This is a genomic window from Chitinophaga tropicalis (assembly GCF_009758205.1).
Taxonomy (GTDB): domain Bacteria; phylum Bacteroidota; class Bacteroidia; order Chitinophagales; family Chitinophagaceae; genus Chitinophaga; species Chitinophaga tropicalis.
The window spans coordinates 1-57,671 of sequence record NZ_WRXN01000020.1; the positions used below are offsets into that span (position 1 = coordinate 1).

The window sequence follows — 57,671 nt, forward strand, 5'->3', positions numbered from 1 at the left end:
AACTGTTCTAAGGCCTTTTTCTTGAGGCCGTCGTAATCAAATTGATCATTCTTGCTCATAAAAAGAAACTTGTGTTAAAGGTCAGGAAATTATTTTAACCTTTGACACAGTTCATTTTACAGTCTCTATATAGTAATTATTTTCAGTGCATATTTGATCTTTTGGAAAATTCCTACATTTATTTTTTCTTTTTTTTCATTTCGCCAAAATGTGAGCCACATCCTTAGTCTTACTTTAGGGCTATATCTTGCAGGTTCATTAGCTTTTATACTTGTAATGATATTGGCAAAACCTAAAAGCAGTAAGTTGACCGGTGTTGCCAATCGACGATGAAGAATGCCATCCAGGTATTAAACGAAGCCTTTCCCGCTCCAGGAACGGCGCCGCTTCTATTTCAGGCAGTTGATAGCCGCATTAAAAATATTACCTTTGCGGCATGTCACACAACGTATATTTAAGCAACATCAGCTTCCCATCAGGAATAGACAGGAATGATATAGTGATAGTGAAGTGTGAATATGAGATGCCACTATTATTACAACCTTTGCTAATAAGTGGAGGCTTTATTGAAAATGACATTTTATACTATGATACCAAATCCGGTATCGAAAACCTGAAAAGGTTTTACAACTTCCTGGATACTACAAAGTCTCTCATTAGCAATAGAAGCATCTTTACAGCATGCAAAAATAAACTATTCAAATATCTGGACGGCCTGCAATATGCCTACTTTAGCATGAATGCCCGGGATGTATTCAATATGGAAGATATACCGCATAACAAACAGGCGGCTATCTGGTTGGCAGATATTGCGTATAACAATGCGATGATCACCAGTGCCATGGAAAATAACGACGTTTCACTGTTGGCTTACACAAAGTTCAAACATGTAAGCATGGCTTTTCATTCATTTGCTGAACTATTAAACTATGTGGACTATTACTATGGATGGGGACATATCTATGAAGAACCGGCAAAAGAAGAAATTTACAATGAGAATGGATTATGGGGATTAAAAAGTGCTAAAGGAGAAATATTACTGCGTCCTCAATTTGATGAATTTTATGAATTCGGTGAGCAGGATATTGCGGTGGTAATGAAGGCTCAGAAATATGGCTATGTGCATAGATCAGGTGAGATTATAGTGCTTCCCGAATGGGATGATGCTTATGATTTTGATAGCGCTGATCTGGCGATAGTTCAGCGCAATGGCCTGCTGGGACTAGTCAATGTTTCGGGAGAAGTTGTTGTTGAACCAATATACGAAACCCTTAACAAGGTTAGGCACAGTGGCCATTATATTGCACAAAAGAATGGAAAATGGGGGGTATTGGCAAATAATGCAACAGTGATCATCAATTTTAAATATGAAAAAATAGAACTGTTGTACAATGATGTATTCATCCTACAGAAAGACAGCTTATACAGTCTTACTGAAAATGGTGAGCAGTTCGACTTAATAGTACGTAAAGCGCCTCATCAGGGCGTTGCCTGGGCTATAAAGGGGCAGGATGTATATCTTATAGATAAATATGGGATATCCAGAGCAAATAAAGGCCTGGTACAACAGGATGCCGAAAGTGAAAACTACAGTTTCTATTATGATGAGATAGTGCGAAACAGGCTCCTGGCATATGCCAGGACGCCTGATGAAGAAACAGTTACAGATGTCTACACACCGGTGGAAGAATTGTATAATATCGGCGTAGATGCTTACAACAGGGAGGATTACCCGTCAGCAATTTATCATTATTCACTTGCTGCTGAAAAAGGATATGGTTATGCAATGAACAACCTGGCGCATATTTATTATATGGTAGACGGGTATGTAGATGAGGATAACGCATTTTACTGGTATGAAAAAGGCGCTGCTGCCGGCAATACAAATGCGCTCTATGGATTAAGTCAGTGTTACCAGTATGGCATAGGGACCATTCCTGATGCAGACAAAGCCATTGACCTACTGCTACAGGCAGCAGCCGATGGTATGGCTGCGGCACATAATAACCTCGGATATCTGCTTTATGATACGGATCCTGAGCTGGCATTATACCACTATCATCAGGCGGAAGAACTTGGAGAACCGGATAACATTGGATTGGGAAACCTGTATGAAGAAAATGGTGATTTTGAAACCGCTCTCCGGTATTACCGCACAGATGAATCGGAAATGGGTGCCTTCCATCTGGGAAATCTTTACCTGAGGGGATCAGGTGTAGTAAAAGACGTAAAATCGGCAATAGGGTACTTTATAACAGCGACAGACCGTGGTTATGCTAGCGGACATATTGAACTGGCACGAATATATCTGTTTGAAGAGGGTTTTATCGATCATGATAAGGCAAAGGCACATATTGCGGCGGCAGAAAAAGCAGGTCTTGAAATCCCTGATGAATTATTAACGTAAACATTGAAAAGAAATGGAGCATGCCACTCCATAACTGGGGGCTTGTGCTCCATCAATTTTTGACGATCTATAGAAAACAGGTGTAAACTCTGCCATGTCACTGATAACACGGCCTTTCTTTTATCATACTATGCCTGCTTCTTGCAGCACTGTACTATACACTTTCAAACCTGCTACCCATGTTTCCACCACCTCGATATTCCGCATATTCATAAATGGGTTCTTCATTGTCAGTGGATCCTGTGCCAATACGACAAAGTCTGCAAAGTTCCCTGCCTTCAACGACCCAGTCCACTGCTCTGCATAACACTGCCATGCTGCATCGTAGGTAATAGCCCGCAATGCCTGTTCGTGCGTGATACATTCTGCTCCATTCAATACCCCTGCTTCGTCATCCGCCTCCATTTTCCTTGTGATAGACTGCTCCATCATTCTCAACGGTCCCAGTGGACTTACCGAATTATCACTATGCAGTGTGATCTGCATACCCAGTTTCAGCGCACTGTTACAGAGATCCAGCATATTTGATTTCTCCCCAAAGATCGCCTCCTGGAAAGCATACCCCCAGTAACCCACGTGGCCAATCAGGAAACTTGGAGAGACACCCAGATTTTTCATGTCTATCAGGTTTTGCTGTGTCGTTAAGGAGCAATGCTCTATCCTGTGTCGCACCCCTGCCGGAGGATCAGTAATAAATTCCTTAAATGCGTCAATCGCAAATTGAACTGCACGATCGCCATTCGCATGGATCATCACCGGCCAATTTTTAACCTTTACAATCTCTTGCATCAGCTGTCGGAAATCCTTTGGCGGGATCAATGGCTTTTCATCGTACTTGTCTGCGAAATTGTACACGCCATAGTTATGAGCAGGATTACATAAATAAGGGTCTGACTGATATCCTGTCAATCCCTGGTTAGAACCATCAGAGATCACTTTCACATGACTCTTGTAGATGTCCTTGTATACGGTTGGCGGAACAGGGAAATCTTTTATTTTATTCAGGTCATCCATTGAGTTACATACTTCGGCTGCACCGATACGAACAGTCCCCTTGTTCACTGCCAGATATGCTTCCAGTATTTCCTGCTGCCCCTTATTCATTCCCGCATCATGCATAAAGGTTACACCCCTGGAATTGGCAGTATCAAAGATCTGTTTTAAATAGATAAATGATTTCAGGAAAAAGTCAGCTTTCTGTAATGGTGGAATGGCTTTCAATGCAGGCGTCATCTCTGCGCTTTCCTGTAACTGTCCCTTTGTTTTCTCTTTGTAGTCGTTGAAGGAAGAGTAGGTGTTTAACAGGTCAATGTTGTCCGGGAAATTCCAGATCAGCCACAGTGCTTTTGTATTCACATACAAGGTATGCATAGATGCAGCGATAATGCACACCGGCGCATCTGTGGTAATGCTATCCAGCAGGTCGATGTCTATTGTTAACAGCTCTTTATTATTTTTTAATAAAGGCATCAGCGCCGGATCAAGACCTGCCCCCAGGAACCATAACGTAGGATCCAGGCTGGCTAAGTTTTTCGCCTCTTTAGCAATAGTTTTGCCCAGGGTGGCAATGTTGTAGTCGGGTCTCAGTATCTGGCCGTCAAATGCACTTAGATCTGCCCAGCCCATTAACATCGCTGTAGGAACGAGGTGAATGTGTGGTTCAATCAGACCGGGCAGTAAGGTCTGGCCTTCCTCCAGTTCCCTGCTGGTATACCCAGGGTACGTGTCGTCCATAAATGTGGCTACTTCCTCTTTGGTTCCTGTCTTTACGACAATGCCTTCTGCAAAACCAATAGCACCTACAGATTCAATGGCACCTTTGATCATAGGGCGGATAATGCCGCCGGTGACCATGAATGGTTGTGTTTGTTCTTCTGTTTTAAATGTCTTTTGTTTTGGGAGCTTAGCGAAATTTTCAGGAGTGAAGAGCTCATCTTTCAGGATTTTTAAAACGGGGTTGCTACACGCACAATGCGTGCATCCGTGGTGATGATGGTGTTTCATATGATTTGAATGATTACAGGGTTTGGTTATTCTACTGCGAAAAGCACATGGAGTATAACACGGAATTAGAATTATTGTTCGCTTGAAATTTGCGCTCCTTTCAATATTCGAGATCCTATAACTGACGATAGTTCTGATACAAAATGTTGGCTTATATAGCCCCCCCCCAAGTTTTCAACTTGATCCCTTTCCCGGAATCGAACTTTTCAGGATTGATTGATAGTGAGTTGGATAGAGTGGGATAATATATAAAAATGCAAAACCCGCTCTAAGAGCGGGTTTTGCATTTTAAGTGCCCAGAACAGGAATCGAACCTGCACTCCGTTGCCGAAACAAGATTTTGAGTCTAGCGCGTCTACCAGTTCCGCCATCTGGGCAAAGCAACCGTCCTTCAGTTGCGGGTTGCAAATGTATATAAATTTCTATAATCCCCAAGAAAATTTTTAAGCATTGGCATTTCGGAAATATCCGATACCTTTGCATCAAAGAATCATAAGATGAACAAATTATTCCAACCCTTCAGTCTGAAATCACTGAACATAAAGAACAGAATAGTGATGGCCCCTATGACCAGGTCCTTCTCCCCTAACGGAGTACCCGGCGATAACGTAGCGGCTTATTATCAACGCCGCGCACAAGGCGAAGTAGGCCTGATCCTCTCAGAAGGAACAGTCATCAACCGCCCGGCGTCTTCCAACGATCCCAACATCCCCCGCTTTCATGGCGACAGCTCCCTTAACGGATGGCAGAAAGTAATAAATAGCGTACATGCCGCCGGCGGCAGCATGGGTCCACAGATCTGGCACCAGGGAGTAATGGACAACCACCACTCCGGCTGGTTACCCCTCACTCCTTTCGAAGGACCATCAGGCATTAACCGCCCTGGCAACACTAACGGTCTCGCTATGTCTGACAAGAACATTGCAGATACCATCGCCGCATTCGGAGACGCCGCTGCAGATGCCAAACGCCTGGGATTTGACACCGTGGAAATACATGGCGCTCATACCTACCTGATAGACCAGTTCTTTAATGCAGATACCAACCTCCGTACTGACAAATATGGCGGCAAAACACTGGCAGAACGCACCCGCTTCGCCGTAGAAGTAATAAAAGAAGTACGCAGCCGCGTAGGAGAAGACTTCGCCATCATTATTCGCCTCTCTCAATGGAAAGGATATGATTACAGTTACAAAATGGCCAAAACGCCGGAAGAAATGGAATCCTGGCTCACTCCACTGGCAGACGCCGGCGTAGACATCTTCCATGCTTCTCAACGCCGCTTCTGGGAACCGGAATTTGAAGGCTCTGACCTCAACTTCGCAGGATGGGCTAAAAAACTGACAGGCAAAGCTTCCATCACCGTTGGCTCAGTAGGGCTTTCCGGCGAATTTATGGCCGCATTCAGAGGTGAAAGCTCCGATCCGGCATCCCTGGACGAACTGCTGCGCCGCTTTGACCGTGGCGACTTTGACCTGGTTGCAGTTGGCAGACCGCTGCTGGCAGACGCTGACTGGGTGAAAAAGATCAAAGAAGACCGCACCAGTGAACTGAAAGGCTTTGCTAAAGAAGCCCTCGCTGAATTATTATAATAGGCTCACCCATAGTTGATAACCGTTCCTGTTGTACAGGGACGGTTTTTCTTTTTACATTTGCACCATGGCAAATGTTTTAAAACAATTCTTTACTAAAAAAATAGGCTACCTCGACTTCGATCATACATCCTCGGAAGAAGCTATGAACGAAGAATATAACTCCCTCATCAAAATCATCTTTCTCGAAGCCGGCTCCGAAATAACAGTCGATTTTAACACCTACCAGCTCAAACAACCCGCCCTCTTCTTTGTCAACATAGGACAATGGTACAAACTCTCCGGCACAGGTACCCTGCTCTATTATAACCGCGACTTCTACTGCATCCAGATACACGACAAAGAAGTAGCCTGCGACGGCATTCTCTATAATAATGTCTACGACATCCCCGTAGTACACCTCGATGAAGAAGCCGCTGCCATCACCCGCCGTACGCTCTCCGAAATAAAAAAAGAAGCCACACAGGATGATTCCGGCATGGAAGAAATGCTCCGCATCCTCCTCAAACAGATCATTATAAGATCTACCCGCATCTGGAAAAAAGTACATGAACCGGGAGATAAAAACGAACCTCAGGACATGGAATTCATCCGCAAATTCAGCCAGCTGGTGGAAGCTCATTACACCCAGCATCATAACGTGGCCGACTATGCGGCAATGCTCAACATCACACCTAAAGCCCTGGGTAAACGCATCTCCAAACACAGCACTATCAGCCCTAACGATATTATCAAGAACCGCATCATCCTGGAAGCAAAACGCCTTCTTATTCATACAGACCTCACCGTAAAAGAAATAGGCTACAAACTGGGATACGACGATCCCGCCTACTTCGTACGCCTCTTCACCAATCAGACAGATACCTCTCCCCTCCTTTTCCGTAAACAATCTGCCACAGGAGAAAAAGTGCAATAGGTGTAACCAACCGTGCATTGATACCCGTTGCGTGCTGACGTATTTTTGTGTTATCAATTTAAACAAACACAATAATGAAAAAGCATACACGACTTACACTCACAATGGCTTGTCCGCAGGCCGCAACTACGTTACATCTATCCATGAAATAAACCTGAACACCATTTCCGATGGTACAACGGCGCTCCTGACCAGTTCAGGGGCGCTCCGTTTTTTACTGCAGCTCTCCGTTAAATAAAAACCGATATATTTGAATGATAAATAGCGGGATATGTTAAACCTCGGTCTTATAAGAGAAGAAAAACAACCACACGACAACAGGGTCGCTTTCACCCCACAACAATGCCAGTGGATCATGAAACATTACCCTGACGTTACCATCACCGTACAGCCATCCACCTGGAGATGCTTCACTGACGATGAATACCGGCAGGCAGGCATTCCTCTCTCTGAAGACCTCTCCCATTGCAATATCCTGCTGGGAATTAAAGAAGTGCCGACAGAAAAACTACTGCATGGCAAACGCTATCTCTTCTTCTCCCACACCCGAAAAAAACAACCACATAACCGCCGCATGCTACAGGCTATCCTGGAACAGGACATCACCCTCATAGATTATGAATGCCTGGTGCATCCGGACGGACAACGGATATTAGGCTTCGGCTTCTTTGCCGGCGTAGTAGGCGCCCATAACGGCCTGCTGGCATATGGCAAAAGGACCGGACAGTACTCACTTGTGCCTGTGCACCGCTGCCACGATTTTAAAGAGCTTATTAATCACTATTTCGGTGCTAAACTGCCACCTGTCAAGATCGTAATCACCGGCTCCGGACGAGTAGCAGCCGGTACCCTTGAAGTAATGGGCCTGCTGGGTATCAAGTATATACCACCGGAAGAATATCTCATTAATTCATACGCTTATCCTGTCTACACACAACTCAAAGCAGGAGAACTGTATCTGCGGAAAAGTGATAAGACCTACAGCCGTGAAGACTTTCACCTGCACCCGGACCAGTACGACTGCCGCTTCCTGCCCTTTGTAACTGCTACGGATATACTGATGAACGGCATCTACTGGGATGAACGCATCCCGCCGCTGTTCACCTGGAGTGACCTGGCTAAAGACAACTTCCGCATAAAAGTGATTGCCGACATCACCGACGATACCAATGGCTCCGTTCCCTGCAACCTGGGAGATTCCACCATAGAAGATCCCGTATACGGCGTAAACCGCTTCACACAACAAAAAACAACACCTTACGCCTCCGATACCATCGATATGATGTGCGTAAGCAACCTACCTAATGAGCTGCCCCGGGATGCGTCCCAATACTTCGGCGACCAGCTCATGAAATATGTATTCGATGAATTACTGAAAACAGAAAGCGAAACAGTGCATAACGCCACTATTGCCCATGGCGGGCAACTCACAGAAAGATTTAATTACCTGGAAGATTACGTGAGATAAAGATAATAAGGCTTCAATAACGCGGTAAATGCAGCTGTATACTGCTGATGGCCAGTATCCCGTATAGCAATGGTGTCGACAGCAGCCATACCGGCATTTCTCCGGAAAATACCAATAGTACGGAACCGGTCATGGTTTTCACTTTGCTTTACATGTAAGATCTTTTCCGGGAGATATCCCTCCGCCGCGGCCAGTTCCCTGAAACCATCAAACACACTGTAAGGCAGTAAAACGGAGAACGCGCCTTCAGGACGCAGCTGTGCAGCAATCACCTGTAACAACGCCCTGTAATCCAGCGTGGTAGTATGCATGGCCTGGTTACGCAGCTTATCGCTGCTCTTCAGGGCTGCTTCATAGAACGGCGGATTGGTGATAATAAAGTCATATGCCTCAGTAACAGGCAATTCACGTGCATCAGCTATCATAACAGATAAACGTTCGCTCCATGGAGAAGCCTCAAAATTAGCTGCCGCCTGCCCTGCAGCCGCTGTATCCAGCTCCACAGCATTGAATACTGTATCAGGCAGCTCCTGCGCCAGCATCAATGATAACAGGCCTGTGCCCGTACCAATATCCAGTACACGGCGCACATCACTCCCACGCAGGTACGCAGCTGTATAAGCTCCCTGCAGACAGGCATCTGTACACACTTTCATGGCACATGCCTCCTGGTGAACAGTAAATTGCTTAAAACGGAAATATTGATTCGGCATAACAGATCAAAAACCGGCCCTGGCCCCCGGCACTGCATCCAGGCCTGCAAACTCGCCCGCCTGGTATTTATACCACGCCGTAATGGCTATCATGGCAGCATTATCAGTACAATATTCAAACTTCGGAATGTAAGTATTCCATCCATGCTTCTTGCCATACTCCTGCAAAGCCTTACGCAAACCGGAATTAGCGCTTACCCCTCCGGCAATACCGATCTCCCTGATACCGGTCTCTTTAGATGCCTTCACCAGCTTATTCATCAGGATACTGACAATACGATGCTGCACAGAAGCACAGATATCTGCCATATTATTCTCTGTGAACTGCGGATCTTTCTCCCGCTGCTCCTGCAGGAAATACAGGATAGATGTCTTTAACCCGCTAAAACTGAAATTCAGCCCCGGTATCTGCGGCTCAGGGAACTTAAAACGGTTGGGATCTCCCTCTGCTGCATATTTATCTATCAGCGGACCACCCGGATATGGTAATCCCAGTAACTTGGCGCTTTTATCAAAAGCCTCTCCTGCTGCATCATCCAGCGTTTCACCTATCACTTTCATATCCAGCGGGCCATCACAGCGTACTATCTGTGTATGCCCACCCGATACTGTCAGACACAGGAATGGGAAAGAAGGCTTATGTTCTCCTATGAAATTAGCCAGCACATGCGCCTGCATATGATGTACCGCTATGAGAGGAATGTTCAGGGCCAGCGCCATGGATTTGGCAAAACAGCTACCTACCAGCAGAGAGCCGATCAGGCCGGGCGACTGTGTAAAGGCAATGGCGCTCAACTCATTTTTACGCACACCTGCCTTATGCAGGGCCAGGTCAACCACCGGCACTATATTCTCCTGGTGCGCACGGGAAGCCAGCTCCGGCACTACACCACCGTACTGCTCATGCACCGTTTGATTGGCAATATAATTGGATAAAATAACTCCGTCGGCCAGCACAGAAGCGCTGGTCTCATCACATGATGACTCTATGGCCAGTATTTTTACAGACATGCCGGCAAAGGTAGGAAATTATAGCCTTATCAGGTGCTCCTGATAGCCACCACCGGGTCCAGCCGGGAGGCAAAGAAGGCAGGGATAAAACCTGCAATAATGCCAACTGTAGTAGATATTGAAAGTCCGACAATAATATTCTTAAGTGTAAGCGCAAAGACGAAAGTGGTCAGACTGTTCATGATCACTGTAATGAGATATACCAGCAACAGGCCCAGTAAACCACCCAGCAGGCACAGTACGATAGATTCCAGCAGGAACTCCATCAGGATCACCTTCTTCCTGGCGCCAATGGCTTTTTTCAGTCCTATAATATTGGTACGCTCTTTCACCGTCACAAACATGATATTGGCAATACCAAAACCACCTACCACCAGGGCAAAGAACGCAATAAACGCTCCGCCCAGGTTCACCATCCCGAATACACTGGTCAGCTCTCCGCTGGCACTGGTGATCTCATTCAGTGAGAAATCGTCTTCTTCCCTGGGCCTCAGCCGGTGCAGGCTGCGCACGCTTCCTCTCAGCTCATCCTTCAGCTGTAACAGGGTTGTTCCCTCTGCCGCCTTTACGATGATGAAAGGATCTGCAAACCGTCGTTCATCCACCAGCGTACGTCCATACCTGTACGGCACAATGGCGCAGTTATCGTAGTTGATGCCATCCACAATACTGGAGCCTTTCTTCTTCAATGCTCCTATTATGCGGCAGGGACGGCCGCTTATCTTGATGGTCTTTCCTACAGCAGCCTCCGGACTGCTGAACAGTCCTTCCCATATATTAGCTCCCAGTACTACAACGTTGGTTCCTACTTCATTTTCCTTACCTGTGAAATAACGGCCGCTTACTATCTTCAGCTGCTGGATCTTTTCATAATCCTGGCTGACGGCAAATAACTCCGTTCCTTCCATATAATTATCTTCATACTCCACCCGCTTGCCGCCGGAAGAGAACGCGAAAGATGCCAGTCCTGCGCTATGTACCTTTTCCTGGATATAGGCTACTTCCTGGAATTTGGGTAAGGGCCGGTTAATGTATTTCCACCATGGGTAGTCCGGACCGCCCTCCCAGGGCCATTTCTGAATATAGATCACATCATTGCCGAGAGATTCCAGCTCTGTGCGGATGTTCTTTTCAAGACTATTGGTAGCGGTTAACACAGCAATAATGCAGAATATACCAATGGTAATACCCAGGAGGGACAGGAAAGTACGGAGTTTGTTGACCCGCAGCTCCAGTATAGCCATCTTCAGGCTATTCCAAAGAATTTTGATCGTTGCAATCATAGAGAAGAGTATGGTTTCCGGGCTAAAGAAACCCTGTCCGTAAATTAGTAATTAATAATGATAATTCATAAACTGACTAATGTAAGTCGGGTAACATGCCACAAAAATCGTTTTCGCTGTTGGCGAAAGCGATTTCTGCGGAAGCGTATTCTGGTCTGCGGCCAGCTGGGAAATTAACTACGCTCAACAAGGTAAAAATCAACATATTACTACTAAACCTTAATTTTCAACGCCTTTTCATAATTCATCCGTACCTTTGCACACATTTTTGGTCCAAACTAATTATGAAGTACGCAAACGAGATCAACAAAAGGAAGACATTTGCCATTATTGCCCACCCGGATGCCGGTAAAACAACCCTGACTGAAAAGTTCCTCCTCTTCGGTGGCGCTATTCAGACCGCAGGTGCAGTAAAGTCAAATAAAATAAAGAAACATACTACCTCCGACTTTATGGAGATTGAACGGCAACGTGGTATCTCCGTAGCTACTTCCGTAATGACCTTCGAATACAGGGACATGCTGGTAAACCTCCTGGATACTCCCGGTCACAAAGACTTTGCTGAAGATACTTACCGTACCTTAACTGCGGTAGACAGCGTGGTACTGGTGATAGACTGCGTAAAAGGTGTGGAAGAACAGACTGAAAAGCTCATGGAAGTATGCCGCATGCGCGATACCCCTGTGATCATCTTCGTCAACAAAATGGACCGCGACGGCAAAAACCCCTTCGATCTCCTGGACGAACTGGAAGAAAAACTCAACATCCGCGTACGCCCTCTCAGCTGGCCCATCAACATGGGAACCGACTTTAAAGGCGTATACAACCTTTATAACAAAAGCTTCGTTTCCTTCGCTCCCAACAAAAAGGCGACAGACGAAGACATCGTTCCGCTGGCAGACCTTTCCAGCCCTTATGTTGACGAACACTTCAGCGCTCAGGACGCAGCTCAGCTGCGTAACGACGTTGAACTGATTGAAGGCGTATACGATACTTTCGATAATACAGACTACCTGGAAGGTAAAATGGCCCCTGTCTTCTTTGGCAGCGCCGTAAACAACTTTGGTGTAAAAGACCTGCTGGATACCTTCGTGGAAATAGCGCCCGTTCCGCGTGATCGCCCCGCCAGCACCCGCGAGGTAAAAGTAATGGACGATAAGTTCAGCGGCTTCATCTTCAAGATCCACGCTAACCTGGACCCTCGGCACCGTGATCGCATTGCCTTCCTCCGTGTATGCTCCGGGCGTTTTGAAAGGAATAAATTCTATAAACACGTACGCCTGGATAAAGATGTAAGGTTCAGTAACCCTTATACCTTCCTGGCGCGCGAGAAAAACGTAGTAGATGATGCCTTCCCCGGCGATGTGGTAGGTCTCTTCGATACCGGCAACTTCAAAATAGGCGATACCCTTACCGAAGGAGAAAAATTCTACTTCACAGGTATCCCCAGCTTCTCTCCTGAACTGTTCAAGGAAGTGGTGAATAGAGACCCAATGAAAACCAAGCAACTGGAAAAAGGTCTTCGCCAGCTGACAGATGAAGGGGTAGCACAGCTCTTCACCCAGCATAACGGTAACCGTAAGATCATCGGTTGTGTGGGCGATCTCCAGTTTGAAGTGATACAGTACCGCCTCCTGCAGGAGTACGGCGCTTCCTGCCAGTTCAATACACTGCCTTTCTACAAAGCATGCTGGATCACGGGCGAGAAACAGAAGATAGAAGAATTCATCCGCTTCAAACAGGCTAATGTAGTAGAAGATAAAGACGGACACCTGGTATACCTGGCGCAATCAGAATGGTATCTCAACACTGAACGTACCAACAACCCGGATATAGAGTTCCACTTTACTTCAGAGATACATAAATGATAAAAAGCCGCTTCCTGCGACCAGGAGCGGCGTATCTTAGAATTGTACGACCAACTCAACTTGAAGTACAATTGCAGACTGTCCTTATTTGTAAAACAATAAAGCAAAGCTATTATAGCTTTGCTTTATTGTTTTATGTAATCCGGAAATTGATTTACGCAAAAAGGAAATAGCCCTTTATTCTTTTTCGTATTGCATGATAATTTCACTGAATGTCTTATCCTTCTTTCCCTCAAAATGCGCTTCCATACGGTCATTCCCCTTCCAGCGGTAAACTACTTTCTGGGGAAAGTCACACTCAAGGTTCTCTGCCACAAACCCAACAGGTTTTAATACACGTAATTTAAACCTTACCGGCTGACCGCTCTGCGGGTCTCTCACCGCATCCACAGAAAAGAAGATCCCTTCTGCAGTACGAAAAAGCTGCATTTCATCCATTTGCGTGCTGTCAGCGCCTGAGATCCGCCAGGTACGGCCTTTCCAGGTGTTCTCATCAAGACGCTTCCAATGCTCACGGTATATGCTCCGTTTGGTTTTCATCACCCAGCGGCCTTCCATTTTATCAAGTTGATTAAACTCTGAAGAAGACACCTGTGCACTAACAAAGCGGCATATCAGCAGGCAAACGCATAAAAGCAGGCTACTGCGGAACCACGGCTTCTTCGCCATACATCTGGTGTTTATATTTATGTGAAGGAGAGGCTATAAACGGCCCTATGTTCAGGGAAGCCCATTTCTCATCTACTTTACGGATAGTTTCATCGTCAGCCACAATGATATTAGGCCAGTCGCGCTCAAAGTTGTCCAGTAAACGGGTTTTCAGCGTGCCGTCCATACCTATGCCTGCTCCTGTCTTACCTGGTTGTCCCGGTAACGGCGGACGTACCACAAAGCTGTCACGGCGGGGATCCAGGTTATTACAGAAACGCCACAGGGCAGAAGGAAGATCGCTCACATCAACAGTATGCTCAACATACAGCACCATCTTTACACCAAGCATTTCCGGCAGGGTGTACAGCTGTTCATTCAGTTCTTTGATATGGAAAGGACGGGCTTTCTCCACGCTGATAAGCAGGCAGGGAATATCATCTTTCAGCAGGGAATCGTTAATGCCTTTTATCTCAGGGAAACGTTGTCGTATTTCCGTTGTATTCAGTTTGGGTGATGGTAATATCAGTCCGCCATTCTCCAGTTCTTCCTCATACTTATGGGTACCGTCAATGCACATTTTTCCTCCAAAGCCCATTTTGGAGCAGGAATGGTCCAGCACATCCATGGGGCCCTGGCTTAAATAAATATCTGTGGCAGGGTTCAGGTTCCTGAACATGTATTGCGCCAGTTTCTTATAGTCATGGATACCGCTGCCTTCATCTGTAACAGCCAGTATCTTGTTGAACATCATCTGTCCTGCGCCCCACATTGCATTCATTACTTTCTGCGCCTGTCCGGCATAATCTTTCTTTATCTGGGTTATCACCAGGTTATGGAACACACCCTCTACCGGCATTTCCATATCCATAATCTCAGGCACCAGGGTCATTTTGATAGGCGCCAGGAAGATCCTTTCAGTGGCCTTGCCTATCCATGCGTCTTCCTGGGGAGGAATACCTACTATGGTAGATGGATATACGGCGTCCTTGCGGTGTGTGATGGCGGTAACATGAAAACGTGGGTACCAGTCTGCCAGGGAATAATAACCTGTATGATCGCCGAACGGGCCTTCCCAGATCAGCTCTTCCTCCGGATCTACGTAGCCTTCAATCACAAAATCAGCATCCGCAGGTACTTCCAGTTCCGGCTGGCTGATACATTTTACCAGCTCCACCTTCTGCTTGCGCAGGAAACCAGCCAGCATATATTCATCCACATTTTCCGGCAGCGGAGCGGTGGCTGAATAGGTATATACCGGGTCGCCTCCCAGCACTACAGCCACAGGCATGCGTTTCTTCAGCTTTTTATATTCCTGGAAATGTTTGGCAGATACCTTATGCTTATGCCAGTGCATTCCGGTCATTCCTTTTTCAAACACCTGCATACGGTACATGCCTACATTGCGGGTACCGGTATTCGGATCTTTGGTATGGATAACAGGGAGGGTGATAAAAGGCCCTCCGTCTTTAGGCCAGCATTGCAGTACAGGGAGTCTGGACAGATCAGGATCTGCCATCACTACTTCCTGGCAGGCACCTTTACCACCAACAACCTTGGGCATCCAGGAGGCAAACTGTCCCAGTTTGGGCAGCATAGCCAGTTTATCCAGTATTCCTTCCTTCGGTTTAGATAACATTTTAAAGAGGTCTTCTATCTCACGGGAAATATCGTCCAGCTCCTGCACGCCCAGCGCCAGGCACATACGCCTGTAACTACCCATGGAGTTGATCAGCACAGGAAAATCAGTGCCCGTGTTCTCAAAAAGGAGGGCTTTGCCCCCGTTGGGCGATTTGCTCACCCTGTCGGTAATCTCCGCTATTTCCAGTTTAGGGTCTACATAGGTCTTGATCCTTACCAGTTCTCCAGCCTTTTCCAGTGTATCTATAAAATGTTTCAGGTGCTTATATGCCATATTTCAATTGCTATAAATGCGAATGACGAATTACGATCCGTGCAAAGATACACACAATCATAATTCGTCATTCTTTATTTGGATGCTGACTTTGGTCAGCCGCTATGTTATTGTTTTACAGTCCGATCACGATAGGGCCGGTAGCGATCACTACTCTGGGAGAGCGTTGATATACAACTCTTGGAGGAGGAGGCGGAGCAGGTACATATACAGGAGCAGGCTGCGCATATACCACAGGTGCTGGTTCTGCATATATTACAGGAGCCGGTTGTGCATATACTACGGGAACAGCCGGACGGCAATTGTAATACGCTCCTCTGTAATGCCTGTTGCAATCATCCCAGTTTCCGCCTCTGTGAACGCGGTAGTGTTTATCATGACCATAACCATTTCCTCTGTGCTGTGCCTGTGCGCCAACAATACCACCCCCTATCAGCAGTAATAATAATACTATCTGTTTCATGCTGTTCGATTTAGTTTTTTGGAAAAAAAATGTAAAAGTAGATTGGAATAGTTATCCGTTTAGACTAGTAATTTTAAAGAATATGGTACAGTAGATTAAACGGTGCTTTGCTACTGTCTGGTATGCCGTAGCATAAAATTATTTGTTATTTGATGGCATATGCTGTGGTTTGTGTATTCGGTTAAAACAGGAGAAAAAGCGTGTCAACATCAACCAATGCCAACCTTTGTTCTTACTCTCTCCGCGATTTCTGAAACTCCCGGTCTTGTCCGGTATGTTGACTTCTTCGCTTCTTTCCGTCCTGTCTGCCCTACAAAATTCAAGAAGTGTGCCAAAAAAAATTCCGCGTTGCTGTAACGCGGAATTCCTTATCTGTATTACGTTTAGAAACGCGGGCAACTGGAAGCCTTCTGTCTTCCCCATACATTTCTGCCTCCGCCGCCAAAACGATAGCTGAGTGTGAAACCGGTAAATGCGTACCAGTCCTTGTATTTGGCAGAGCCACGTATAGTACCGTCAGCAGGATATGTACCCGGTACAGCATGAGCAGGGTTCACTTCATCTCCACGATAGGCAACCTCTACCGCCGTCGGGCCTTTAGACCGGAGCAGCGTGGCCTGGTCTACATAGGTCAGGCTTACATCGTCCAGGTAATCTGTAAATGTTTTACGCAGGCCTATTTCAAACCCTGCTATCCAGTTATCTGTGATCAGTATTTTTATACCGGCGCCAAAGGGTATGGAGAATTGCCGCAGATTATACTGCTTCCTGGTGGGATATTCGGCCATCCCCTGCCCTTCCGTGCTTAACGGACGAAGATTCACGGTATTGCCCCGGGCATCTTTTGTAGTAGGATAAAAACTGAATAATGCCACCCCACCAAATACATAAGGAGTGAAATGCTTCACGTCCAGGTCCAGGAAATTGATCTCCGCAGCCAGCTGAGCTTCAAAAACGGGAGAACGGAAACTCAGGTTACGGGCCAAGAGCAAGGTATCCCGGTTAGTACTGTCCGCACCTGCAATCCTGCCGTAGGTCAGGCCGGCGCGTAAAGTAAGGTAACGGTTGATGTCGCGTTTCACAAATGCGCCAATAGAATAACGCGTATATTTCAGGTCTACCCGTTGCTGTACCAGGTCACCACTGTAATTACTGATACCCAGGAAGCCCCCGGCCTGCCATGACTGGCTGAAACCTTTGAAGGGTAAACAAATAAGTAAAAAAACGCATACTCTTTTCAGTGTAGCATAAAATAATTGGTTTCTCAATGCAACTCTATTTGTTAAATGCATAAGGGGATTTATTTTCCGTAAAATCTGGACTACTTCATTGAGGCATAAAGGGATAGCAGGACGATATTACTACTAACGTTGGGATCAGTCAAAAATTGTTAAAATCTGTTAAAATCCCTGGTAACGGCGGCGAAAATAATATTTTTTTATCATAGTAGTCTGGCCAGACCCGCACATTGCGAAAATACTGATAATTCCCGCCGCACTATAATTACATTAATATTATTTGTTAAATCGTTTTTTTAATATGAGAGCAAAATCTTACATTCGATTATCACGTTTTGATTAATTACAAATTATAAGAAACCCTTAACCCACAATAATTCTAAACAGCAATGAACTACAATCCTACGGCCCATGACCAGATGGAGCTGCTGGCCCTGAAAGCACTCTGTTATGCGGATGACCACGTCGGAGAATCTTTTGAAATGAAACACGTGTCGGAATGGCTGGGAATTTCCTACTCTTATTTTTACCATAGCTTCACTGCTGTAATGGGTGAGCCCTACTGGCAATATGTAAAACGTCACCGCCTGGAACTTTCTGCCGGACTACTGCGTCACAGCGGTTATAATATCAGCGAAATAGGAGAATTGTCCGGCTATGCCACCGTAGCTGCATATACGAAAGCATTTACCCAGCACTTTAATAAAAGCCCGAGGGGTTTCCGTAAAATAGATACCCTGCCTAATGAGAAACGTACCCTGGAAATGGTGGATGTCATTGTGCAGGCCTTCGATAAAAAAGGCGGGTTGATCACCCCTTATTTCAGCTTTGAGCGTGTTGAACCTGATACGCTGCCGGATTCTATATTGTTCTATAATCTTATTTCCCGCGGACAGGACCCCATAGGTCAGATGATCCTTAAAATGAGCCGGGAAGAAGAACGTCTCCGGAATATCCTGTCAAACTATAATCTTCCCAACGCAAAGATCATTACCAGTACGCTGGATTCCATACCGGTTACCAATTATGAGAAGATCAGCGTGTATGCTGGTATCCTTATACCCTCCAGAGAGGTGAGCACACAGCTGATGAATGCCTTCATGGCAGAGAACCTTATGTCAAAACATGTACCTGGCGGTCATTACCTCCGGTTGCCATTACCCATGGATTTTGCTACGGCAGGTATTCCCATGTATGAATTCATTAATCGTAATGTCAGGGAAGGTATCTTTAAAATGAGCGGTAATCACTTCTTCATTTCACTGGTAGCACCCAATGTTTGCGTTATCTATATACCACATATGAAACAGCTGATTTAAACCGTAAACTTTTGCCCCTATATTTAAATCTATATATTTGAGGGAAATACGCTGTCCATGAACGAAGTGAAGCTGCCATTCAATGCCCGGCTGGCATTTACCCTCATTTCCCTTTTATTAATAATATACATTGCCCGCCTGGGGCACGATCTGCTTGTACCGCTGGCCTTTGCACTCCTGGTAAGCATCATGCTGCTTCCCATGGCTACCGTGCTGGAAAAATGGCGTTTCTCCCGCGGATTGGCAGCCTTCACGGTTATCCTGCTTTTTGTAGTACTCCTGGTAGGCGTATTCATCCTCCTGGCAGCACAGATGGGGGCATTTGTTACTGACTTCCCCCAGCTGCAGCAACAACTGCTCCACTCCCTGAACGAACTACAGACATGGATAAACGTAAAGTTCCATATCAATGCAACCACGCAGATGAACTACCTGGAACAGTTTGCCATGGGAACACTCGGCTCTGCCGCTACATTCCTGAGCAGCACATTGTTATCACTTTCCTCTCTCCTTATATTTATCGTTTTTGTACTGCTTTATACCTTCTTCTTTCTGCTTTACCGTTCCCTGCTGGTTACCTTCCTTGTACGGCTTTTTAAGGAAAAACACAGGGATAAACTGCAGGACGTGATCTTACAGACGCAGTTCATTATCAAGGGCTATGTATCCGGATTAATGATAGAAATGATAGTAGTTGCCTTCGTCAACTGTGCTATGTTCTGGATACTGGGTATCAAATATGCTACTCTGCTGGGTATCATGGCAGCTCTTTTTAACCTGATACCATACCTTGGCATTTACATGGCCACTATCCTCTGTACTATCATTACACTTACCAACAGCAGCCTTGCCACTTCCCTGCAGGTAGCTATAGGCCTGCTTATAGTTCACTTCCTTGACAGCAATATTCTCCTTCCCAGGATAGTAGGTTCCAAAGTAAAGATCAATGCACTGGTTACCATCCTTGGGGTGGTAACCGGCAATCTTATATGGGGCGTGCCTGGTATGTTCCTGGCTATCCCCCTCATTGCAATTCTGAAGATCATCTTTGAACATATTGAGTATATGCAGCCCTGGGCCTTACTGCTGGGCGACGTAACCATACCCAAAAAGAAAAAGGAGAAGATCATCAGTAAAGAACCGGAGCAGCCGGCCAATAACCAGATATGACCGAGGTACCCATTTTATCAACCGGCAATATTACTCTCAGACCTATAGATGAAAGGGATATTGCCCCGCTTTTCACCCTGTTCTCCAACGAAGCCGTCATGCGTTTCATGGATATTGAACGGTTTGTGAACGTATCAGAAGCCCTGCAACTGATCAACTTTTTCCGGGAAAAACTGGCAAAGGGAGAAGGAATGCGCTGGGCAATTACCCTCACTGATCATAATGAGCTGATAGGTACCTGTGGCTTTCATCATATAAATAATGTTCACCAGAAACTGGAGATCGGTTATGACCTCCTGCCGGCTTACTGGGGAAAAGGCATCATGGTAAGCAGTATCCACAGGTTGCTCAGTTATGCTTTTAAAGAACGGAAGGTGAACCGGGTGGAGGCAATCGTAGATCCTGAAAATGTTTACTCCTATAAATTACTGGGAAAACTGGGCTTCGTAAAGGAAGGTCTATTACGACAGGCGTTCTGCCGGAAGGGACGTTTTGTGGATGCTTATATTTACAGCATACTGAGAGAAGATTTCACCATATAAAATCAAACTATATTTGTATCAACCAAGGAATTATTCAATGATTTTCAGAAACGCAACATTAGAAGACCTGCCGGAAATCGTAGCTATTTATAATACCACTATTGCCGGAAGAATGGTAACCGCTGATACAGAACCTGTTACAGTGGAAAGCCGCATTCCCTGGTTTAATGTACACAACCCGGAGAAACGACCTCTGTGGATGGTGGAAGACGAAGGAAAGACCATAGGCTGGGTAAGCTTCCAGTCATTTTACGGCCGGCCTGCATATGACGGTACAGCCGAGATCAGTATTTACCTGCGGGAAGATGCCCGGGGAAAAGGCTATGGAAAGACGATCCTGCGTTACGCCATGGAACAATGCCCTGTTATTAAAATAAATACTTTACTGGGATTCATTTTTTCTCACAACCTGCCCAGCATTAAACTGTTTGAACAAATGGGGTTCAAAGAATGGGCTCATTTACCGGACATTGCTGTACTGGATGGAGTGGAAAGAAGTCTAAGCATATTAGGTAAAAGGGTCGGTTAACCGGCCCTTTTACTTTTAAATCAATAAGTTATGTGGTGGATTTATGCCTTATTATCAGCTTTATTTGCCTCTCTGACCGCTATTTTCGCCAAGATAGGCGTATCTAATGTCAATTCTGACCTGGCCACAGCCATCCGTACCGTCATCATCCTGGTGGTGGCCTGGGGGATAGTCTTATTTAAAGGAGAGAATAAGGGATTGCAGCATATTTCCAGGTACAGCCTGATATTCCTGATATTGTCCGGCCTGGCAACAGGCTTATCCTGGATCTTTTATTTCAAGGCACTGCAGGTTGGACAGGTATCCAAAGTAGCGCCGGTAGACAAGCTGAGCGTAGCGCTTACTATTGTATTATCTGTGATCTTCCTTCATGAGGCGCTTACCCTTAAGACGGCAATCGGAGCATTACTGATCATTACCGGCACTTTTGTGCTTATAGCATGATAGTGTATGGATACTCCTGCTTAAAGCCTACTATAAAGTATGGATAGTGTATGGACTGCGGTATCATTTTAGCGCCACAGTACTTTCCAAAAGAAAGTGCTAAACCTGTACCCCTTCTTTGGCAAAGGTGATCCTGTATACACATCTTCTGTCGCCCGCTATAATATGATCAGACCGGCTTATATTCACCCCGTCTCCCATAATATTCTTAAAGGTCCTGAGCTCTGATGTACAGATATTGGCGCATTTGGTAGCTGCGCAGCAGATGGGGCAATGGTTCTCAATGAATACAAACCCGTCTTCTTCGGCTTTCCATTCTGCCAGGTATCCTTCGCTTGTGCGGATAATAGCAAACTGGTTGAGCCTGTCAGCCAGGTCAGTAATGCCTTCCAGGGCTACCATATATTTATTCTGCTGCTGCAGTTCGCGGGCAGCCACAACGGCTTCCAAAGCCTCTTCCCCCAGTTCCTCCCGGATGGTTTCCAGCAGTTGCAGGGTAAGTTCGGCATGATTATCGGGAAAATGGGCATGGCCCAATGGTGTAAGATTCCATAATTGTACCGGCCGGCCTACCCCTTTTGAGGTGGTTGCCGACACCACAAGCCCTTCTTCTGCCAGCTTCAGCAGCTGCAGGCGGGCGCCCTCTCCTGTTATTTGCAATGCGGCAGCCAGCGTAGCGGCCGTTTGTGGCCCCTTCGTTTTCAGTAACTGCAGGAACCTGTCTGCAGTCGCTTTCGTGATGGGTCTATAATTTTCCAAGTATTTACTTGTTTTATTCTCAAATGTCGTAATTTTGTAGGAGTTAAAAAAATTTGTTCAGACAAACAATCGATCAAAAATAGAAGGATACTAATGAACGTATTGATCTTCAATGGCACAATGGACAGTAGCCCCTATACCACAGCCAACAGGCTGACAGGCTATTTTGAAGAACAGTTCCGTCAGAAAGGATTTTCTACAGAAGTGTTTAGTCCCGTTGGCGGTCACATTCCGTTCTTTGAATACCCGAAAGGAGAAATCCCCGAACCCGTTAAAAAAATGTGCGACGCTTTTTGCAAAGCAGATGTGCATGTATGGCTTACCCCTCTCTATCATGGCAGCATGACCGGAGTAATGAAAAATACGCTGGACTGGCTGGAAATGACCAGCAAGCTCAGTAATCCTTATTTAACGGGAAAGGTTGTAGCTTTGGTGTGCTGGGGAGACGGTTCACAGGCTATGCAGGGCATCAACGCAATGGATTCAGTGGCTAAAGCGCTCAGGGCATGGGTACTCCCATTTTCAGTGCCTATTATGAAAGAGCACCTGTATGACCAGGAAACAAAAGAGTTCTCCACTCACTACAGGAATAAATTTGACAGGCTGGTATCTCTCCTCGGCGACTCCAGGATAGGTCATAAGCAGGTTGTCAATATGTAATGTAATTATTAAGGTGAAACTGCATAAAAGGAAGCAATTATGATAACTGTATCAGAAAAAGCAGGCGAATATATCAAGGAGTTAATGATCAGGGAGAATCATGCACCCGGCACCTTTGTACGCGTTGGCGTAAAAGGCGGCGGTTGCTCCGGACTGGAATATGTACTGAAATTCGAAGCGGACAACCGCGGCGAAGGAGATCAGGTGTTTGAAGATAAAGGTGTTACAATAGTGGTGCAGATGAAAAGCCTGCTGTACCTGTATGGCACTGAACTGGACTATTCAGATGGTCTGAACGGGAAAGGGCTTTTCTTTAACAATCCTAACGCTACCCGCACCTGTAGCTGTGGAGAAAGCTTCGCAGTATAATTATACTCCGGGCAAGCACCAATACTTAATTAACTCTGGCAATGAGAAACAGTAACGAAATAATAGACGACATAGCCAATAGGGAGTACGAATTTGGCTTTACTACCAACATCGAAACAGAAATGGCGCCCGTTGGCCTCAACGAAGAGACCATCCGCTTCATCTCTGCAAAAAAAGAAGAGCCCGAGTGGATGCTGCAATGGCGACTGAAAGGCTTCCAGGCCTTCAAGAAAATGCAGTTCCCCAAATGGCAGCACTTCGAAATGCCGGAACTGGACCTGCAGAAACTCTCTTACTATGCAGCGCCCAAACAAAAGAAAAAACTCAACAGCCTGGATGAAGTAGATCCGGAACTGCTGGCAACCTTCGAAAAACTGGGCATTCCCATCAACGAACAGAAAACACTGGCCGGCGTAGCAGTAGACGTTGTATTTGACAGCGTTTCCGTGGCTACCACCTACCGCGAAAAACTGAAAGAACTGGGTATCATCTTCTGCTCTTTCGGTGAAGCTGTCAGGACCTATCCTGAACTGGTACAGAAATACCTGGGTACAGTAGTTCCTCATTCCGATAACATATTTGCCGCCCTGAACGCAGCAGTGTTTTCAGACGGCTCTTTCGTATATATTCCAAAAGGCGTTCGCTGCCCTATGGAGCTGAGCACCTACTTCCGTATCAACGCGGAAAATACAGGCCAGTTTGAACGTACCCTCATCATTGCAGATGATAACGCATACGTTAGCTACCTGGAAGGCTGCACCGCCCCCATGCGCGACGAGAACCAGCTGCACGCCGCAGTAGTGGAGATCGTAGCTCTCGATCACGCCGAAGTAAAATACTCTACCGTTCAGAACTGGTATCCCGGCGATAAAGACGGTAAAGGCGGTATCTATAACTTCGTTACCAAACGCGGTATCTGTAAAGGTAACAGCAGCAAGATCTCCTGGACACAGGTAGAAACAGGCTCCGCCATCACCTGGAAATATCCCAGCGTGATACTCCAGGGAGACGACGCTGAAGGAGAATTCTACTCCGTAGCCGTTACCCGCAACAAACAGATTGCCGATACCGGTACCAAAATATACCACCTGGGCCGCAACACCCGCAGCCGTATCATTTCAAAAGGTATCTCTGCAGGTCATAGCGATAACACCTATCGCGGACTGGTACAGGTTGGACCACGTGCTGCAAACGCACGTAACTTCACCCAGTGCGATTCCCTCCTGATAGGCGACCGCTGCGGTGCACACACCTTCCCTTATATCGAAAGCAGGAACAGTACAGCTACAGTAGAACATGAAGCTACTACCTCCAAGATCGGGGAAGACCAGATCTTCTACCTCAACCAGAGAGGTATTGAAACCGAGAAAGCAGTAGCCCTCATTGTGAACGGCTATGCACAGGAAGTACTGAACCAGCTCCCCATGGAGTTTGCAGTAGAAGCCCGCAAACTGCTTTCTATCACACTGGAAGGAAGCGTAGGATAATCAATATTAACTTAGAAAAACAACAGAGAAACAATACATATCATGCTGACGATTAAAAATCTGCACGCAGAAGTAGACGGCAAACAAATTCTGAAAGGCATCAACCTTGAGATCAAAAGAGGGGAAATGCATGCTATCATGGGACCAAACGGTTCCGGTAAAAGCTCCCTGTCTTCTGTGCTGGCAGGTCGTGAAAATTATACAGTGACACAAGGTGAAGTGCTCTTCGACGGTAAAGACCTCCTGGAAATGTCTCCTGAAGACCGTGCCCGCGAAGGACTCTTCCTGGCATTCCAGTACCCGGTAGAAATACCCGGCGTGTCTAACCTCCACTTCCTCAAAACTGCATTGAACGAGATCAGGACTTATCATAACCTGCCTGCTCTCGAATCAAAAGAGTTCCTGAAGCTGACAAAAGAAAAACAGCAGCTGGTAGATTTCAACGCCAACCTGATGAACCGTTCCCTGAACGAAGGTTTCTCCGGCGGTGAGAAAAAACGTAACGAAGTGTTCCAGCTCGCTATGCTGGACCCTAAACTGGCCATCCTGGACGAAACTGACTCAGGGCTTGATATCGATGCCCTCCGTATCGTTGCCAGCGGCGTTAATAAACTGCGCAGCGCAGATAAAGCTTTCGTGGTTATCACTCACTATCAGCGCCTGCTGGAATACATCGTACCTGATTTCGTGCATGTACTCTACAACGGGCAGATCGTTAAAACCGGCACCAAAGAACTGGCGCTGGAGCTGGAAGAAAAAGGCTACGACTGGCTGAAAGAAGAGGTACACCAGAAAGAATCTGTATAAGCAAAAAGAACCATGAGCGAGAAATCATTTTACGAATTTATATCTAACGGGGTACCCGGACCAGAGCAGAAAGTGAATGCAGACAATGCTATCATGCCTGCCCGGAAGCTGGCTTTCAGCCGCTTCAGGGAACTGGGCCTGCCTACCCTCAAAACTGAAGAATGGCGCTATACCAATATACAGCGCTATCTTAAAGACGCTTTCACCCTGGCGCAGGAAGAAGAAGGCACCGTTACTGCCGCGCAGATCAGCACAGCCGGCATTCCCCACCTGGACAGCTACCGCATAGTACTGGTGAACGGACGTCTGCAGACAGATCTTTCCCAGATCCCCGCCAACGGAAAAGTAACTATCTCAAAGATCAGTGATGCAGCAGGTAATACACAGCTGCAGGCATGGTTCGACAAACACCCGCACCTCCAGTCACAGCCCTTCGCGGCACTGAACGCGGCACTGTTTGCAGACGGCCTCTTTATCGAAGTAAGCGCCAACGCCAGCCTGGACAAACCACTGCACATCATTCATACTTATACAGCCTCAGCCAACGCCTTTATACAGCCCCGCCACCTGGTGCTGCTGCATAAAAGCGCTACACTGGAGATCATCGAATCTTCCCTGGGACTGAACGATACCGCTATCACTTTCGTTAACACTGTGACAGAAGTCGTACTGGAAGAAAACGCTGAGCTCTGGCATTATAACCTTCAGAGCACCATCAAAAACAGCCGTCACCTCTCACACACTTCCACCACCCAGAAAGCTGACAGCCGCTATCATCATTTCAACTTCACCCTGCCTGCTGCAGAGATGACCCGCAACAACCTCAGCGTTGCGCTCACCGGCAGCAACACGGAAACAAACCTGCACGGCCTCTACCTGGCTACAGGACAGCAGCACGTAGATAACCACACCTTTGTGGACCACCTCGTGGCTAACTGTAACAGTAATGAGCTGTACAAAGGCGTACTGCTGGACAACGCCAACGGCGTATTTACCGGCAAGATCCATGTACACCAGGACGCGCAGAAAACAAACGCTTTCCAGCAGAACAACAACCTGCTGATGAGCGAAAAAGCGAACATTAACTCCCAGCCTCAGCTGGAAATATATGCAGACGACGTAAAATGCAGCCACGGCTTTACCGTTGGCCGTTTCAGCGACGAAGCACTGTTCTACCTGCGCTCCCGCGGTATCGGTGAAGAAGCCGCCAAGTCACTGCTGGTAAATGCCTTCGCTTTCGATATCACCGACCAGGTGCATATCCCTGCACTGCAGGACTTCCTGGCAGAAAAGATCCGCCAGTACGTAGCAGGAGCTATCAACAATTAACCGCTACTGTCGCTGTCTGGCCGCAGGGCCGGACAAAGTTCAGACAGGGTAATCGGCAATAAATAACGATCTTTGTATGAGGTCATCCTGGCTCACTACCGGATGACCTCCTTACATCAGAGACGAACCTAAAATAACAGATCAATATGCAACACGTACCAGATATCACTGTTCCGGCCTTAGACGTAGAAAAGATCAGAAGGGACTTTCCGCTGTTACAGGAAAAGGTATACGGCATTCCGCTCGTATATCTCGATAATGCGGCCACTACCCAGAAACCGCAGATAGTACTGGATACGCTGGAGTATTATTATACCCGCATCAACAGCAACGTTCACCGCGGCGTTCACCACCTGAGCCAGGAAGCGACCAACGCTTACGAACAGGCCCGTAAAACCATCGCCGCTTTCCTGAACGCAAATAAACCTGAAGAAGTTATCTTCACAAAAGGTACCACCGACGGTATTAACCTTGTAGCTAACTCCTTTGGCCGCGGATTTATAAAACCAGGGGATGTAGTGCTTGTTTCCGCAATGGAACACCACTCCAACATCGTTCCCTGGCAGATCATGTGTGAAGACAGAGGCGCAGAACTGAAAGTGATCCCGATGGACCAGAACGGTGAGCTTATCATGGATGAGTTTACCGCCCTGCTGAACGATAAAGTGAAGATCATCGCTGTAACCTACGTGTCTAACGCCCTCGGCACCGTCAACCCCGTACACGACATTATTGCTCAGGCGCACGCACGCAATATTCCTGTATTGCTGGACGCAGCACAGGCTGTACAGCACATGCCTGTTGACGTACAGGAACTGGATATTGACTTCCTCGTATTTTCCGGTCATAAGATCTACGGTCCTACCGGTATCGGTATCCTTTATGGTAAAGAAGAATGGCTGAATAAACTGCCTCCCTACCAGGGTGGTGGCGATATGATCAAAACAGTCACCTTCGCCAAAACCACCTATAACGTACTGCCTTACAAGTTCGAAGCCGGCACCCCCAATATGAGTGGCGCCGTAGGACTGGAAGCAGCCATTAAATACCTGCAGGAAATTGGTATTGAGAACATCCGTCAATGGGAAGAACAACTGGTGGATTATACCATTTCCCGCCTGAAAGAACTGGATGGCATCCGCTTTATCGGTAACCCGAAACACCGCTCCGGCGCTGTTTCCTTCCTGGTAGACAATATCCACCCTTACGATCTTGGCGAACTGCTGGACAAACAGGGAGTGGCTATCCGCACAGGACATCACTGCGCAGAACCGGTAATGGATTTCTTCCATATTCCGGGTACAGTACGCGCATCATTCGCTATGTACACTAACTTTGAAGATATAGACAGACTTGTAGCGGCTACTCAGAAAGCTGCTGCCATGCTAAGATAAAAGGAGGTATCAGAAAAAATGACGATCAAAGAAACACAGGACGAACTGATATCAGATTTTTCCTTCATGGAAAACTGGATGGATAAATACGAGCATATTATTCAACTGGGGAAAGAACTTCCGCTGATCGACGAAAAATATAAAACACCGGACAACCTCATCAAAGGGTGCCAGTCGCAGGTATGGCTGCATACAGAGCTGAAAGACGGGAAACTGTATTTCACTGCAGACAGTGACGCTGTGATCACCAAAGGACTGGTAAGTCTTATGGTCAGTGTTTTCTCCGGTCACACGCCGAAAGAAATAGCAGAATCAGAAATTTACTTCATTGATGCTATTGGTCTGAGCAACCACCTCTCGCCTACCCGCTCCAACGGGCTCCTGAGCATGCTCAAACAGATAAAGATATATGCGCTTGCCTACCAGGCTAAATCTCAATCACAAACAAACGGAAAAGAGCTATGAGCGAAAATACATTGACGCTGCGCGATAAAATAGAAGAGGTACTGCGCACCGTATATGATCCGGAGATCCCCGTAAATATATACGAGCTGGGACTGGTATACGAGATCAGGATCGGTGATAATAACCGCATCGGTATTACTATGACCCTTACCGCACCCGCCTGCCCTGTTGCAGGAGATATTGTACGTGAAGTAGAAGAGAAAGTGAAAGAACTTGAAGAAGTGTCTGATGTAGATGTTACATTAACCTTCGATCCACCATGGAATAAAGATATGATGAGCGAAGAAGCCAAGCTGGAATTAGGCTTTATGTAATATTAAAAAGGGGGCTATTGCCCCCTTTCTTATTCTATTATAACGTTACCACGATCTTTCCTCTTGTTCTTCTTCCTGCGATCTGTTCATGCGCTTCCGGCAAACGTTCAAAGCTGTATGTCCCCGTTACATAAGAACGGATACTTCCATTCTCCAGCAACGCCGCCAGGCTCTTCATATCCTCTCCGCTGGAAGCCACTAACAACCTGTATGCATATAATTGTTTCTCCTTCACTTTCTCTGCAACAGGCGTCGCATCGAAAAAGGTCAGGAGGCTGATAACACGCCCTCCGGGCTTCACCACCTCTAGTGAACGCAGCAAATGTTCTTCTCCGTATACAGCATCCAGCACTACATCTGCATCCTTTATCTTTTCTTCAAACTTCTCTGTCTGGTAATCAATAAATTCATCTGCTCCCAGTCCCAGAACAAACTCCCTGTTGGCAGCAGAAGCTGTAGCAATAACGTGTGCGCCAAAATGTTTAGCCAGCTGAACAGCGTAATGCCCTACTCCGCCGGCGGCTACATGGATCAATACTTTTTCGTTCTTCTTCACCTTTGCCTGGGTAACCAGTGCCTGCCATGCTGTCAATGCCGCTAATGTAGCTGCGGCTGCTTCCTCATGGGAAATATTATCCGGCTTCAGCGCCAGGTGGGCAGCCGGTGCGGCTACGTATTCCGCATAAGCCTTTCCATGTCCCGGGAAGTTCACCATGCCAAACACGGCATCTCCTACTTTAATATCTGTTACCTGCCTGCCAACCTGGGTCACTATACCGGAAATATCCCATCCTACAATTATCTCTTCTCCTGGTGCAACTCCCATTATCCGTTCCCGGCTCTCCGGATTGGTGACCATAAAATTATCTACCGGGTTGATACTGATAGCCTTTACCTGTACCAGCACCTCATTCTCTTTTATCTGTGGCTGCTGAATATCTGCTAATTGTAACTTCTCTTCTTTTAAAATGATAGCTTTCATATCTGTGCGTTTTGATTTGATAACACAAAACTCCAAAAATCAACCTGCCGATTACTTGTACATTTTTGGGTTTATTCCGTACTTTTACGGGTATGCAGATGCAGCATTTATATCAACCCTTTGAGATAGAGCTCATAAAAGCAGATGTCTGTCCTATGTCAGAGCACAGGCATAGCTTTTTTGAATTCATTTACTTCCTTGACGGGGATGGGGCATATTATATGAACGGGGCAAAGTTCAGCTATAATGCGGGTAACCTCTTCCTGATAACGCCAATGGATACACACTATACAAGGGTAAATAATACCACTACCTTCCTGTTCATCCGTTTCAGCAATATTTACCTGAGGGCGCAACAGGCGGAGGCTGCGAATGCGCACCTGGGCGACTGGACCCGCAAGCTTGAATATATTCTCCAGCAGGGTAATAATATGCAGGGATGCCTGATGCGCAATCCCGGAGATAAACCGCTGGTAAGAGCTATTATGGATGCTATTGTGCAGGAACATGAAAAACAGCTCTCAATGCATAAAGAGCTGCTGCAACAGCTGATCAATACCCTGATCACTATAGTAGCCAGGAATATTTCTTTCAGCATTACAGATAAAGTAGCCTCAGGGCATAACCTTGCTATGGACATTATTAACTATATTCACCTGAATATTTACAACCCCACCCGGTTAAGGGCAGAAAACCTGGCCAGCCATTTTAATATTTCTGTTAATTATATCAGTGAATATTTTAAAAAGCATACCGGCGGAAACCTTCAGCAATATATCATCAATTATAAGCTTTCTTTGGTGGAAGCAAGGCTCCAATACAGCGATATGCGCCTCAATGAGATAGCTTTTGAGTTTGGATTTACTGATGAAAGCCACCTCACTAAAACCTTTAAAAAATACCGGGGGGTAAATCCTACTGCCTACCGGAAAGACATACTCCAGTAAGCCAACTGAACTTTGAGGCATTAAACTTGTTATAGAAGTTCGTACCTGGATCAATTCTTTTATTCAAACCTAAAAAACTCAGTTATGTGGGAACAACTAATGAGCATGATCACTGAAAGTGGTCAACAATCTGTTATTGAGAATCCTGAAGTACCTAATGAACACAATGAGGCGGTTATTGCGGAAGCAAAAGACGCTATCGCCTCCAAACTGGGTGATCTGGCGGCCAGTGGCCAGACCCAGCAGGTGCAGGAAATGCTGGACACCCCTGACCACCCGGAAGCAAGATCCATCCAGAGCAATTTCGCCACTAACATCATGGAGAAATTCGGTATTAACCAACAGGCAGCTGCCGGAATTGCAGCGTCTCTTATTCCAACTGTATTGAACGCTATTCGCGGTAACGCCAATAATAATGCAGCCGGCAATGCCGGAGGAGGCTTTAACATCCAGGACATCCTTCAATCCCTTGGCGGCGGTGGCAATCTGCAGAGTACCCTCAGCGGCATTGGCGCTAAGCTTGGTCTGGATAAAGATGGCGACGGAGACGTTGATCTGGGCGACCTCACAAAAATGTTTAAGTAACCAACCCTGGCCCCTTCCCAAAAGGGGCCTTCCATTTCTTTTCGTTTAAACCTTTAAATGCTAGTTATGAAAATGAAACAAATCAGCGCAGTTATCATCGCTATGGGACTTGTTTTCCTCTTTTCCTGCAAAGGGAAACCTAAAGATTCTGAGCTCCAGGCCAAAGTAACAGAGAAACTGAATGCAGTCCCAGGTGTGACCGCCGAGACCAAAGATGGCGTAGTAACACTTTCCGGCTCAGTTACAGACGAGGCCGCAAAATCATCAGCAGAAGAAATGGCTAAATTGACGGAAGGAGTAAAAAGCGTTACCAACAATATTGTGGTAGCTCCTCCTCCGGTTACAGCGCCCCCGCCGCCCGCCGTGACCGCCGATGATCCGCTCAGGACAGGTGTAGAAGCCATTATTAAGGACTTCCAGGGCGTACAGGCCACTGTTGAAGACGGCGTGATCAAAGTATCCGGCGAATTGAGCGCAACCAGGTGGAAAACACTGAAAATGGCGCTGGACGGACTGAAACCCAAAAAAGTAGACGCTACAGGGCTGAAAATAAAATAATCTCTCACTCCCCCAAAATTAATCCTCATGGCATTACAGGAAAAATATAAAGAGCTGATAGATGCTGCTAAATCAGCCGGCACCAAAAATCTGCAGGTGAGCGAACTTGACGGAGTACTGCATATTACCGGCGAAGCTCCCTCCGGAACAGTAAAAGATAATCTCTGGAATATTTACGGGAAAATAGACCCCAACTTCCTTACCGGAGATGTTGTAATGAATATTAACGTAGCTACCGCCGTAGAAGGCGCCAGGCTGAAAGTGATCACAGAATCTTCCAACCTCAATATCCGTAAAGGACCTGGCACAGACCAACCTATTGTTGGTAAAGCCGCTCACAATGAGACCGTTACATTGATCAGCAAACAAAGCGATCAGTGGTGGCTTATCAGGACAGATAGTGGTGAAGAAGGCTATTCTCACTCACAATATCTGAAACCCGTAGAATGAATTTAATAAGGGCTGGCCAGCGGCCAGCCCTTCACTTACTGTACTTCTTTCAGCTTATAGACGTTAGCTTCCTTCTCCAGCGCATATTTTATAGTCCGCTTCCCATCCCCCGGCTGCCCATCAGGATCACTTTTCTCATACACAGGATACTGCCGCATCAGGTAAGGCGCTTTAATATAAAAAGAATCCCTCCCACGATATCCTTTCAGATCTTCTCTGTCCACATCTCCTGAAAATATCCTTACAGGCTTATTCCTGACATACGTAATGCCATACACGCTGCCTGTTGCCTCTGAACCGGCAGAATAGGTAAAGAAGAACACTTCAGGATATTTATCATGGTTCAGATCTGCAACAATACTTTCACTCAGCATTCCTTTCACATCGTAGATTACTGTACTGTCACTCTTTGTGGTATCTCCTTTCATATCAGTTGCCGCTATTATTACGGAACGGGCTGTGCCATCTCCTTTCGGCACTACTGTATATTTGTAGTTATTATATCTCATCACTTTAGATACTGCATTGCCGGGCCCTTTATTTACGTTGCTTCCTTCCTCTCCCGGTTGTGTAGGATTACCGGCATTTGCATTGCCACCTGCTGCAGAACTTGCCGGAGTAGTTGCTGCTCCCGGCGATGAGTTCACTTGGGAAGAGTCCTGCGCCAGCTGTTCTTTGGTCTTCATCGGTGAATTGCATGCTGCACCTGCTATCAGCAGCAGAAAGATCAATCGTCTCATAAGAACATTTTTATTATTCTTACACAAGGAACATGCCTCAACCAACGTACAAATAATAAAAATTTACCGCTCGTACATTCATGCTTTGATTTCATAGCCACTGTTTTTATCTTTGCATCGCTGATTTTAACGTGCTGACTTATTCATGATCGCAGACAACAGGCACATATTACACCGGGTCTTACTTTTCCTGCTGCTTCTGACCAGCTTCCAGCTGGGGCTGCCCACAAGTTTACAGGCAAAGCACGAATTGAAGAGCGCCCGCATGGAACGCCTTTTTGATCATGAAGAAATAGTGGTCTTTTATCTTGAGAACGACTATCTTGTCAACGACTCTCCTGAAGATACAGGTCCTTTCTTCCACAATAAAAAGGTACCGCCTAAACGCAGATATTATCTTCCTGGTAATAACCAGCAATTCAGCTATAACGTACGCATATTCCAGCTTCCTTACAACCTGGAGCCTGTTGTACCTGAAGAAGAGAACAAAACCGGTATATACCAGCAGCAGCATGCGTTCCTGCCGGCTTACTACAGGTTCCTCTTCAGGTATACGCTCTTCTAAGATAGTTTTACATAACCCGTTTTTCTTATCATCAATTTTTCTGCTGTAACTACGGTGCCGGCATTGCTTTGCCTTAATGCACCGGGCTACGCTATTACACAAATCCGGGGCGTTCTTACAACGCTCCCTGTAAAACTATTGTCGTACCTATCATGCGAACGTTAACAAAGATCAACATACTGGCAATGAGCATTGCCCTGGGCGGATGTATAACCCGGGGAGAGAATAAGAACACTGAAAACAACCTCAACACATTTCCCGTGCTCCGCCTGTCATTCACAGATACGTTGCTGCACAGGAACTATGTGGCAGATATAGAAGCCGTGCGCAATGTGGAGATACGTGCCCGCGTAAACGGGTTCCTGAATAAAATATATGTGGACGAAGGGCAACATGTAACACAGGGTCAGTTGCTTTTCAGCCTCAATGACGAAGAATACCGTGCAGAGCTGGCAAGGGCCAGGGCAGCGCTCAGCAGTGCCATTGCAGAAGCTAAAGCAGCTCAGCTGGAAGTAGACCGTATACAACTGCTGGTATCTAAAAAAGTGATAGCGGCAAGTGAACTGGAAGTAGCTAAAGCAAAGCTGGCTGCTGCGAACGCACGTATTGAAGAGGCACGCTCTGCAGAAAGCAATGCGGCTACACGCCTCTCCTATACCAGCATCCGCGCGCCGTTTGACGGTTACATTGACCGTATTCCTTCCAAGGCCGGCAGTCTTATCAGTGAAGGCGCCCTGCTCACTTCTGTCTCGGACATTAAAGAAGTGTATGCTTACTTTAACGTATCAGAAACAGAATACCTGCAGCACAGCAGATCGCACGATGCGGATAAACATCCCGAGGTACAACTGGTGCTGGCAGACGGCTCTCCTTATCCTTACCCGGGTAAAGTAGAGACCATAGAGAGCGAATTTGAAGAAACAACCGGGTCTATTGCTTTCAGGGCAAGGTTCCCGAACCCGAAGGCGCTCCTGAAACATGGCGCCAGCGGCAAAGTACAGCTGAGCAATGAGCTGGACAGTACTATCCTGCTGCCTCAGAAAGCAGTGTTTGAAATGCAGGACAAGAACTATGTATTCATCCTGGACAAATCCAACCAGGTGAAGATGAAGAATTTCACACCCGGCCCCCGCCTGGAAAACTGCTATATCGTACAGGCCGGCCTGAACGATGGCGACCGTGTTGTGTACGAAGGCGTACGCAACCTCCGGGACGGCATGCAGATCAATCCTGCTCCTATTACACTGGACAGCATAAAAGGATTGTAAGCGGTATTTCTTCATTCATCATTGCATCATCATGTTCGATACTTTTATAAAGCGACCGGTATTGTCGCTCGTGATCTCTTTGATCATTGTTCTGCTTGGATTACTATCATTATTTACACTGCCGGTAACACAGTTTCCGGACATTGTTCCTCCTTCGGTAACAGTTACCGCCAAATACACCGGCGCCAATGCGGAAGTATGCGCCAAAGCCGTGGCCACTCCCCTGGAAAGGGCTATCAATGGTGTGCCCGGTATGACATACATGTCATCCGTTTCCAGTAACAACGGTATCACTCTCATACAGGTATTCTTTAACGTAGGTACAGACCCTGACCAGGCCGCCGTGAACGTACAGAACCGCGTGGCCACCATTATCGATGAACTGCCGGAAGAAGTGATCAAGGCAGGTGTGACCACTGAAAAAGAGGTTAACAGTATGCTGCTGTATCTCAACGTAATGAGTGAGGACAGTACGCTGGACGAACAGTTCATCTACAACTTTGCAGACATCAACGTATTACAGGAGCTGAAAAGGATTGACGGCGTAGGCTTTGCTGAGATCATGGGCGCCAAGGAATATGCCATGCGCGTATGGCTCAAGCCGGACCGTATGCTGGCTTACAGCCTCTCTGCCGATGACGTGATAGCAGCTATCCGTAAACAGAACGTGGAAGCTGCTCCCGGTAAGACCGGCGAGGCGGCAGACAATGAACCACAGGTCCTCCAATACGTATTACGATATACCGGCAAATTCTATGAGCCGGAACAATATGAGAACATTATTATCCGTGCCAATCCTGACGGGTCTGTATTGAAGCTGAAAGACGTGGCGGATATTAAGTTTGGTGCACTCAGCTACGGCATGGTGTCTAAAACAGACGGCAAGCCTTCTGCTTCTATTATGCTGAAGCAGAGACCGGGCTCTAATGCACAGGAGGTTATTGCCAATGTAAAGAAAAGAATGGCGGAGCTGCAGGCCTCCTCTTTCCCTCCGGGTATGAGCTATAACTTCAACTATGATGTATCCCGCTTCCTGGACGCTTCTATCCATGAAGTACTGAGAACGCTGGTAGAGGCATTCATACTTGTATTTATCGTGGTATTCCTCTTTATACAGGACTTCCGCTCTACGCTCATCCCCGCCCTGGCCGTTCCGGTGGCCCTGATAGGTACTCTCTGTTTCATGCAGATGATGGGTTTCTCTATCAACCTGCTCACCCTGTTTGCATTGGTGCTGGCCATAGGTATTGTGGTGGATAATGCCATTGTGGTCGTGGAGGCCGTGCACGTAAAAATGCAGGAAACACATTTACCTCCGCTGCAGGCCACGCTGGCGGCCATGAAAGAGATCAGCGGTGCACTGGTGGCCATTACCCTTGTAATGTCTGCCGTGTTTGTACCGGTAGCTTTCCTGTCAGGCCCTGTGGGGGTATTCTACCGGCAGTTCTCCCTTACACTGGCTATTTCTATTGTCATATCAGGTATTAATGCAGTAACCTTAACGCCTGCGCTCTGTGCCATTATGCTGAAGCATAATCACCATCCCGGCAGGCCACGCACCTGGTTGCAGAAATTCTTTGACCGCTTCAACTACGGATACAGCAAGACAGAGAAGAGCTACCAGAACCTGATTGGCCGCATTGCAGGCCGCAGGTTGGTAACCATCATCCTCCTTGCAGTATTCTTCGTTGCAACATGGGGTGTCAGCGCCATTCTTCCGGGCGGTTTCATTCCCACGGAAGACCAGGGTATGATCTACGTGAACGTAACCACTCCCGCCGGCGCTACTGTAGCCCGTACAAGCGCAGTGCTGGACGAAGTAGAGAAGATAGCGCAGCAGATGGAGGAAACTGAATCTGTGTCTACCCTTGCCGGCTTCAGCCTGGTGAACGACGTGGCAGGCGCCTCTTACGGTATGGGTATGATCAACCTTAAACCATGGGAAGACCGCAAGCGCTCTGTGAAAGAAATCATCAGTGCACTTGAAAAAGATACCCGCATCATTGCAGATGCCAGCATAGAATTCTTCCCGCCGCCTACAGTACCGGGCTTTGGTAACTCCAGCGGTTTTGAGCTGAGGGTGCTGGACCGTAGCGGTACCGGCGACCTCCGGCAAACGGCCGATGTAACAAACAAGTTCATCGCCGCCCTGAAGGCCCGGCCTGAGATAGGTAGCTCCTTCACCAGCTTTGACCCGGATTTCCCGCAGTACATGATCCATGTAGATCAGGCTATGGCAGCACAGAAAGGAGTAAGCGTAGACAATGCCATGAGCACCCTGCAAACATTGCTGGGCAGTTACTATGCCTCCAACTTCATACGCTTTGGGCAGATGTATAAGGTAATGGTACAGGCAGCTCCCGGATATCGTACCAAACCGGAAGACGTATTGCATCTCTATGTAAAGAACGATGCCGGTGAGATGGTGCCCTTCTCTAACTTCATCAGGATGGAAAGAGTGTACGGGCCGGAGCAGCTTACCCGTTACAATATGTACACTGCCGCTATGATTAACGGAGATGCGGCCCCTGGTTATTCCAGCGGTGATGCCATCAAAGCAATTGAAGAGGTAGCAGCTAAATCACTGCCCCGTGGATATAGTTTTGAGTGGAGCGGTATGACAAGAGAACAGATACTCTCCGGCAATCAGGCCATTTACATCTTTGCTATCTGCCTGCTTTTCGTATACCTGTTACTGGCAGCCCAGTACGAAAGCTTCCTGCTTCCACTCCCGGTGATACTCTCACTGCCTGCAGGTATTTTCGGAGCTTTCCTGACACTGAAACTGGCGGGGCTGGAAAACAACATCTATGCACAGGTGGCCCTGGTTATGCTTATAGGTCTGCTGGGTAAGAATGCTATCCTCATCGTGGAATTTGCCATTCTGCGTAATAAGCAGGGGCTGTCAGTACTGGAAGCCGCAAAAGAAGGAGCTGTGTCCAGGCTACGTCCTATCCTGATGACATCCTTCGCATTCATTGCCGGCCTGATACCACTTTGTGTGGCCAGTGGTGCAGGAGCGATGGGCAACCGTTCCATAGGTACTGCAGCTGCAGGAGGCATGCTTATTGGCACTGTGTTCGGAGTACTGATCATTCCAGGACTTTATGTACTGTTTGCCTCTATCAGCCAGAAGAAAAAACAGCATAAAACAGTGAAAGCGCAGGCTGTTACACCGGTTGCCATATTGTTGCTGATGGCGGTCCTTTCCGGCTGTTATGCACCTAAAAAGCTGGAAACGCCGGCAGCCCCCACAATGCCTGCTGCATATACAGACAGTACGGCAACGGCAGATAGCAGCAGCATTGCCCAGCTGTCTTATAAACAGTTCTTTACCGATCCGCTGTTACAGCAACTGCTGGATACGGCCTTGAAGAATAATACGGATATGCTGCTGGCCAGCCAGCGACTTGAAATTACCCGGGCGCAATTACTGGCTGCCAGCCGGGCCTGGCAGCCTTCCGTGAATGTGGCATTGTCTGCCGGCGTGGACAAATATGGAGATTACACATTGAACGGAGTAGGTAATTATGACACCAATCTCTCTCCCAATATTGACGATAAACGACGCATACCTGATCCCACAGCTGATTTCTTCGTAGGCCTGCGCAGTTCCTGGGAAATAGATCTCTGGGGAAAAATGCGCAGCCGTAAAAAGGCGGCATACCTCCGCTTCCTGGCAAGCGAAAAAGGCAGGCAACTGGTTACCACGCAGCTGGTATCGCAGGTGGCGGGACTGTACTACCAGCTGATGGCGGTAGATTATGAACAGACCGTCATCCGCCGTAACATCCAGTTACAGGAAAGTGCGCTTGCCACCGTTCGCATACAACAGGAAGCGGGGCGTGCTACCCTGCTGGCTGTACAGCAATTCACCGCCCAGTTGTTCAACACGCGCAGCATGGCCCTGGAACTGAACAAGCAGACGATTGAGCTGGAAAACCAGCTGAATGCCCTGCTGGGACGTTTTCCGCAAACCATCAAAAGGGACAGTTCCCTGATGGCTTCCCGCCTGCCGGATTATGCAAAGACAGGCATTCCCTCGTCCCTGTTGTTACGCAGGCCGGACATACAGCAGGCAGAGCTGGAGCTGCAGGCCGCCAAAGCAGATGTACAGGCAGCCAGGGCTGATTTTCTGCCTTCACTGCAGCTTATGCCCTATGCTGGCTTCAATGCCTTTAAAGGCTCTTTGCTCTTTAATTCTGCATCCGCCGCCTATGGCATACTGGGAGGGTTAACAGCTCCTGTGCTTAACAGGAAGCAATTGCAGTCGCAATACAATATCACCACTGCCACCGGCATGTCTGCCTTTTATAACTACAGACAGGCAGTCATCAACGGATACCAGGAAGTGTTGACCGCCCTGGGCAAAATGCAGAACGGTCAACAGGCATATGAACTGAAACAGGCGGAGGTGCAGATGCTGCAGGATGGCGTATCCACTGCAAATGATCTCTATGCCACCGGTTATGCCACTTACCTGGAAGTGATCACCGCACAGAAAAGCGTACTGGAAGCAGAACTCACGCTGGCCAACAGCAGGAAGGAACTTTTTCTGGGCGCCATTGCCCTTTACCGCTCACTCGGCGGAGGGGTTAACTGACAGGAAAACACTCTCTCAGACAGTCGCTTTTGCCATCTGGCAAAGGCGATTGTTGTTATAACCCGTCCTTAGCGCGGCTCGATTTTTGCAGATTTTCAATGAGCCAACACATTAATCAAGGATGATATTAATAGTAGATGATAAACCCGAGAATATTCTATCTCTCAGGAAATTACTCGAGCTGCATGACCTGGAGGTAGATACGGCACTTTCGGGGGAAGAAGCATTAAAGAAAATCCTGCGGAACAACTATGCACTGATCATCCTGGATGTACAGATGCCCAGTATGGACGGCTTTGAAGTAGCAGAAACCATCTCAGGTTATAGTAAGGCCAGGGATGTACCCATTCTCTTCCTCTCTGCCGTTAACAAGGATAAAAAGTTCATTGCCAAGGGATATGCTTCCGGCGGACTGGATTACATCACAAAGCCTGTTGATCCGGATATACTACTGATGAAAGTGAAGACCTTCATCCGGCTGTACGAACAAAACCGGCAGTTACAGGTGATGCACGCCTCCCTTCAGCAGGAAGTGGAAGTGCGGAAACAGGCACAGGCCGCACTTAACGCCAAAGTACAGGAGCAGCATTCCATCCTCGAATCATTACCCCAGGTAGCCTTTACTGCCGGCGCAGACGGCACAATAGAATACGCTAACCGCCACTGGTTCCACTACTCTCCCAGCCTTGAGAAATTCCCCTCCACCTATAATCATGACCAGGAAGAGATATCGGTCTGGAAGGAAGCTATCAGTGCCGGTCACCCCCTGGAAACAGAGGTATACCTGCATCACAGGCAGCATCTCCATTACCGCTGTCACCTGCTGAGAGCTATTCCGCTGGAGGAAGAAGGCCGCATTGTAAAATGGGTGGGCACCTTTACAGATATTGCCCATCAGAAACAGGCTAATGAGATACTTGAACAAAGTGTGAAGGAACGTACACATGAGCTGCAGGAGATAAACAGCGCGCTGGAAGCCAGCAACCACGAACTACAGCAGTTTGCCTCCGTAGCCTCTCACGATCTGAAAGAACCGCTTCGCAAGATCCAGCTGTTTGGCACCATCCTGCGCGACAGGCACCTTAGCAATAACCCCGAAGCCCTGCAATACATGGAACGTATTGTCAGTTCTTCAGAACGTATGACACGGCTTATTAATGATCTCCTGAAATACTCCCGGCTTTCGGCCGATAATAACTTCGAGCCCGTAAACCTGAACGGCATCATATCTGACATACTGGTTGACCTGGAGCTCTCTGTCAGCGATACCGGCGCAGAGATCTCCGTAGAGCCGTTGCCTGTAGTAGAGGCCATTCCCGGTCAGATCAGACAGGCTTTGCAGAATATTATCAGCAATGCTTTGAAGTTCACACGACGGGATATTAAACCACTGATCCGTGTAAAAGGAGAAAGAGTATATGACAGGGAGTTTGAAAGTCCCGCGGCTGAAAGCGGTCCTTTCTGCCGGATCACCATCAGCGATAATGGCATCGGCTTTAATGAAATGTACCTGCCCAAAATATTCACCCTCTTTCAGCGCCTGCATGCAGCTGAAGCGTATGAGGGCACTGGTATAGGGCTGGCCATTGCGAAAAAGGTAGTAGAAAAACATCAGGGCCTGATCAGCGCCAGCAGTAAGGAAAATGAAGGGGCTACTTTTGTATTGTTGCTGCCGGTAGAACAACCTAAAATTACCAGTTAAGACAGTTCCTTCACAAAGCTGATCATCTCACGGATGCCCAGCACTTTATCTACCGGTACCACCGTCATGGCATGTTTGGGCATAAAAGCCACTTCTGCCTCTTCCGGGTCCTGTACGGCTATAAAACCACCCAACTCCTTTACCTCTTTCAGTCCCTCTGTACCGTCAATATTAGCACCGGATAACAGTATACAGTATAACCGGTCTCCAAATACCTCTGCCGCAGACATAAACGTAACGTCTATACTGGGACGGCTGTAATTTACTTTTTCAGAAGCATCCAGTGTCAGTGATCCATCCGGTTCTATCAGCAGGTGATAATCAGATGGTGCAATGTAAATATGTCCTGGCAACAACAGGTCCTTCTCATCTGCTTCTTTCAGCGGAAGGCAGGTTTTGCCTGCCAGCAGCCGGGCCAGCAGCATATCACTGTCGCTCTTCCTGTGCAATACAATGATCATAGCCAGTGGCCAGTCCGCCTCCAGTTCTGGCAGCAACTGCATCAGTATGTCCAGGCTGCCGGCCGAACCTCCTATCACAAGTAATTTGGAAACGGGAATCATGTCGATATTTTTCTCCAGATTTTTTCCTTCTGTACTATAGGTTTAAATAAAGACGCTATGGAAGTAAACCGCAGCGTTTCTTTGGCGCCCAGCGCCATAAAGCCCAGTTGTTCAAGGCTATCGCTGAAAAGATGTAATACTTTGTCCTGCAGGTCCTTATTGAAATAGATCAGCACATTCCTGCAAACTATGAGCTGGAACTCGTTGAACGATCTATCTGTTACCAGGTTGTGCGCAGCAAAGATGATCTTTTCACTCAGCAGTTCTGAAAACTTTGCGTATTCGTAGTTTGCCGCGTAATAACGTGAAAACTCCTGTTGTCCGCCGGACTGCTGATAATTCTGTGAATACTGCTGCATATGCGCCAGGGGAAAGATGCCCTTACGCGCCTTCTCCAGCACACTCTCGTTGATGTCTGTAGCATAGATCACAGATTTATGCAGCAGGTCCATTTCGTGCAGCAGGATAGCCATTGAATATACTTCTTCTCCTGTAGAACAGCCGGCATGCCAGATCCGTATGAAAGGATAAGTAGCCAGCACAGGTAACACATGTTTGCGTAACGCCTCGAAAAAAGCCGGATCCCTGAACATTTCGGTAACGTTCACTGTGATCTGTTCCATCAGGTAGGTCAGGTAAACAGGATCAGATTTTACCCGGTAGCGGAACTCTGCAAAAGAGGGAAAACGATCAGTAGTATAGACCCTCTGCAAACGACGCTTTACAGATGCAAAGGAATAATCTGTAAAGTCATATCCATATTGCTCCAGCAAATCATTTAACAGAATAACTATTTCTTCATCCTTGAGGTGTCGCAGGCTATCCATGTCTTACTTGATCGTTAAACTAATATCCATCCGTAAGTTCGTAAAGTTTTCCCGCATTTCAGCGCAGAGAAAGCAAAGCCGCTTATTTAACCGGTTTAAAATCAAAAAGAACTATAAATTTTGAAATAAATCAATATGTGAGTATTCCTACCTAAAATCCAACGTTAATAGTATCCCGTTAATAATAACACAGGGTACCTTTATCCTGCCTTATACCTGACTATTGCCAACATAATACCAACTATGTCACTGAACAGAGTGCTGTTGTACACAGCTGCATTTACAGGGGCTGCCCTGATCAGCGCCTTCCGGATGGATGAAGGGACAATGCGCCTTATGGGGATGAAAACATCGACTGACAGAACTGTCATCTCCTATCACGAGAATAAAAGCGTGTCTTCCCTGCTTACCATGCATAACAGTAGTGATGGTGTATATACCACCACACGTATTCCTGTTTATGAAAATGGCCGCCTGGTGAAAATGTTTATCACTGATGAAGAAAGCACCAGTGAGCCAAGACTGTTTTCTTCATTTGACTATTCAGATAAACAGGAGATCATCAGGATCAGTTATTACCTGGGTAATGCCGTACATGCTTACGACTCATTGGTTTACAACAGTGAAGGGCGTATTGTTGAACGTTATTATTTTGACCGGACGAGAAGTAAAGCACCTTTTACCAATAACAGCTTCCAGCGTTATAACTGGGACAGGAACGGGAATATTGTCAGTGTAGATAATATGGGAAGACCGGACCCTAAGCTGCCTTTTACACATGGTTCAACTACGGTGTACCAGTATGACGGTCATCCTAATATACAACGTAGTATACCACTGCTGGCTTATCTTGTAGATGTGGCCGCCATTAATCTTTCCGCCAATAATATCGTTTCTGAGACTATTCAACCGGCTAATGGCGGCAGGGCTATAGTTAACAGGTATAAATATGCTTATAAGGATAAAAAGTACCCGTCTCACGTTACCGCCACCTTTTCTGGTAATGAGGGGTCTGTAATCACAGAGCTGGAATGGTCTGAATAAAATATTTTTATGGCGCTATGCATAGCTGCACAGCGCCATAAATCATATTAAGCTATTTGCTGCTCTCTAATAAAAGCATTCAGTTTCTTCCCACTGCCCGCTACCCATATAATATCACCTTCTTCCAGTAAAGTATTAGATTCAGGATTCAGGATCCTCCTTCCCTTACGCTCAATTCCCAGTACAATTCCACTGGTACGTTCACGTATCCCTACTTCCCGGATAGACCTGTTCTTCAGTTTAGACTTCGCTCCTATCAGGAACTGTTTCAATGCAATAGGGTCTGTATCCTGCACCTGCTGTTCAATATCTGCAGCAGATGGTTCCAGGAACTGGTTGAATTTCTCCAGCTGCTCGTCTGTACCTATTGTTGTCACTACGTCTCCAGGGAAAAGGCGTTCATTCTTATCAGGTGCATATATTTTCTGTCCGCTCCGGTTGATCAGGGCAATATTGACCCCGTAATTTTCCCTCAGCGCCAGGTCCAGTAAGGTCTTGCCGGCGGCCAGGCTATGTGCGCGGATCTCGGTAACAGCCAGATGGGCATCCCAGGGAGCCAGCACCGCTTTGCTGATATTCCCTACACGAGCTTCACGCGCATTGAAATTGGAAAAGAAACGTGCTTCTATAGTATTGTAGAAGGACTGAATGCGGTGCCGGAGCACGAATATCAGTATTACAATGCCCATTGTTACCAGTAAAGCCACTGAATAGGAGAAGAACCTGTCCATAAAGAAACCTATCAGGAACACAGCCAGCACTATCCTGGATAAGCGCAGTAAGAGCAGCGGCCCTCTGTACCTTTTCTGCTCCCAGATGCTGGACGATTCTTTTGAGCTTAATTTCCGGAAAGCCAGCGCCCAGAGGAAAGGCATGAGCAATACAAGTGTGATCATAGCACTGCCTACCCTTCCCCAGTTGTATCCGCCGATCTTTATATTGACCAGTGGCAGCAGGTAATAATAACACAACAGTGTGATAGAGAGGATGATCACAGAGGAGATCACCATGTTGACGAAATAGGAACGGAGCAGCTGTTTCCAGTCGCTCACCACAGAGATAGTCTGTGCGGCAGCACTGTAACGGTTCAGCGATGTCTTCCACCGGTGTGGCAGGATAGCGGACAGCTTTTCAAATGCCGGGGCCGACAGGCGGATCATATACGGTGTAGTGAAAGTGGTTACTGCCGATACTGCTACTGCAACCGGGTAAAGAAAATCACTTGTCACCTTGAGTGATAACCCCAGCTGGGCAATGATAAAAGAGAACTCTCCTATCTGTGCCAGGCTCATGCCGCCCTGAACAGCAGTTTTCAGCGGTTGCCCGGATAACAGGGCGCCGATGCCGGTGCTGAGGGTTTTGCCTAAAATGGTTACAACCGTAATGATAGCCACCGGTCCTGCGTATTTCAGCAGCATGGACGGATCTATCAACATGCCGACAGAAATAAAGAAGACTGCTCCGAAAAGCTCTTTTACCGGTTTAATGAGATGTTCTATTTTCTCTGCCTGTGTAGTTTCTGCCAGTATAGATCCCATGATGAATGCGCCAAGGGCCGGAGAAAAACCTGCGTGGGTAGCCAGTACCACCATCAGCAGGCAAAGCCCGATGGAGGTCACCAGCAGGGTCTCTTCATTCATCAGCTTCTTCGTTTTCCGTAACAGGGTTGGCAGGAAAAAGATGCCGAATACAAACCAGGCAATAAGGAAGAACACCAGTTTCACCACAGATTCCAGCATTTCGCCTCCGGCAAACTGCTGGCTGACAGCTAGAGTAGATAGTAATACCAGCAGGACTATAGCTACCAGGTCTTCCACGACCAGGATGCCGAATACCAGTCCGGCAAACTGTTGACCTTTAATGCCCAGCTCTTCAAATGCGCGGATGATGATGGTAGTAGAAGAAATAGAAAGTATGCCGCCCAGGAAGATGCTGTCCATAGTAGACCAGCCCATGAGCTGTCCTACTCCATATCCCAGCAGCAGCATAAAAATAACTTCTACTATGGCTGTAATGGAGGCAGAGCCGCCTACTTTGATCAGCTTTTTAAAACTGAATTCAAGACCCAGACTGAACAGCAGGAATATAACCCCTATCTCAGACCAGATCCTGATATTAGCTTCGTCAGAGACACTGGGTATAAAAGAGACATGCTGTCCTGCAAGCAGGCCGGCTACAATGTAACCCAATACAAGCGGTTGTTTCAATCGCTTGAAAATGAGGGTGGTGATTGCTGCTGTAATTAATATCAGTGCCAGGTCGGTAATCAGAGGTGGTAAATGTATCATCCGGTCTTTCAGTTTTAAATTGTTGATTATAAGAATAACGCCAGCAGGTATGATGATGTTAAAAGAATGACATATCATACCTGAAAATGGTAGTGTACCAATCGTTTTTTGCTTGTCCGCCTTCGGTGGACAAACTGAGATAGTGGGTTTGCCTGTCTGTGACAGCCAAACTGAAGAAAACTATGTTCTGTGCTTAATTACTTACCAAAAAATGTGCTGGGGAAAAAGAAGCGATCGTATAATAGCATGTACATCCGGCAATAAACGTGATGCCTGTACTTTACATAGAAAAAAAGGAATGCGGGGAAGAAAGTATTCTCTGAACGTTCCGGCGCCGTCACGGCTTTCGGATTTAATGGGGGTGACAACCTGGTTATGAGGTGTTTCTATTGTTCTTTCGGGAAGGTCCTGCTTTCTTTCCTGCCACTTCTGCCACGAGACAAATGTCTTTCTGACACTATCATTTACTTTCGCGCCGGCTTTAGCTCCGCCGCAAAGAAGTAAAAGAAGAAGAAGACACAGGTGAAAAACATGACGCATGCCGGCAAAGATATTCTTTTCTCACTATCCCCGTATCTTATCCAGCAGATCGCTCAGCACTGAGGCTTCTTCTGCGGTTACTCTTTCGGCCAGGTCATCGTAGAAATTATCCATCAGTATTTCCACATCTTCCAGCAGTTTCAATCCTTTGGGAGTGATATTAATATCCATTTTACGGCGATTGTGCGGGCACAGTCTCCGCTGAACATAATCCAGCTTCTCCAGCTTATCCAGCAGCCGTGTTACATCGCTTGCCTTATCCAGCATCACTTCCTTGATACATCCGGCAGAAACCGGTTCAGGATGACGTCCTTTGATGATCCGCAAGGCATTATAGTGCTGCGGAAGCAGGTCATATTCTTTCAGGTTAGCACCCAGTGCATCTCTCAACCAGTTACCAGTAAACAACAGGTTTACAATGACCTTGTGATAGTCATCCTTAAACTTACGCTGATTAATAGCTTGTTCAATCTTCATATATCAAAGATAATAAATAATACGTGTTGCAACATATTTGCTTTAATGTATTTTCATACCAGCCACAAACCAAATATATTTGTATGTAATGGGTAGTGCATCAGTTTGAGTTTTACTCAGGGATGAAGGTTGACCTGCGGTCAGCCAGATATAACAGGCAAAATTGATCAAACCAATCTTCTAATAACTCATCTTATGTTCATCAACAATCTATCCAATCCCTGGCCCTGGTATATAGCAGGTCCACTCATTGGCCTTACCGTACCTCTCTTATTATTACTTGGCAACCGCCATTTTGGTATTTCCTCCAACCTTCGTCATATCTGTGCAGCCTGCTTTCCGGCGCGTATTCCTTTCTTCTCCTACAACTGGAAACAGGAATCCTGGAATCTCTTTTTTGCGGCAGGTATACTTTCAGGCGGATATATTGCTGCTACCCTGCTGGCCAACCCTGCCCCGGTAAGCATACATCCTAACCTTGCCTGGGAGCTTTCCGGTTATGGTATTACTGATTATGAGCGTTTGCTTCCCATTCAGCTATTTAACTGGCCAGCCCTCTTAACCCTTAAGGGATTTATATTGATAGTGGCGGGCGGTTTCCTTATAGGCTTTGGTACCCGTTACGCCGGAGGCTGTACTTCCGGTCATGCTATTATGGGTCTTTCTAACCTGCAATGGCCTTCGCTTGTTGCCACGTGTTGTTTCATGGCCGGTGGCTTTATTATGGCCAACCTGGTACTTCCCTTTATTCTTCAACTTTAAAAAAAGCTGGATGAAACATATTTCCAATGATACAGATTTCGAAATAGAAACAATTGATTCTAATGCAGTTAGCAATAGCAGCTTAATAAAAAGCAACCGGTGGCGGTTCTTCCATTATTTCCTTGCCGGCGCCTGGTTTGGAATACTCCTGGTAAAGTCTGAGGTTATTTCCTGGTTCCGTATACAGGAAATGTTCAGGCTGCAATCCTTTCATATGTACGGGGTGATTGGATCAGCGGTGTTAACAGGTATTGTTTCCGTACTGATAATCAAACGATTGAAAATAAAAACCCTTTACGGGGAGCCCATTACTTTCAGCAATAAAACCTTCCATAAAGGCCAGATCTTTGGCGGGCTTCTTTTCGGTTTTGGCTGGGCGCTGACCGGTGCGTGTCCCGGTCCCATCTTTGCCCAGATAGGCGCAGGTTTTACCGTGGCTACGGTTATGTTGCTCAGTGCTATATTGGGTACCTGGGTATATGGCGCTATACGTGATAAACTACCTCATTAAGATTAAATGTTATAACACTAATTCAGCCACCAGCAGGGGTAAAAGGAAACATCAACAGTTATGTTAAACGATTACGCAAGTGTTAACACTTTGTTAACGGGTCTTAATTCACCACGTTAACCAGAAAAAATATAGCCTTTACCAAAATAGAGATCCATGCGGAAAGTGGTCGATTATCTTTGGAATAGGTTTTTCATAGGATATGGTTAAAAAATTAAGGGCGGTATTCTTACCGCCCTTCCTGTTTCCAGTCTTTCCGTACCTGCTTTGCATTTATATAATTATCTTCTATCTTACTGCCATGACATACGCTTTGATCACAGGCGCCAGCAAAGGCATTGGCAAATCACTGGCCGGAGGTTTAGCTGCCAGACAATATAATCTCCTGCTGGTAGCCCGTTCCGGGGAAGAGTTATCATTATTAGCCACACAACTTACTGAACAGTTCAAAGTGACAGTCAACTGGTTAGCGCTGGATCTCTCCCATCCGGATGCTGCCAGGCAGGTATATAAATGGTGTACAGACAACCATTATGAAGTATCCGTCCTGGTTAATAATGCAGGATATGCTGTCTGGGGAGATTTCGGAAAGCAATCGCTCGATGCCCAGCTGAACATGGTGCAGGTAAATGCACAGACGCCTGTGGCTCTTTGCCATTATATGCTGCCCTTACTGCAAAAGCATGCCCGTTCCTATATACTGAATGTTTCCAGCACAGCCGCTTACCAGGCGGTACGTACCCTGAGCCTTTATTCTGCATCCAAGGCCTTTATGCTGCTCTTTACCAGGGGAATAAGGCAGGAATTAAAGGGTACAGGCGTTACTGTCACCTGTCTCTGTCCGGGGCCGGTGAATACCAATTTCATAGAACGCGCCGGTATGCAGGCTATTCAGGCTACTGCAGAGAAGTTTGGCATGACACCGGATGCAGTGGCGGCTATTGCCCTGAAAGGGCTCTTTAAAGGGAAAGCAGAGATCATTCCCGGCCCGCTCAACGCTATATCTTCTTTTATGACAAGGCTGGTTCCCAAGGACCTGGTTGAGAAGATTGCAGGAAACCTGTATAAAAACAAATAGATCGCTCAGGATTTATTACTGAAAAGTTGTGCATCAGTTTGAATTTCTTTTCGATGTACAGCAAGGCCGGCTAAAAAATTCAAACCGGTGCACTACTCACTGAAAGCGTACCGGTTAAAAATCAGACTGGTGCAATCCCCTATTTCAAACTAACATGTTATCTCCTCATTATTTTTTTTGTCTAAATTGGAAATAGACTTATATTTACCCTACAAAATAAGTAGACTAATAGATGTCAACTGAATCAGCCATACAAACACTACTGTCATCTTCCTTCGTCATCAGCAAACGATGCCCCTATTGTTGTTGCTAGGTTCTTTCCGGGCACAGTCCACGGGCACGGCCTCAGAGGCCTATTTAATATTATCTGATAAAGTAGATCATTAAAAAAACTTAGCAATTATGCCTACAGCTTACACTACGTTCACACTGGGTAATTCACTCACAGAAGAGCAAAAATCTTTCTTCGAAGAACACGGTTTCATTCATTTCTCCGGTTTTTTATCTCCTGACTCAGTCCAGGAGATCGTTGACGCCTCTGAGCAGGTGCAGAAAAAATGGATAGCAGAAGATGTACAGAAAGTAAATGGGGTACCGGTTAAATATGGTAAGGACCTGAACGGGGAGAAGATAGTGCAGCGTTTTGCTTTCATTAACCAGCATACGCCTGTACTTTCCAACCTGCTTCGCGAGGAGCGTCTGCAGTCCCTTCTTGGCTTTATTGGGCCGGATGCGCGTATCGGCGAAAATGAAAAGGATGGCATGGTGTTCAATCACTATGTAAACGGACCTGAAAGTAAGTTCAGCAAAATGGGCTGGCATGTTGATGGCCTGCGTGATATATTTATAGGAGGAGGTAAGCTGAATCCAATGCTGAACGTAGGGATACATCTGAGTACCCTGCAGCCGGGCAATGGCGGATTGAGGATCATACCCGGCACACATAAACAGGGTGTCTTAAGCATGCTTTTCAGAAAGAGACATTTCTTTGATCATAACCCGGATAAGAATGAGCTGGCTATCACTCCCAAAGCAGGCGATCTGACCGTTCATGATGGCCGTCTCTGGCACCGGGTGGCGCAATCTTCCATTGTAGGTGAGGAAAGCAGGCGCAGGGTGATCTATGTACCAATTATTGCGGGAAAATATGAACCGAAGAATGAAAACAGTCCAACGTTGTTCTATCAACGTTTTGCAGGATTAGTAATAAAATAAATCTGATCTTATATTAAAACTTTTCTCAGCTGGCCTACGGCCAGCTGTTTTTTTGCATGCCTGATAAGATAATATTGCTTTATTTGAAATTTCCCGGAAAAATTTTCCATCGTAACAATTTGATTTACAAGTCAGTTACCTAAAGGTAAGTTAGTAGCTACGGGGAGACCTCTTGGTTAAAAGTAGCACTCCCTCTAAATTTGGCTTTCCAAAAGAAAGTAGCTCTCCGTCGGGAGTAAAATTATCATAAATATTTAAGGCCGTGAACAAATGTTGATAGCGCAAAATATTGAACTAGGTTAAGAAATTTCCCAACAATATATGTTGAAACATATATTATCAAAAAAAAGACATAATTTTAATTTTCAAAACAATAGCAAACATGAAAAAACTCACAATCATCGCGTCCTTAATGGCCCTTTCAGCAACAACTTTTGCTCAAACATGGTCTGTAGACAAAGCTCACTCAAAGATCGGATATAGCGTAGTGCACATGGGTCTTTCTGACAGCGAAGGTAACTTCAAAGCTTTCGAAGGTAAGATCACTGCTTCAAAAGCTGATTTCTCTGACGCGGTTTTTGAAATATCTGCTGACGTGAACAGTCTGAACACTGAGAACGAAATGCGTGATAAACATCTGAAAAGCCCTGATTTCTTCAATGCTGAGAAATTCCCTTCTATCACCTTCAAGAGCTCTTCTTTCAAGAAAGTAAGCGGTAAGAACTACAAAGTTTCCGGCGACCTGACCCTGCATGGTGTTACCAAGCCAGTTACTTTCAACGTTGTTTTCAATGGTACTGCTACTAACCCAATGAGCAAAAAAGAAACTGCTGGTTTCTCTTTCTCTGGTACTATCAAACGTAAGGACTTCGGTATCGGTGCTGAAATGCCTGCTACTATGCTGGGTGAAGATGTTACCCTGAGAGCTAGCGGTGAATTTACTAAAGACTAAGTTTTATCCGGGCAATGAAAAAATTAGTAATATTTTCAACAACACTGCTGCTCACGGCAGCAGTGTTTGCCTTCGCCGTTGTGGCGCCGGCATGGAATATCGGCAAATATAATATCGCTTTCTCCAGCACTGCTGTAGGCGGTATTTTCAGGACTTTCAAAGGCTCTATCAGCTTTGATGAGCAGAACCTGGCCGCATCCAACTTCAGTGTAACCATAGATGTTGCTTCTATCAACACAGGTAACGCATTACAGAATAAACACGCCAAAAGCGACGAGTGGTTTGACGCTGCCAAATTCCCGCAGATCAAGTACACTTCTAAAAAGATCGTAAAAGCAGGTGCTGGCTATCAGGTGACCGGCGATCTGGAGATCCATGGTGTTAAGAAGGAATTCACTATTCCTTTTACATTCAAACGCGCAGGCAACACTGCTACATTTAACGGCACATTTGACGTGAACCGCAACGATTACCATATCGGTAAACCAGGCGGAGACGTACCTGATGTTATTAAGGTAACAGTAGCTGTACCTGTAACCAAGGCATAATTAATAAACTATTTATATGCTGAAGAAATTATTGATACTCGGCGTTGTTTCCGGCGTACTGGCCGGCCTGGCAGGTTATATCTATCAGAAAGTGTATGTGGAGATCCTGGGGGAAGGGTTCCTGAATATAGTGAAGCCTGTTAACATTTTTGCCGCTTCTCTGATCGGTACAATAGTAGCAGCCTTTGGTTACTTTTTACTCAGCAAAGTGCTGAAAGGATATACAGAGATCGTTTTTAACCTTCTCTTTTCAATTATCACTTTTGCAACTCTCATAGGCCCTATCAGTTTCCAGATGCCAGCAGATGAGCTGGCCCCACCTGAACTGTTTCCCGGCTTAGCTATTCCAATGCACTTTTTCCCTGCACTGGCATGGTATACATTAAAACCTTTATTTGCCAAATCGGTATAATAAAAGAACAGGGGTATGAAAACCTCTATCCCCTGTTTTCTCTTTTCCCATCTTTATTGCACCTGAAAGATCAGTTTTGATACCTGGTCTGATCCCAGACGAAGATGAGATATTTCTTCTCCCACTTTCTCCTCGATCTGTTTACGACCGAATACATTATAGGGAAAACGTAACCATATTTTAAACTTGATAGCTGGCTCTTCATTTTCCAGGCGATAACCAAACCGGATCTCCTTGACTTTATTTTTTCCCACAACTTCGATAAGGTGTTGTACAACATCTGTTGGATGTTCCAAAGTAATGTACTGCATAATGGCTTTTATTAGGTTTTTTCTCTAAAGTTTCTGACTCGCTCACAGGGAGGGAATAACGGACGGATATGGATCTAGTAAGTCTGAATAAAACCGGATATCTTTACGGGGCCAATGAAACTATACCTGTTCTCTCCTGTTGAACCTATATACAAGGAGGAGTTTTACAAACATATCAGGCCACAAAATCTGAAAGTCACGGCTTACATGGCATTTATTGTCCTGCTAATTGTGATTGCAATACGTGTTGCGTCATGGTTCATACCCTACCAGGCAATGTTACCCCCTTTTCAATTCAGGGAATACAAACTGATTAATAATAGCATGATAGGAGGATCCTTTCTTTTTACGGTATTACTCTATATAGTCCGGAAAAAAGCATCTCCTTTGCTGCAAAATCAATACCATTTTATTTGCCTGTTGTATGCCCTGTTCTTTATAGGCAGCTGTATGGCGCTCACTTTTGTAGCACAGCATAATCCTGCCAATACCATGACCATGCTACTCATCGGCACGCTGGGCATAGCTGTATTGCTTGTTTTTTCGCTGGGTCAGCTGTTGCTTATAAGCGGGATATCCATCACTGTTTTTTTGCTTTTCTTTCACATTTTCCAGGTAGATCCGGAAACACGTTCACTCAATTATATATCTTTCTGGCTAATCATCACCGCATTTCTGTTCGTTTCCCGGTTACTGTATTCCTATCACGCCAATTATTTTATTAAGATCAGGACCATCGGGGATAAAAACAGGGAAATAGCGCAGGCTAACCTTCTGAAGACAGAAATACTGGGGATTGTGGCCCACGATCTGCGGAATCCGATCTCCGGTATACGCACCATTATTCATCTGATGGAGGAATATCCCTATACAAAAGAACAGGAGGACAAATACCTTACCTGGATCAGGGATGCCTGCCATACTGCCGACCATATCATTGAGGAATTACTGGCTGCTGCAAAGCGCAGGGAACCGGATAAACTGCAGACAGATTATGTTTCGCTGAACGCGTGGCTGGAAACAGTACGGGCCAGCTGGATAAAACAAAATGGCTTTGGCAGGAATGTTATGCTGGAACTTCCCCAACAGGAACTGAAAGCGCATATCCATACCAGTAAACTGCAGCGGGTGGTAGACAACCTGCTTCATAATGCGGTGAAATTCACACCGGCAGACGGACGCATTACCCTTGGCCTGCATACTCACCGGGGTGGTATACGTATATTCGTATCAGATACCGGTATTGGTATTCCCCAGGATATGCAACCAGCTCTCTTTGACAGGTTCACGCCTTCCGGCCGGCCAGGACTGAACGAGGAACCATCCAACGGATTGGGATTACATATCTGTAAACAACTGGTGGAGGAACATGGGGGAAGCATTTTTGTGGAATCCCGGGAAAATAAGGGAGCCGTCTTTAACATAGATCTCCCTTATACCCTGTTGTAAGCTCATTTGCCGGAGTCAACAATCCCCAATAAATAGTTGCTCATGTCAAATAACATACCTGTACCTATCCTGTAAGGTTAGGTAACCCGGTTATTATAAATAAGGCTAAGGAAAGCTAACAGATAGATCGCTGTAGTGGGCTTATCTGTACTACAGTAACTCTCAACAATAAAAAGTGAGACCAGCGTGACAGTGTGACTATGAAACTGAGAACAACTTTTTTATCATGGATAAGATGTAGCGCTGTTTCCACGGTCCCCTATATGCACCACTTCCATAATACGGGTAGCAATTGCGTTAACCAGTTGTGGGTCAGCTGCATAATCCGGGTTGGGCTGCAGAAAACCATTTCCCTGCAGTAAGTAGTCAATTGAATGCTCTTCGTCCAGTACTGCTTTATAGTGCTCTATACCCCTGGATTCATGAGGTTGTACTACTACAACATAGTTGTCGCCCTTCAGATCAAAGTCTAGTGTGAAATCTTTCATATGGCATTATAATTTAGGTAGAACAGTTGTATATCTAAATATAACAAAATTAAGGCCATGTGGTTGCAAAAATTTTAGTCTTCTCTGGCTCCTTTCTCTCCTGTAAACCAGTGTTCTTTCTGTTTGAAAAGCACGTTGAAAGTGGTCAGCGATCCATATATGCGGGTAATATATTGCTGCATATTGATCTTATCCTCATCGCTCAGCAGTTTATGGCTGTTTATCTGCTGTTCCAGAACGCGGAGGCGGTCTCTCACCATTACTATTTTATGAAAGAAAACTTCGATGGGAATTTCTTTGGGTTTTAATCCCGGGTCTTTAGGCTGCAGCAGCATGTTGCCTCCCTCCCAGCGGTCGCCCAAAGGCACCACTTCGCTCATATCTCCCCAGAGACGCAGTATTTTAAGCAGGGATGTTTCAACAGCAGAAACTGTTTCTACTTCTATTGTTTTATTCTCTGCATGCAGGATCTCGAACAACGGATCAGTTTTGTCTATCTCCAGAATGCCCTGGTCCATAAATGTGACCACATATTGCGCATATTTTACGCCGATGATCACACCCGGGCCATAACGGGCATGTTGTACCCTGGAGCCTTTTCCTGCCGTTAATTCCTGTATTAGTTCGTCCATGAGGTGTAGATTTAAGCAGCCAATTTAAACAACTTATTGAAAAAGCGCAACTTATGAAATTTAATTTTTCAGTCCGCCGCCTGCTGAAAAAAACCTCTGCTAATCAAGATGCACCATGGCCTTGATCACTCCGTTAGCGGGGTCCAGCCAGCTGTCAAATTCCCTTTTCACCTCATCAAATCCTACCCTGTGGGTAATATAAGTAGTAGGATCTACCTTCCCTGTCTTCATGCAGTTCACTACATGTTCGAAGTCTTCCCGTGTAGCATTCCTGCTGCTCATCAGGGTTGCTTCACGTTTGTGAAATTCCGGATGACTTACACATATCTCACCTTTCTGTAATCCTACCAGCACATAACGTGCCCCATGCGCCATATACATGAAGCCATTATTAATGGCCTGCCGGCTGCCGGTGGCATCTATAACGACAGTGGGCATATCGTTGCCGGTGATCTTCATCAGTGCAGCCGTTACATCTTCCGTACCTGCGTTGACGGTATGAGCCACTTTCAGCTTGTCTTTACAGAAATCAAGGCGTCCCTGGTTAATATCCATTGCTATTACCTGTGCTCCTGCTATCCGTGCAAATTCCATGATGCCGAGGCCAATAGGTCCGGCGCCTATTACCAGTACAAACTCTCCCGGCATTACTCCTGCCCTGCGTACTCCATGCGCACCGATGGCCAGCGGTTCAACCAATGCCAGTGCATCCATTCCCAGTCCGTCGCCATGAACGAGCGATCCTGAAGGCACGGACAGGTATTCTGCCATGCCGCCGTCAATATGTACGCCACATACCCTGATATTTGTACAGCAATTAGGTTTGCCTGAGCGACAGGCAATACAGGTGCCACAATTAAAATAAGGGATAAAAGTTACGGCCTCTCCTATTGTAAATCCCGGTGCATTATCAGCAGATACCAGTTCTCCCGCCAGCTCATGTCCCAGGATGCGGGGATAGGAAAAATAGGGCTGCGTGCCTTCAAACGCATGCAGGTCAGTACCACATATTCCGATACGCCTGATCCTGATAATGGCATGGTCCTTTGCTGTTGCAGGCATCTCTTTCTCTCCATAATCAAAATTACCGGGCGTAGTACAGGTTAATATTTTCATAGCTGTGAAATTGTAAAGCGCTAAAAATAGTAAAAAAAAGACCGCCCTGCTAAAAAACAGGACGGTCCCACATGCAAAAACCAATGTCCATTATTCCTTTGTTATTTTTATAACTGGAATAATGGCGCTTTACCGTCAATTTTTATGCCCTTTTTCCTCTTTCCTGCTCATCTGTAGGGTGGCGGGTCAATGTAAGAGCTGTGTTAAAAAACAGATTCACTGATATTGATCATTGTTTATTGTCCGGATTAGGGATATTTTTGCAAGATGAATTCTGAAAAACAACTTAGGAAGGGTCCCAACTGGTGGCGTCAGTTCGATTTTCTGGGGATGCATCTATTACCATTTCTGGCTTTTTTTACCCACGTAACAGCATTTGACTGGATTTTGTGTGCCTCGCTGTACGTAGTACGCATGTTCTTTGTAACTGGTGGCTATCACCGTTATTTCTCCCACCGTACGTTCAAAACGTCCCGGTTTTTCCAGTTTATACTGGCAGGTGGCGCACAGAGCAGCCTGCAGAAAGGTGTTTTATGGTGGGGTGCCAATCACCGTATCCATCATAAGCATAGTGATACTCCTGAAGATCCGCACTCAGCTAATATTTATGGGTTCTGGTATGCACACATGGGCTGGATCATGGGTCCTGAATACAAACCTACCCGCTATGACCTGGTAAAAGATTTCAAACAGCCTGAGTTGTTCTGGCTGAATAAATATCACTTTGTACCTGGATTAGTGTTGATGGTAGCCTGCTACTTTGTTGGTAACAAGGTGAATGGCGCCGGCTGGTTTGACTGGAGCGCCGGTCTCTCTACCCTGTGGATCGGTTTCTTCCTGAGTACCATCCTCCTGTATCATGGTACATTCACTATCAATTCCCTCATGCACAAATGGGGTAAGCCCCGTTATGAAACAGGGGATTTTTCCAAGAACAGTCTTAT

56 protein-coding genes and 1 tRNA gene (1 of these 57 running past the window's edge) are annotated in these 57,671 nt (G+C 46.4%); 36 read left to right on the forward strand and 21 right to left on the reverse strand.

Annotation, left to right across the window (positions count from 1 at the left end; translation table 11 throughout):
- Positions 1 to 436 precede the first annotated feature (436 nt).
- Complete coding sequence (locus GO493_RS28125; protein ID WP_157309578.1) at positions 437 to 2,407, forward strand: SEL1-like repeat protein; 1,971 nt, start codon at positions 437 to 439, stop codon at positions 2,405 to 2,407.
- Between the two features lie 123 nt (positions 2,408 to 2,530).
- Here the strand turns inward: GO493_RS28125 and GO493_RS28130 are convergent, their stop codons facing one another.
- Both GO493_RS28130 and GO493_RS28135 read right to left on the reverse strand, forming a co-directional pair.
- Positions 2,531 to 4,411: an amidohydrolase gene (locus GO493_RS28130; protein WP_157309579.1), complete on the reverse strand. Its 1,881-nt coding sequence runs from the start codon at positions 4,409 to 4,411 to the stop codon at positions 2,531 to 2,533.
- A 293-nt stretch (positions 4,412 to 4,704) separates the two neighbouring features.
- Positions 4,705 to 4,788: transfer RNA gene (locus GO493_RS28135), tRNA-Leu, on the reverse strand.
- 120 nt (positions 4,789 to 4,908) lie between these two features.
- Here GO493_RS28135 and GO493_RS28140 point away from each other — a divergent pair.
- The 3 genes from GO493_RS28140 (at position 4,909) to GO493_RS28150 (ending at position 8,387) form a co-directional block, all read left to right on the forward strand.
- On the forward strand, positions 4,909 to 6,003 hold the full coding sequence (locus tag GO493_RS28140; protein ID WP_157309580.1) for an NADH:flavin oxidoreductase: 1,095 nt from the start codon (positions 4,909 to 4,911) through the stop codon (positions 6,001 to 6,003).
- A 67-nt stretch (positions 6,004 to 6,070) separates the two neighbouring features.
- Positions 6,071 to 6,919: an AraC family transcriptional regulator gene (locus GO493_RS28145; protein WP_157309581.1), complete on the forward strand. Its 849-nt coding sequence runs from the start codon at positions 6,071 to 6,073 to the stop codon at positions 6,917 to 6,919.
- Between the two features lie 271 nt (positions 6,920 to 7,190).
- Positions 7,191 to 8,387, forward strand: coding sequence for an NAD(P)-dependent oxidoreductase (locus GO493_RS28150; protein WP_157309582.1), 1,197 nt, complete (start codon positions 7,191 to 7,193; stop codon positions 8,385 to 8,387).
- Here the strand turns inward: GO493_RS28150 and GO493_RS28155 are convergent.
- From GO493_RS28155 to GO493_RS28165, 3 genes are read right to left on the reverse strand one after another with little or no spacing between them, the layout of a single operon-like run.
- Positions 8,375 to 9,100 carry a tRNA1(Val) (adenine(37)-N6)-methyltransferase gene (locus GO493_RS28155; protein WP_157309583.1) on the reverse strand — a complete coding sequence of 242 codons (726 nt, stop codon included), beginning with the start codon at positions 9,098 to 9,100 and terminating at the stop codon, positions 8,375 to 8,377. The two genes, GO493_RS28150 and GO493_RS28155, sit on opposite strands and share 13 nt — an antisense overlap.
- Positions 9,101 to 9,106: 6 nt before the next feature.
- Positions 9,107 to 10,111 (reverse strand): tRNA (adenosine(37)-N6)-threonylcarbamoyltransferase complex transferase subunit TsaD, encoded by a 1,005-nt coding sequence (gene tsaD / locus GO493_RS28160; protein WP_157309584.1) that lies wholly within the window; start codon positions 10,109 to 10,111, stop codon positions 9,107 to 9,109.
- A 29-nt stretch (positions 10,112 to 10,140) separates the two neighbouring features.
- Entirely contained in the window at positions 10,141 to 11,394 is a 1,254-nt protein-coding gene (locus GO493_RS28165; protein WP_157309585.1) for an ABC transporter permease, read from the reverse strand.
- Positions 11,395 to 11,678: 284 nt separating this feature from the next.
- Between GO493_RS28165 and GO493_RS28170 the strand changes: the two genes are divergently transcribed.
- Positions 11,679 to 13,262, forward strand: a complete 1,584-nt coding sequence (locus tag GO493_RS28170) for a peptide chain release factor 3 (protein ID WP_157309586.1) — start codon at positions 11,679 to 11,681, stop codon at positions 13,260 to 13,262.
- 177 nt (positions 13,263 to 13,439) lie between these two features.
- Here GO493_RS28170 and GO493_RS28175 read toward each other — a convergent pair whose 3' ends face one another.
- From GO493_RS28175 to porG, 4 genes are all read right to left on the reverse strand, one after another.
- On the reverse strand, positions 13,440 to 13,931 hold the full coding sequence (locus GO493_RS28175; RefSeq protein ID WP_157309587.1) for a DUF6265 family protein: 492 nt from the start codon (positions 13,929 to 13,931) through the stop codon (positions 13,440 to 13,442).
- On the reverse strand, positions 13,903 to 15,825 hold the full coding sequence (locus GO493_RS28180; RefSeq protein WP_157309588.1) for a menaquinone biosynthesis decarboxylase: 1,923 nt from the start codon (positions 15,823 to 15,825) through the stop codon (positions 13,903 to 13,905). The genes GO493_RS28175 and GO493_RS28180 overlap by 29 nt, the downstream gene beginning before the upstream one ends.
- Positions 15,826 to 15,940: 115 nt before the next feature.
- A complete protein-coding gene (locus tag GO493_RS28185; RefSeq protein WP_157309589.1) occupies positions 15,941 to 16,288 on the reverse strand; it encodes a hypothetical protein in 348 nt (115 codons plus the stop codon).
- A 383-nt stretch (positions 16,289 to 16,671) separates the two neighbouring features.
- Positions 16,672 to 17,556 carry a type IX secretion system protein PorG gene (gene porG, locus GO493_RS28190; protein ID WP_157309590.1) on the reverse strand — a complete coding sequence of 295 codons (885 nt, stop codon included), beginning with the start codon at positions 17,554 to 17,556 and terminating at the stop codon, positions 16,672 to 16,674.
- Between the two features lie 359 nt (positions 17,557 to 17,915).
- Here porG and GO493_RS28195 point away from each other — a divergent pair, with 359 nt between their 5' ends.
- From GO493_RS28195 to GO493_RS28215, 5 genes are read left to right on the forward strand one after another with little or no spacing between them, the layout of a single operon-like run.
- Positions 17,916 to 18,845, forward strand: a complete 930-nt coding sequence (locus tag GO493_RS28195; protein WP_157309591.1) for a helix-turn-helix domain-containing protein — start codon at positions 17,916 to 17,918, stop codon at positions 18,843 to 18,845.
- A gap of 57 nt (positions 18,846 to 18,902) precedes the next feature.
- The gene (locus tag GO493_RS28200) at positions 18,903 to 20,015 is read left to right on the forward strand and encodes an AI-2E family transporter (RefSeq protein WP_157309592.1); all 1,113 of its coding nucleotides are present in this window, start codon (positions 18,903 to 18,905) and stop codon (positions 20,013 to 20,015) included.
- Positions 20,012 to 20,557 (forward strand): GNAT family N-acetyltransferase, encoded by a 546-nt coding sequence (locus GO493_RS28205; RefSeq protein ID WP_157309593.1) that lies wholly within the window; start codon positions 20,012 to 20,014, stop codon positions 20,555 to 20,557. The genes GO493_RS28200 and GO493_RS28205 overlap by 4 nt, the downstream gene beginning before the upstream one ends.
- Positions 20,558 to 20,594: 37 nt before the next feature.
- Positions 20,595 to 21,086 (forward strand): GNAT family N-acetyltransferase, encoded by a 492-nt coding sequence (locus GO493_RS28210; protein WP_157309594.1) that lies wholly within the window; start codon positions 20,595 to 20,597, stop codon positions 21,084 to 21,086.
- Between the two features lie 30 nt (positions 21,087 to 21,116).
- Positions 21,117 to 21,530, forward strand: coding sequence for an EamA family transporter (locus GO493_RS28215; RefSeq protein ID WP_157309595.1), 414 nt, complete (start codon positions 21,117 to 21,119; stop codon positions 21,528 to 21,530).
- A 99-nt stretch (positions 21,531 to 21,629) separates the two neighbouring features.
- Here the strand turns inward: GO493_RS28215 and GO493_RS28220 are convergent, their stop codons facing one another.
- Positions 21,630 to 22,289 (reverse strand): helix-turn-helix transcriptional regulator, encoded by a 660-nt coding sequence (locus tag GO493_RS28220; protein WP_157309596.1) that lies wholly within the window; start codon positions 22,287 to 22,289, stop codon positions 21,630 to 21,632.
- 93 nt (positions 22,290 to 22,382) lie between these two features.
- Here GO493_RS28220 and GO493_RS28225 point away from each other — a divergent pair, with 93 nt between their 5' ends.
- The 8 genes from GO493_RS28225 to GO493_RS28260 all read left to right on the forward strand — a co-directional run bounded on the left by GO493_RS28225 (position 22,383) and on the right by GO493_RS28260 (position 29,114).
- Entirely contained in the window at positions 22,383 to 22,949 is a 567-nt protein-coding gene (locus GO493_RS28225) for an NADPH-dependent FMN reductase (RefSeq protein WP_157309597.1), read from the forward strand.
- Between the two features lie 39 nt (positions 22,950 to 22,988).
- On the forward strand, positions 22,989 to 23,318 hold the full coding sequence (locus tag GO493_RS28230) for a HesB/IscA family protein (RefSeq protein WP_157309598.1): 330 nt from the start codon (positions 22,989 to 22,991) through the stop codon (positions 23,316 to 23,318).
- 41 nt (positions 23,319 to 23,359) lie between these two features.
- Positions 23,360 to 24,805 (forward strand): Fe-S cluster assembly protein SufB, encoded by a 1,446-nt coding sequence (gene sufB, locus GO493_RS28235; RefSeq protein ID WP_157309599.1) that lies wholly within the window; start codon positions 23,360 to 23,362, stop codon positions 24,803 to 24,805.
- Between the two features lie 42 nt (positions 24,806 to 24,847).
- Complete coding sequence (gene sufC, locus GO493_RS28240; RefSeq protein ID WP_157309600.1) at positions 24,848 to 25,612, forward strand: Fe-S cluster assembly ATPase SufC; 765 nt, start codon at positions 24,848 to 24,850, stop codon at positions 25,610 to 25,612.
- Between the two features lie 12 nt (positions 25,613 to 25,624).
- Positions 25,625 to 26,941: a Fe-S cluster assembly protein SufD gene (gene sufD / locus GO493_RS28245; protein ID WP_157309601.1), complete on the forward strand. Its 1,317-nt coding sequence runs from the start codon at positions 25,625 to 25,627 to the stop codon at positions 26,939 to 26,941.
- A 146-nt stretch (positions 26,942 to 27,087) separates the two neighbouring features.
- Complete coding sequence (locus tag GO493_RS28250) at positions 27,088 to 28,335, forward strand: aminotransferase class V-fold PLP-dependent enzyme (protein WP_157309602.1); 1,248 nt, start codon at positions 27,088 to 27,090, stop codon at positions 28,333 to 28,335.
- A gap of 18 nt (positions 28,336 to 28,353) precedes the next feature.
- Entirely contained in the window at positions 28,354 to 28,800 is a 447-nt protein-coding gene (locus tag GO493_RS28255; RefSeq protein ID WP_157309603.1) for a SufE family protein, read from the forward strand.
- Positions 28,797 to 29,114 (forward strand): iron-sulfur cluster assembly protein, encoded by a 318-nt coding sequence (locus GO493_RS28260; RefSeq protein WP_157309604.1) that lies wholly within the window; start codon positions 28,797 to 28,799, stop codon positions 29,112 to 29,114. Before GO493_RS28255 ends, GO493_RS28260 begins: the two co-directional genes overlap by 4 nt.
- Positions 29,115 to 29,151: 37 nt before the next feature.
- Here the strand turns inward: GO493_RS28260 and GO493_RS28265 are convergent, their stop codons facing one another.
- Positions 29,152 to 30,096 carry an NADP-dependent oxidoreductase gene (locus tag GO493_RS28265; protein ID WP_157309605.1) on the reverse strand — a complete coding sequence of 315 codons (945 nt, stop codon included), beginning with the start codon at positions 30,094 to 30,096 and terminating at the stop codon, positions 29,152 to 29,154.
- Between the two features lie 98 nt (positions 30,097 to 30,194).
- Between GO493_RS28265 and GO493_RS28270 the strand changes: the two genes are divergently transcribed.
- The 4 genes from GO493_RS28270 to GO493_RS28285 all read left to right on the forward strand — a co-directional run bounded on the left by GO493_RS28270 (position 30,195) and on the right by GO493_RS28285 (position 32,636).
- Entirely contained in the window at positions 30,195 to 31,043 is an 849-nt protein-coding gene (locus tag GO493_RS28270; RefSeq protein ID WP_232539143.1) for an AraC family transcriptional regulator, read from the forward strand.
- Positions 31,044 to 31,127: 84 nt separating this feature from the next.
- Positions 31,128 to 31,628 (forward strand): hypothetical protein, encoded by a 501-nt coding sequence (locus GO493_RS28275; RefSeq protein ID WP_157309607.1) that lies wholly within the window; start codon positions 31,128 to 31,130, stop codon positions 31,626 to 31,628.
- Between the two features lie 66 nt (positions 31,629 to 31,694).
- A complete protein-coding gene (locus GO493_RS28280; protein ID WP_157309608.1) occupies positions 31,695 to 32,186 on the forward strand; it encodes a BON domain-containing protein in 492 nt (163 codons plus the stop codon).
- Between the two features lie 27 nt (positions 32,187 to 32,213).
- Positions 32,214 to 32,636 (forward strand): SH3 domain-containing protein, encoded by a 423-nt coding sequence (locus GO493_RS28285; RefSeq protein ID WP_157309609.1) that lies wholly within the window; start codon positions 32,214 to 32,216, stop codon positions 32,634 to 32,636.
- A gap of 35 nt (positions 32,637 to 32,671) precedes the next feature.
- Here the strand turns inward: GO493_RS28285 and GO493_RS28290 are convergent, their stop codons facing one another.
- Entirely contained in the window at positions 32,672 to 33,376 is a 705-nt protein-coding gene (locus GO493_RS28290; protein WP_157309610.1) for a hypothetical protein, read from the reverse strand.
- 145 nt (positions 33,377 to 33,521) lie between these two features.
- On the opposite strand from GO493_RS28290, the gene GO493_RS28295 reads away from it, so the two are divergent.
- From GO493_RS28295 to GO493_RS28310, 4 genes are all read left to right on the forward strand, one after another.
- The gene (locus GO493_RS28295) at positions 33,522 to 33,941 is read left to right on the forward strand and encodes a hypothetical protein (RefSeq protein WP_157309611.1); all 420 of its coding nucleotides are present in this window, start codon (positions 33,522 to 33,524) and stop codon (positions 33,939 to 33,941) included.
- Positions 33,942 to 34,093: 152 nt separating this feature from the next.
- Complete coding sequence (locus tag GO493_RS28300; RefSeq protein ID WP_157309612.1) at positions 34,094 to 35,209, forward strand: efflux RND transporter periplasmic adaptor subunit; 1,116 nt, start codon at positions 34,094 to 34,096, stop codon at positions 35,207 to 35,209.
- A 31-nt stretch (positions 35,210 to 35,240) separates the two neighbouring features.
- Positions 35,241 to 39,812 carry an efflux RND transporter permease subunit gene (locus tag GO493_RS28305; protein ID WP_157309613.1) on the forward strand — a complete coding sequence of 1,524 codons (4,572 nt, stop codon included), beginning with the start codon at positions 35,241 to 35,243 and terminating at the stop codon, positions 39,810 to 39,812.
- Positions 39,813 to 39,933: 121 nt separating this feature from the next.
- Positions 39,934 to 41,514, forward strand: a complete 1,581-nt coding sequence (locus GO493_RS28310; RefSeq protein WP_157309614.1) for a hybrid sensor histidine kinase/response regulator — start codon at positions 39,934 to 39,936, stop codon at positions 41,512 to 41,514.
- Here the strand turns inward: GO493_RS28310 and GO493_RS28315 are convergent.
- Positions 41,511 to 42,077, reverse strand: coding sequence for a chemotaxis protein CheB (locus GO493_RS28315; RefSeq protein WP_157309615.1), 567 nt, complete (start codon positions 42,075 to 42,077; stop codon positions 41,511 to 41,513). The two genes, GO493_RS28310 and GO493_RS28315, sit on opposite strands and share 4 nt — an antisense overlap.
- Positions 42,074 to 42,904, reverse strand: a complete 831-nt coding sequence (locus tag GO493_RS28320; RefSeq protein ID WP_157309616.1) for a CheR family methyltransferase — start codon at positions 42,902 to 42,904, stop codon at positions 42,074 to 42,076. The genes GO493_RS28315 and GO493_RS28320 overlap by 4 nt, the downstream gene beginning before the upstream one ends.
- 243 nt (positions 42,905 to 43,147) lie before the next feature.
- Here GO493_RS28320 and GO493_RS28325 point away from each other — a divergent pair, with 243 nt between their 5' ends.
- Complete coding sequence (locus GO493_RS28325; protein WP_157309617.1) at positions 43,148 to 43,948, forward strand: hypothetical protein; 801 nt, start codon at positions 43,148 to 43,150, stop codon at positions 43,946 to 43,948.
- Between the two features lie 47 nt (positions 43,949 to 43,995).
- On the opposite strand, the gene GO493_RS28330 is transcribed toward GO493_RS28325, so the two are convergent.
- From GO493_RS28330 to GO493_RS28340, 3 genes are all read right to left on the reverse strand, one after another.
- The gene (locus GO493_RS28330) at positions 43,996 to 46,236 is read right to left on the reverse strand and encodes a cation:proton antiporter domain-containing protein (protein ID WP_157309618.1); all 2,241 of its coding nucleotides are present in this window, start codon (positions 46,234 to 46,236) and stop codon (positions 43,996 to 43,998) included.
- A 201-nt stretch (positions 46,237 to 46,437) separates the two neighbouring features.
- On the reverse strand, positions 46,438 to 46,776 hold the full coding sequence (locus GO493_RS28335) for a hypothetical protein (protein ID WP_157309619.1): 339 nt from the start codon (positions 46,774 to 46,776) through the stop codon (positions 46,438 to 46,440).
- Positions 46,777 to 46,800: 24 nt separating this feature from the next.
- The gene (locus tag GO493_RS28340; protein ID WP_157309620.1) at positions 46,801 to 47,253 is read right to left on the reverse strand and encodes a MarR family winged helix-turn-helix transcriptional regulator; all 453 of its coding nucleotides are present in this window, start codon (positions 47,251 to 47,253) and stop codon (positions 46,801 to 46,803) included.
- Between the two features lie 195 nt (positions 47,254 to 47,448).
- Between GO493_RS28340 and GO493_RS28345 the strand changes: the two genes are divergently transcribed.
- The 7 genes from GO493_RS28345 to GO493_RS28375 all read left to right on the forward strand — a co-directional run bounded on the left by GO493_RS28345 (position 47,449) and on the right by GO493_RS28375 (position 52,731).
- Entirely contained in the window at positions 47,449 to 48,015 is a 567-nt protein-coding gene (locus GO493_RS28345) for a YeeE/YedE family protein (protein WP_157309621.1), read from the forward strand.
- 10 nt (positions 48,016 to 48,025) lie between these two features.
- Complete coding sequence (locus GO493_RS28350) at positions 48,026 to 48,526, forward strand: DUF6691 family protein (RefSeq protein ID WP_157309622.1); 501 nt, start codon at positions 48,026 to 48,028, stop codon at positions 48,524 to 48,526.
- A 301-nt stretch (positions 48,527 to 48,827) separates the two neighbouring features.
- A complete protein-coding gene (locus GO493_RS28355) occupies positions 48,828 to 49,604 on the forward strand; it encodes an SDR family NAD(P)-dependent oxidoreductase (protein ID WP_157309623.1) in 777 nt (258 codons plus the stop codon).
- Positions 49,605 to 50,006: 402 nt separating this feature from the next.
- Entirely contained in the window at positions 50,007 to 50,819 is an 813-nt protein-coding gene (locus GO493_RS28360; protein WP_157309624.1) for a phytanoyl-CoA dioxygenase family protein, read from the forward strand.
- 382 nt (positions 50,820 to 51,201) lie between these two features.
- Complete coding sequence (locus GO493_RS28365) at positions 51,202 to 51,771, forward strand: YceI family protein (protein WP_157309625.1); 570 nt, start codon at positions 51,202 to 51,204, stop codon at positions 51,769 to 51,771.
- 14 nt (positions 51,772 to 51,785) lie between these two features.
- Positions 51,786 to 52,319 carry a YceI family protein gene (locus GO493_RS28370; protein WP_157309626.1) on the forward strand — a complete coding sequence of 178 codons (534 nt, stop codon included), beginning with the start codon at positions 51,786 to 51,788 and terminating at the stop codon, positions 52,317 to 52,319.
- A gap of 16 nt (positions 52,320 to 52,335) precedes the next feature.
- Positions 52,336 to 52,731, forward strand: coding sequence for a hypothetical protein (locus GO493_RS28375; protein ID WP_157309627.1), 396 nt, complete (start codon positions 52,336 to 52,338; stop codon positions 52,729 to 52,731).
- Positions 52,732 to 52,784: 53 nt separating this feature from the next.
- On the opposite strand, the gene GO493_RS28380 is transcribed toward GO493_RS28375, so the two are convergent.
- Complete coding sequence (locus GO493_RS28380; protein WP_157309628.1) at positions 52,785 to 53,042, reverse strand: hypothetical protein; 258 nt, start codon at positions 53,040 to 53,042, stop codon at positions 52,785 to 52,787.
- Positions 53,043 to 53,156: 114 nt separating this feature from the next.
- On the opposite strand from GO493_RS28380, the gene GO493_RS28385 reads away from it, so the two are divergent.
- Entirely contained in the window at positions 53,157 to 54,491 is a 1,335-nt protein-coding gene (locus GO493_RS28385; RefSeq protein ID WP_157309629.1) for a sensor histidine kinase, read from the forward strand.
- A 224-nt stretch (positions 54,492 to 54,715) separates the two neighbouring features.
- Here the strand turns inward: GO493_RS28385 and GO493_RS28390 are convergent, their stop codons facing one another.
- From GO493_RS28390 to GO493_RS28400, 3 genes are all read right to left on the reverse strand, one after another.
- Entirely contained in the window at positions 54,716 to 54,979 is a 264-nt protein-coding gene (locus GO493_RS28390; RefSeq protein ID WP_157309630.1) for a hypothetical protein, read from the reverse strand.
- A 74-nt stretch (positions 54,980 to 55,053) separates the two neighbouring features.
- Complete coding sequence (locus GO493_RS28395; protein ID WP_157309631.1) at positions 55,054 to 55,611, reverse strand: hypothetical protein; 558 nt, start codon at positions 55,609 to 55,611, stop codon at positions 55,054 to 55,056.
- A 99-nt stretch (positions 55,612 to 55,710) separates the two neighbouring features.
- A complete protein-coding gene (locus GO493_RS28400) occupies positions 55,711 to 56,727 on the reverse strand; it encodes a zinc-binding alcohol dehydrogenase family protein (RefSeq protein WP_157309632.1) in 1,017 nt (338 codons plus the stop codon).
- Positions 56,728 to 56,994: 267 nt separating this feature from the next.
- On the opposite strand from GO493_RS28400, the gene GO493_RS28405 reads away from it, so the two are divergent.
- Positions 56,995 to 57,671: the 5' portion of an acyl-CoA desaturase gene (locus GO493_RS28405; RefSeq protein WP_157309633.1), read on the forward strand. It continues 232 nt past the right edge of the window; only the first 677 of its 909 coding nucleotides appear in the window; the start codon lies at positions 56,995 to 56,997; the stop codon falls past the right edge of the window.

What these genes read in the sequence shown, in the direction of transcription:
- GO493_RS28125 (WP_157309578.1), top strand. Translation starts at nt 437, where the DNA reads ATGTCACACAACGTATATTTAAGCAACATCAGCTTCCCATCAGGAATA.
- GO493_RS28130 (WP_157309579.1), bottom strand. Translation starts at nt 4,411, where the DNA reads ATGAAACACCATCATCACCACGGATGCACGCATTGTGCGTGTAGCAAC.
- GO493_RS28140 (WP_157309580.1), top strand. Translation starts at nt 4,909, where the DNA reads ATGAACAAATTATTCCAACCCTTCAGTCTGAAATCACTGAACATAAAG.
- GO493_RS28145 (WP_157309581.1), top strand. Translation starts at nt 6,071, where the DNA reads ATGGCAAATGTTTTAAAACAATTCTTTACTAAAAAAATAGGCTACCTC.
- GO493_RS28150 (WP_157309582.1), top strand. Translation starts at nt 7,191, where the DNA reads ATGTTAAACCTCGGTCTTATAAGAGAAGAAAAACAACCACACGACAAC.
- GO493_RS28155 (WP_157309583.1), bottom strand. Translation starts at nt 9,100, where the DNA reads ATGCCGAATCAATATTTCCGTTTTAAGCAATTTACTGTTCACCAGGAG.
- tsaD (WP_157309584.1), bottom strand. Translation starts at nt 10,111, where the DNA reads ATGTCTGTAAAAATACTGGCCATAGAGTCATCATGTGATGAGACCAGC.
- GO493_RS28165 (WP_157309585.1), bottom strand. Translation starts at nt 11,394, where the DNA reads ATGATTGCAACGATCAAAATTCTTTGGAATAGCCTGAAGATGGCTATA.
- GO493_RS28170 (WP_157309586.1), top strand. Translation starts at nt 11,679, where the DNA reads ATGAAGTACGCAAACGAGATCAACAAAAGGAAGACATTTGCCATTATT.
- GO493_RS28175 (WP_157309587.1), bottom strand. Translation starts at nt 13,931, where the DNA reads ATGGCGAAGAAGCCGTGGTTCCGCAGTAGCCTGCTTTTATGCGTTTGC.
- GO493_RS28180 (WP_157309588.1), bottom strand. Translation starts at nt 15,825, where the DNA reads ATGGCATATAAGCACCTGAAACATTTTATAGATACACTGGAAAAGGCT.
- GO493_RS28185 (WP_157309589.1), bottom strand. Translation starts at nt 16,288, where the DNA reads ATGAAACAGATAGTATTATTATTACTGCTGATAGGGGGTGGTATTGTT.
- GO493_RS28195 (WP_157309591.1), top strand. Translation starts at nt 17,916, where the DNA reads ATGAACTACAATCCTACGGCCCATGACCAGATGGAGCTGCTGGCCCTG.
- GO493_RS28200 (WP_157309592.1), top strand. Translation starts at nt 18,903, where the DNA reads ATGAACGAAGTGAAGCTGCCATTCAATGCCCGGCTGGCATTTACCCTC.
- GO493_RS28205 (WP_157309593.1), top strand. Translation starts at nt 20,012, where the DNA reads ATGACCGAGGTACCCATTTTATCAACCGGCAATATTACTCTCAGACCT.
- GO493_RS28210 (WP_157309594.1), top strand. Translation starts at nt 20,595, where the DNA reads ATGATTTTCAGAAACGCAACATTAGAAGACCTGCCGGAAATCGTAGCT.
- GO493_RS28215 (WP_157309595.1), top strand. Translation starts at nt 21,117, where the DNA reads ATGTGGTGGATTTATGCCTTATTATCAGCTTTATTTGCCTCTCTGACC.
- GO493_RS28225 (WP_157309597.1), top strand. Translation starts at nt 22,383, where the DNA reads ATGAACGTATTGATCTTCAATGGCACAATGGACAGTAGCCCCTATACC.
- GO493_RS28230 (WP_157309598.1), top strand. Translation starts at nt 22,989, where the DNA reads ATGATAACTGTATCAGAAAAAGCAGGCGAATATATCAAGGAGTTAATG.
- sufB (WP_157309599.1), top strand. Translation starts at nt 23,360, where the DNA reads ATGAGAAACAGTAACGAAATAATAGACGACATAGCCAATAGGGAGTAC.
- sufC (WP_157309600.1), top strand. Translation starts at nt 24,848, where the DNA reads ATGCTGACGATTAAAAATCTGCACGCAGAAGTAGACGGCAAACAAATT.
- sufD (WP_157309601.1), top strand. Translation starts at nt 25,625, where the DNA reads ATGAGCGAGAAATCATTTTACGAATTTATATCTAACGGGGTACCCGGA.
- GO493_RS28250 (WP_157309602.1), top strand. Translation starts at nt 27,088, where the DNA reads ATGCAACACGTACCAGATATCACTGTTCCGGCCTTAGACGTAGAAAAG.
- GO493_RS28255 (WP_157309603.1), top strand. Translation starts at nt 28,354, where the DNA reads ATGACGATCAAAGAAACACAGGACGAACTGATATCAGATTTTTCCTTC.
- GO493_RS28260 (WP_157309604.1), top strand. Translation starts at nt 28,797, where the DNA reads ATGAGCGAAAATACATTGACGCTGCGCGATAAAATAGAAGAGGTACTG.
- GO493_RS28265 (WP_157309605.1), bottom strand. Translation starts at nt 30,096, where the DNA reads ATGAAAGCTATCATTTTAAAAGAAGAGAAGTTACAATTAGCAGATATT.
- GO493_RS28270 (WP_232539143.1), top strand. Translation starts at nt 30,195, where the DNA reads ATGCAGCATTTATATCAACCCTTTGAGATAGAGCTCATAAAAGCAGAT.
- GO493_RS28275 (WP_157309607.1), top strand. Translation starts at nt 31,128, where the DNA reads ATGTGGGAACAACTAATGAGCATGATCACTGAAAGTGGTCAACAATCT.
- GO493_RS28280 (WP_157309608.1), top strand. Translation starts at nt 31,695, where the DNA reads ATGAAAATGAAACAAATCAGCGCAGTTATCATCGCTATGGGACTTGTT.
- GO493_RS28285 (WP_157309609.1), top strand. Translation starts at nt 32,214, where the DNA reads ATGGCATTACAGGAAAAATATAAAGAGCTGATAGATGCTGCTAAATCA.
- GO493_RS28290 (WP_157309610.1), bottom strand. Translation starts at nt 33,376, where the DNA reads ATGAGACGATTGATCTTTCTGCTGCTGATAGCAGGTGCAGCATGCAAT.
- GO493_RS28295 (WP_157309611.1), top strand. Translation starts at nt 33,522, where the DNA reads ATGATCGCAGACAACAGGCACATATTACACCGGGTCTTACTTTTCCTG.
- GO493_RS28300 (WP_157309612.1), top strand. Translation starts at nt 34,094, where the DNA reads ATGCGAACGTTAACAAAGATCAACATACTGGCAATGAGCATTGCCCTG.
- GO493_RS28305 (WP_157309613.1), top strand. Translation starts at nt 35,241, where the DNA reads ATGTTCGATACTTTTATAAAGCGACCGGTATTGTCGCTCGTGATCTCT.
- GO493_RS28310 (WP_157309614.1), top strand. Translation starts at nt 39,934, where the DNA reads ATGATATTAATAGTAGATGATAAACCCGAGAATATTCTATCTCTCAGG.
- GO493_RS28315 (WP_157309615.1), bottom strand. Translation starts at nt 42,077, where the DNA reads ATGATTCCCGTTTCCAAATTACTTGTGATAGGAGGTTCGGCCGGCAGC.
- GO493_RS28320 (WP_157309616.1), bottom strand. Translation starts at nt 42,904, where the DNA reads ATGGATAGCCTGCGACACCTCAAGGATGAAGAAATAGTTATTCTGTTA.
- GO493_RS28325 (WP_157309617.1), top strand. Translation starts at nt 43,148, where the DNA reads ATGTCACTGAACAGAGTGCTGTTGTACACAGCTGCATTTACAGGGGCT.
- GO493_RS28330 (WP_157309618.1), bottom strand. Translation starts at nt 46,236, where the DNA reads ATGATACATTTACCACCTCTGATTACCGACCTGGCACTGATATTAATT.
- GO493_RS28335 (WP_157309619.1), bottom strand. Translation starts at nt 46,776, where the DNA reads ATGCGTCATGTTTTTCACCTGTGTCTTCTTCTTCTTTTACTTCTTTGC.
- GO493_RS28340 (WP_157309620.1), bottom strand. Translation starts at nt 47,253, where the DNA reads ATGAAGATTGAACAAGCTATTAATCAGCGTAAGTTTAAGGATGACTAT.
- GO493_RS28345 (WP_157309621.1), top strand. Translation starts at nt 47,449, where the DNA reads ATGTTCATCAACAATCTATCCAATCCCTGGCCCTGGTATATAGCAGGT.
- GO493_RS28350 (WP_157309622.1), top strand. Translation starts at nt 48,026, where the DNA reads ATGAAACATATTTCCAATGATACAGATTTCGAAATAGAAACAATTGAT.
- GO493_RS28355 (WP_157309623.1), top strand. Translation starts at nt 48,828, where the DNA reads ATGACATACGCTTTGATCACAGGCGCCAGCAAAGGCATTGGCAAATCA.
- GO493_RS28360 (WP_157309624.1), top strand. Translation starts at nt 50,007, where the DNA reads ATGCCTACAGCTTACACTACGTTCACACTGGGTAATTCACTCACAGAA.
- GO493_RS28365 (WP_157309625.1), top strand. Translation starts at nt 51,202, where the DNA reads ATGAAAAAACTCACAATCATCGCGTCCTTAATGGCCCTTTCAGCAACA.
- GO493_RS28370 (WP_157309626.1), top strand. Translation starts at nt 51,786, where the DNA reads ATGAAAAAATTAGTAATATTTTCAACAACACTGCTGCTCACGGCAGCA.
- GO493_RS28375 (WP_157309627.1), top strand. Translation starts at nt 52,336, where the DNA reads ATGCTGAAGAAATTATTGATACTCGGCGTTGTTTCCGGCGTACTGGCC.
- GO493_RS28380 (WP_157309628.1), bottom strand. Translation starts at nt 53,042, where the DNA reads ATGCAGTACATTACTTTGGAACATCCAACAGATGTTGTACAACACCTT.
- GO493_RS28385 (WP_157309629.1), top strand. Translation starts at nt 53,157, where the DNA reads ATGAAACTATACCTGTTCTCTCCTGTTGAACCTATATACAAGGAGGAG.
- GO493_RS28390 (WP_157309630.1), bottom strand. Translation starts at nt 54,979, where the DNA reads ATGAAAGATTTCACACTAGACTTTGATCTGAAGGGCGACAACTATGTT.
- GO493_RS28395 (WP_157309631.1), bottom strand. Translation starts at nt 55,611, where the DNA reads ATGGACGAACTAATACAGGAATTAACGGCAGGAAAAGGCTCCAGGGTA.
- GO493_RS28400 (WP_157309632.1), bottom strand. Translation starts at nt 56,727, where the DNA reads ATGAAAATATTAACCTGTACTACGCCCGGTAATTTTGATTATGGAGAG.